The sequence below is a fragment of the Dactylosporangium sp. NPDC050588 genome (genome assembly GCF_040654975.1).
Classification (GTDB): domain Bacteria; phylum Actinomycetota; class Actinomycetes; order Mycobacteriales; family Micromonosporaceae; genus Dactylosporangium; species Dactylosporangium maewongense.
Genome location: NZ_JBFAJA010000112.1, coordinates 1 through 40,561 on the forward strand (window position 1 = coordinate 1; position 40,561 = coordinate 40,561).

29 protein-coding genes and 1 pseudogene are annotated in these 40,561 nt (G+C 69.0%); 13 read left to right on the top strand and 17 right to left on the bottom strand.

The annotated features are described in order from the left end of the window. The 6 genes from AB0I21_RS50045 to AB0I21_RS50070 all read right to left on the bottom strand — a co-directional run. On the bottom strand, positions 1-314 hold a 314-nt coding region (locus AB0I21_RS50045; protein WP_360571957.1), incomplete at its 3' end, for an RICIN domain-containing protein. Between the two features lie 485 nt (positions 315-799). Next, positions 800-2,497 carry a lectin gene (locus tag AB0I21_RS50050; RefSeq protein WP_360571959.1) on the bottom strand — a complete coding sequence of 566 codons (1,698 nt, stop codon included), beginning with the start codon at positions 2,495-2,497 and terminating at the stop codon, positions 800-802. 336 nt (positions 2,498-2,833) lie between these two features. After that, on the bottom strand, positions 2,834-4,183 hold the full coding sequence (locus tag AB0I21_RS50055; protein ID WP_360571961.1) for a sugar ABC transporter substrate-binding protein: 1,350 nt from the start codon (positions 4,181-4,183) through the stop codon (positions 2,834-2,836). Positions 4,184-4,255: 72 nt separating this feature from the next. Continuing rightward, positions 4,256-5,194 (bottom strand): carbohydrate ABC transporter permease, encoded by a 939-nt coding sequence (locus AB0I21_RS50060; protein ID WP_360571963.1) that lies wholly within the window; start codon positions 5,192-5,194, stop codon positions 4,256-4,258. Positions 5,195-5,205: 11 nt separating this feature from the next. Then, positions 5,206-6,123 (bottom strand): sugar ABC transporter permease, encoded by a 918-nt coding sequence (locus tag AB0I21_RS50065; protein WP_360571965.1) that lies wholly within the window; start codon positions 6,121-6,123, stop codon positions 5,206-5,208. A gap of 4 nt (positions 6,124-6,127) precedes the next feature. Then, on the bottom strand, positions 6,128-8,341 hold the full coding sequence (locus tag AB0I21_RS50070) for an alpha-galactosidase (protein ID WP_360571967.1): 2,214 nt from the start codon (positions 8,339-8,341) through the stop codon (positions 6,128-6,130). A 332-nt stretch (positions 8,342-8,673) separates the two neighbouring features. On the opposite strand from AB0I21_RS50070, the gene AB0I21_RS50075 reads away from it, so the two are divergent. Further along, positions 8,674-9,732: a LacI family DNA-binding transcriptional regulator gene (locus AB0I21_RS50075; protein WP_360571969.1), complete on the top strand. Its 1,059-nt coding sequence runs from the start codon at positions 8,674-8,676 to the stop codon at positions 9,730-9,732. A 255-nt stretch (positions 9,733-9,987) separates the two neighbouring features. After that, a complete protein-coding gene (locus AB0I21_RS50080; RefSeq protein ID WP_360571971.1) occupies positions 9,988-11,493 on the top strand; it encodes a cellulase family glycosylhydrolase in 1,506 nt (501 codons plus the stop codon). A 78-nt stretch (positions 11,494-11,571) separates the two neighbouring features. Here the strand turns inward: AB0I21_RS50080 and AB0I21_RS50085 are convergent, their stop codons facing one another. Beyond that, positions 11,572-12,594: a LacI family DNA-binding transcriptional regulator gene (locus AB0I21_RS50085; protein ID WP_360571972.1), complete on the bottom strand. Its 1,023-nt coding sequence runs from the start codon at positions 12,592-12,594 to the stop codon at positions 11,572-11,574. 235 nt (positions 12,595-12,829) lie between these two features. Here AB0I21_RS50085 and AB0I21_RS50090 point away from each other — a divergent pair, with 235 nt between their 5' ends. From AB0I21_RS50090 to AB0I21_RS50105, 4 genes are read left to right on the top strand one after another with little or no spacing between them, the layout of a single operon-like run. Continuing rightward, complete coding sequence (locus AB0I21_RS50090) at positions 12,830-14,179, top strand: extracellular solute-binding protein (RefSeq protein ID WP_360571974.1); 1,350 nt, start codon at positions 12,830-12,832, stop codon at positions 14,177-14,179. Then, positions 14,179-15,051, top strand: a complete 873-nt coding sequence (locus tag AB0I21_RS50095) for a sugar ABC transporter permease (protein ID WP_360571976.1) — start codon at positions 14,179-14,181, stop codon at positions 15,049-15,051. Before AB0I21_RS50090 ends, AB0I21_RS50095 begins: the two co-directional genes overlap by 1 nt. After that, positions 15,048-15,908: a carbohydrate ABC transporter permease gene (locus AB0I21_RS50100; protein ID WP_360571978.1), complete on the top strand. Its 861-nt coding sequence runs from the start codon at positions 15,048-15,050 to the stop codon at positions 15,906-15,908. The genes AB0I21_RS50095 and AB0I21_RS50100 overlap by 4 nt, the downstream gene beginning before the upstream one ends. 24 nt (positions 15,909-15,932) lie before the next feature. Next, positions 15,933-17,447, top strand: coding sequence for an alpha-N-arabinofuranosidase (locus tag AB0I21_RS50105; RefSeq protein WP_360571980.1), 1,515 nt, complete (start codon positions 15,933-15,935; stop codon positions 17,445-17,447). An 84-nt stretch (positions 17,448-17,531) separates the two neighbouring features. Here AB0I21_RS50105 and AB0I21_RS50110 read toward each other — a convergent pair whose 3' ends face one another. Genes AB0I21_RS50110 through AB0I21_RS50120 form a run of 3 tightly spaced genes read right to left on the bottom strand, consistent with a single transcriptional unit; the run spans position 17,532 to position 22,530 of the window. Then, positions 17,532-18,782 carry a carbohydrate-binding protein gene (locus AB0I21_RS50110; protein WP_360571982.1) on the bottom strand — a complete coding sequence of 417 codons (1,251 nt, stop codon included), beginning with the start codon at positions 18,780-18,782 and terminating at the stop codon, positions 17,532-17,534. 9 nt (positions 18,783-18,791) lie between these two features. After that, on the bottom strand, positions 18,792-20,243 hold the full coding sequence (locus AB0I21_RS50115; RefSeq protein ID WP_360571983.1) for a GDSL-type esterase/lipase family protein: 1,452 nt from the start codon (positions 20,241-20,243) through the stop codon (positions 18,792-18,794). 55 nt (positions 20,244-20,298) lie between these two features. Next, a complete protein-coding gene (locus tag AB0I21_RS50120) occupies positions 20,299-22,530 on the bottom strand; it encodes a CBM35 domain-containing protein (protein ID WP_360571985.1) in 2,232 nt (743 codons plus the stop codon). A 137-nt stretch (positions 22,531-22,667) separates the two neighbouring features. Between AB0I21_RS50120 and AB0I21_RS50125 the strand changes: the two are divergent. Continuing rightward, positions 22,668-23,195: pseudogene (locus AB0I21_RS50125) on the top strand (PaaX family transcriptional regulator C-terminal domain-containing protein); the annotation flags it as partial. Between the two features lie 259 nt (positions 23,196-23,454). Here the strand turns inward: AB0I21_RS50125 and AB0I21_RS50130 are convergent. From AB0I21_RS50130 to AB0I21_RS50160, 7 genes are all read right to left on the bottom strand, one after another. After that, entirely contained in the window at positions 23,455-24,342 is an 888-nt protein-coding gene (locus tag AB0I21_RS50130) for an extracellular solute-binding protein (RefSeq protein ID WP_360571987.1), read from the bottom strand. After that, entirely contained in the window at positions 24,339-24,695 is a 357-nt protein-coding gene (locus AB0I21_RS50135) for a hypothetical protein (RefSeq protein ID WP_360571989.1), read from the bottom strand. The genes AB0I21_RS50130 and AB0I21_RS50135 overlap by 4 nt, the downstream gene beginning before the upstream one ends. Further along, complete coding sequence (locus tag AB0I21_RS50140; RefSeq protein WP_360571990.1) at positions 24,680-25,120, bottom strand: hypothetical protein; 441 nt, start codon at positions 25,118-25,120, stop codon at positions 24,680-24,682. Before AB0I21_RS50140 ends, AB0I21_RS50135 begins: the two co-directional genes overlap by 16 nt. Before the next feature lie 211 nt (positions 25,121-25,331). Further along, a complete protein-coding gene (locus AB0I21_RS50145; RefSeq protein WP_360571992.1) occupies positions 25,332-26,225 on the bottom strand; it encodes a U32 family peptidase in 894 nt (297 codons plus the stop codon). 68 nt (positions 26,226-26,293) lie between these two features. After that, a complete protein-coding gene (locus tag AB0I21_RS50150; protein WP_360571994.1) occupies positions 26,294-28,342 on the bottom strand; it encodes a family 43 glycosylhydrolase in 2,049 nt (682 codons plus the stop codon). Between the two features lie 85 nt (positions 28,343-28,427). Continuing rightward, a complete protein-coding gene (locus AB0I21_RS50155) occupies positions 28,428-30,359 on the bottom strand; it encodes an ABC transporter permease subunit (protein WP_360571996.1) in 1,932 nt (643 codons plus the stop codon). A gap of 89 nt (positions 30,360-30,448) precedes the next feature. Next, positions 30,449-31,897 carry a substrate-binding domain-containing protein gene (locus AB0I21_RS50160; protein WP_360571998.1) on the bottom strand — a complete coding sequence of 483 codons (1,449 nt, stop codon included), beginning with the start codon at positions 31,895-31,897 and terminating at the stop codon, positions 30,449-30,451. Positions 31,898-32,452: 555 nt separating this feature from the next. On the opposite strand from AB0I21_RS50160, the gene AB0I21_RS50165 reads away from it, so the two are divergent. From AB0I21_RS50165 to AB0I21_RS50190, 6 genes are all read left to right on the top strand, one after another. Then, positions 32,453-33,154 carry an FCD domain-containing protein gene (locus tag AB0I21_RS50165; protein ID WP_360572000.1) on the top strand — a complete coding sequence of 234 codons (702 nt, stop codon included), beginning with the start codon at positions 32,453-32,455 and terminating at the stop codon, positions 33,152-33,154. After that, on the top strand, positions 33,151-34,677 hold the full coding sequence (locus AB0I21_RS50170) for an alpha-N-arabinofuranosidase (protein ID WP_360572002.1): 1,527 nt from the start codon (positions 33,151-33,153) through the stop codon (positions 34,675-34,677). The genes AB0I21_RS50165 and AB0I21_RS50170 overlap by 4 nt, the downstream gene beginning before the upstream one ends. After that, entirely contained in the window at positions 34,674-36,233 is a 1,560-nt protein-coding gene (locus AB0I21_RS50175) for an aldehyde dehydrogenase (NADP(+)) (RefSeq protein WP_360572004.1), read from the top strand. Before AB0I21_RS50170 ends, AB0I21_RS50175 begins: the two co-directional genes overlap by 4 nt. A gap of 5 nt (positions 36,234-36,238) precedes the next feature. Next, the gene (locus tag AB0I21_RS50180) at positions 36,239-37,396 is read left to right on the top strand and encodes a mandelate racemase/muconate lactonizing enzyme family protein (RefSeq protein ID WP_360572006.1); all 1,158 of its coding nucleotides are present in this window, start codon (positions 36,239-36,241) and stop codon (positions 37,394-37,396) included. A 458-nt stretch (positions 37,397-37,854) separates the two neighbouring features. Continuing rightward, on the top strand, positions 37,855-38,877 hold the full coding sequence (locus AB0I21_RS50185) for a LacI family DNA-binding transcriptional regulator (protein ID WP_360572008.1): 1,023 nt from the start codon (positions 37,855-37,857) through the stop codon (positions 38,875-38,877). Between the two features lie 1,248 nt (positions 38,878-40,125). Continuing rightward, the gene (locus tag AB0I21_RS50190; RefSeq protein WP_360572010.1) at positions 40,126-40,356 is read left to right on the top strand and encodes a hypothetical protein; all 231 of its coding nucleotides are present in this window, start codon (positions 40,126-40,128) and stop codon (positions 40,354-40,356) included. Positions 40,357-40,561: the final 205 nt, after the last annotated feature.

The window sequence follows — 40,561 nt, forward strand, 5'->3', positions numbered from 1 at the left end:
TGCCGCGACCGGACCCGGTAGAACCCACCACCGGAATCCACGAACTGCCACTGCTGCACCGCCAGATCATTGCGGGACCACTGATTCACCGGCGCGTTCTCCGCCGTCGACCAGTTGTACAGATCCATCGCCTTACCACTGTTGCGGTTCACGAAGACATACGACGCCGCCGTGTCCACCGTCGCCGCCAACGCCGACGGCAACGCCGACACCACCACCGCCCCCGACACCGTCGTCACCAGCACACTCATGACCACCAACAACCGCCGCCGACCACGCCACCGCGACCGCGGTCGTTCTTCCAGCAAGTCCATGACGTCCTCCGCTCGATGACAAAACAGCATCGAACGTAAGCGCTTCACCACGCTTCCGGGGCGATTGTTACGCCGATGTTGCGGCTTGATGTTTGCGCTCACATCGGTGCGTGTCAAGACGTCGAAATTGATCGCGATGCACCAAGCCGGCGGATCTGCACGCCGTTTTCGGGCACGCCGACATGGCCGTTTCGGACATCGCGCGAAAGTGGTCGCGCAATCAACGGCCTGTGCGGTCTCGGCACACGCTCAGCTACGCGGGTGCCGCTCGTTCATGGCTCATCGGTCGGCGGAACGATGAAATTCTCAGAGATGGCGGTCGTCCGGGTCGCGCAGCAGCGGTCCGTGCGGGCGCATCGTTGGCGGCGATGCGGTGCCCGCCGTGGCTCCCGGCCCTGCTCAAGATGCCGGGAGCCACGGCGGCGAGGTGCGGCTCCCGGCGCTTGCTCAAGGCGCCGGAAGCCACGCCCTCGCGGTGCGTACGTCTATCGGGGCGCAACCACGATCTGGTAGGCGCCGAAGGGATCCTGGTTGGTGATGGGGACGGTGATGCTGCCGCCGCTGACGGTGTACGCCGTCGAGGACACCCTGGTCGCAGCCGACACATTGGTGGTGCGGCCGGAGCCCGGCACGTAGTCGATGGTGACGGTGACCGAGGCGCCGAGGGCGGAGAGCCCGGTGATGCGGACGTTGTTGGTGCCGTTCTGGCCGGCCACCACGGCCCGGACCACGCGGGTCGAGGCGTCGTAGGCGGCGACAGCGTCGTTGTACGTGGTCGGGGTGACCTTGACGATGTTGCCGGTCTGGTCGGCGTACCACTTGTACATCCAGTACGAGGCGGTCGGCCGGTTGTTGTACAGCAGGCCGTTGAGCGTGCCCGCCTCGTACCAGAACGCGCGCTCCGCGTCACGGACGCCTTCGCGCTCGAACTGCGCGATGTAGTGGTTGACGCTGCTGGGCACGTCGATCTCGCCGGTGGTGGCGTACTCGTTGATGGAGATGGGCCGCGGTGAGATGCCCAGCTCCCGCTCCAGCGCGCGGTAGGCCCGCACGTTGCCGGTGACGAGGGAGTAGCCGCTGAGCTCGTGCCAGGAGATCACCTCCGGCACGGTGTTGGACGCCTTGGCCGCGGTGAGGAACGTCCGCATGACGTTGGTGTTGTAGTAGGAGTAGCTGGGACCCATGATCGGCGCGGTGGTGCTCTTGCGCAGCTGCTTGTAGGTTCGCGCCCAGCCGTCGGTCCAGCTGCCCGCCGAGCTCGGCCAGGTCCAGTCCGGCTCGTTCCACGGCTCCCAAGCGTTGATGTTGGTGATGTCGGGGCGCGCCTTGGCGGCCGCGACCATCTTGTCGACGCGGTTGAGCCAGTCGGTCCAGCCGCCCCAGTAGTAGGGGAAGCCGTCGTAGCTGTCAGCCATGTCGACGGTGATCTTCGCGCCCACCGCCATCGCGTTGGGGGCCACGACGAGCGTGTCGCCGATCGGGACGGGGGATCCGTTCGGGCGGTGCTCGGTGCCGGGCGGCGGCTGGCGCAGTTGGTTGATCTTCAGCGGCTGCATGAGCGACACCGACGGGGTGGTGCCGTCCTTGAGGCCGTAGAGGAAGCCGTTGCCGACGCGGGTCACCGGCCGCACGGTGGTGGCGGCGTCGATGACCAGCGTGCTGCCGGTGCCCGAGCCGCTCGTCCACCGCTGGTTGCTCTGGCCGTTGCAGGTCCACAGCAGGATCTTGGTGCCGTTGGCAGTGGCGGCATTGCTGACGTCCAGGCACAGGCCCGACTGGCCGCCCTTGATAGAGCCGTCGGCCTGCAGGGCCCACTTCTGGTTCGCCTGGCCGTTGCACGTCCAGATGATCACCTTGGTGCCGGTGGTCGTGCCGCCGTTGTCGGCGTCGACGCAGCGGGTGCTGTTGAAGGTGCGCAGCTCCCCGGCGGCGGTGAACTCGAACTGCTGGTTGGCCTGGCCGTTGCAGTCCCAGATGTCCAGGTCGGTGCCGTTGACATCGACGTTGCCGGTCACGTCCAGGCAGCGGCCCGAGGCGACGCTGACCAGCGGGGCGCCGGCCGCCGCCGAGGCGGGCTGGACGACCCAGACCGCCGTCACGGCGACGGCGAGGGCGATGCAGGTGGCGAGGAAGAGACGGATTCGTCTTGATCGAGGGAGCGCATGGAGCGGGGTGTTGCGCACGAAGCCTCCTTGGCGGATACGGGGCGTTTGTGGGGTTGGGGCCCACGGACTTGATGATCTTGTGAGCGATAACATGTAGCGGCCCATGTATCGTTCAATGTCTGGACCGTGCCATGTGGCTTGCTGGGCCGTCAAGGGCCTGCCGATGTTCCGTACGGTCATTCGGCAGCACCGGTACTGAGGGTGGAACTCCTGCTCACCCACGGTCGAGCCGCGGCGGCAAGGACGCCTGGACGGCGCTGCGGAACGCGGCAGAACACGGCAGCACCGTGGGGCGCCGAGGTCGGTGGCGCGCCGGACGTCGTGGTCGGTGTCCGGCGCGCCGCCCGGCGAAAGTTACTTGAACAGCGCGTTGACCTCGTCGTTGGACTTGGACAGCGACGAGGGGTCCGCCTTGAAGGCCAGCACCGCGTCCATCGCCGGGCCCATGACGGCGCTGATCTCGCTGGCGTGGTCGGTGATCGGGTAGAGCGAGGTGGTGTGGTCGTGGATCTGCACGGTGAACGCGCTGATGTCGATGCCCTTCGCCGCGAACTTCTGCTCGGCGATGCTCAGCGCGTCCGGGATGGCGGGGAAGACCACGGCCTTGTCACCGACGGTCTTCTGGCAGTCGGCGGAGGCGAGGTACTTGACCCATTTCCACGCCTGGTCCTTGTGCTTGGTGCCGGCGTAGATGGAGTCGGCGAGGCCGTTGTAGATCGTCGCGCGCTTCCCGGACGGGCCCACGGGGGTGGGTGCGGTGCCGACCTTGATGTCCTTGTAGCCGTAGTACGTGTTGATCATCCAGGAGCCGTTGGTCGACAAGGCGTACCTGCCGGCGCCGAACGCGTCGTTGACGCTGGTGCCGGAGCGGGCGATGGCGAGGCTGGGCATGTAGCCCTTGTCGATCAGGCTCCGCCACCAGCCGATGGTCTGCTGGAAGCGGGGGTCGTTGTACTGGAACTTGGTGCCCCACGGGTTCTTGTCGGTGTACTGCCATCCGGTGGACAGCGCGTACATGCTCCACATCTGCTGGCCGACGCCCGCGCCGTTGCCGTCGTCGAGGCCGAGCCCGTACACCTTGACGTTCTTCTTGTCGAAGCCGGGCTCGTCGCCGCGCTTGCCGTTCTTGTCCACGGTGAGGTGGGCGATGGTCTTCTCGTAGGTGCCGCCGTCGGTCGGGTTCCAGGTGAGGGTCTTCATCTGGTCCTCGGTGATGCCGGCGTCGGCGAGCATGCCCTTGTTGTAGAAGATCGCGACGGTGTCGAAGTCCTTCGGCAGGCCGTAGCGCTTGCCGTCGTTGCCCACCCACAGGTCGGCGAGGCCGGGTGCGTAGGCGTCGGTCTTGACGCCGTCGGCCTTGACGAGGTCGTCGATCGGCAGGATCTGCCGCTTGCCGGCGAACTGGGGGTAGTAGTTGAGGTGGTTGGTGAACACGTCCGGGGCGCTGCCGGAGACCAGATTGGTGGTCAGGCTGCTCCAGTAGTCGGCCCAGCCGTACTGGGAGATCTTCACCGTGATGTTGGGGTTCGCGGTGTGGAACGCGTCCGCGCAGGCCTGGTAGGCCGGCAGCTGGTTGGAGTCCCACAGCCAGTAGCTGACTTCGGTCGGCTTGCTGCTGTCGTTGCTGTCGTCACCGCTGCCACAGCCGGTCAGTGCCAGCGGTAACGCGAGTACGGCGGCGACGAGACGCGCCAGTTTTCTCATGTCCGAACTCCCTGTTGGGTAGGGCGTTGCTGCGAAACGGGGGGGGGTGTTGGTGCCAGAGGGTGCGGTGGATCATTTGAGTCCGGAGAACTGGATCGAGTTGACGATCCGGCGTCCGAAAACCAGGAACAGCCCGATCACCGGCAGTGCGGCCAGCAGGGTGGCGGCCATGAGGCCGGCCCAGTCGGGACCGGACTGGGGCGTCTGCGAGCGGAAGATGCCGAGCGCGACGGTCAGCACGCGCACGCTCTCGTCCTGGCCGACCAGGAGCGGCCAGAAGTACTCGTTCCACGCCCCGATGTAGACGAGCAGGGACAGCGTGGCGATCGGCGCGGCGCTCATCGGCAGGATGACCCGCAGGAAGATGCGCACGTGGCCGGCGCCGTCGAGGATCGCCGCCTCCTCGACCTCGCGGCTGATGCCGAGGAAGAACTGGCGCAGGAAGAACACCGCGAACGGCGTCATGAGCAGCGACGGCAGCACAATTCCGGCGTACGTGTTGAGCAGGCCGAGCTCCTTGACGGTGACGAAGTTGGGCAGTGCGGTGAAGACCGGCGGGACCATGAGCGCGGTGAGGAAGAGGAAGAACACCTTCTCCCGGCCGGCCCAGCGCAGCCGGGCGAACGCGTATGCCGCCATCGCGCTGAAGAACACCTGGCACACGGTGATCAGCGTCGAGGTCAGCACGGAGTTGGCCAGGTACCGCCAGAAGGAGATCTTCGCTCCCGAACCGCCCTGCGCGGCGGCCTCCTCCAGCGAGGAGACACCGAGCACCCGCTTGAACGCGCCGAAGGTGAGGTCGGCCGGCAGCAGCGAGGAGGCGTTCGCGGACAGCGCCCGGTTGTCCGACAACGCGATGCGCAGCATCCAGTAGAACGGAAAGAGGGTGACGAGGATCAGCAGCATCAGGACGGTCCAGGCGACCACCCGCTGCCAGTTCACCCGTTTGCGTCGGGAAGCCGGCATCCGTAAGACGGGCGTGGCGTTCAGCGTCTGCTGGATCGAGACCATGACGTCGCTCCTCAGTCCAGATCCGAGTCGCCGGCGCGCAGCAGTCGCAGCTGCATCAGGGCGACGGTGGCGAGAATGGCGAACAGCGCGACGCAGACAGCCGCGGCGTAGCCGAAGTTGAACTGCTGGAAGGCCTGTTCGTAGATGTAGTAGTAGATGACCCGGGTGGCGTTGATCGGGCCGCCTCTGGTGGTGACGGCAACGGTGTCGAAGATCTGGAACGAACCGATGATCGTCAGCACCAGCACCAGCACCAGCACGGGTCGCAGCAACGGCAGGGTGATCCGCCGGAAGATCTTCGGCTCGGACGCCCCGTCGATCGCGGCCGCCTCGTACATCGTCGGCGGGATCGCCTGCAGCCCGGCGAAGATCAGCAGGGCGGTGTAGCCCATGTGCCGCCAGACGTTGACCAGCGCGATGGTCGGGATCGCCGTGGACGTCTCCCCGAAGAAGGCGACGGCGTCGACGCCGAGCCACTCCAGCGCCTGGTTCACGATGCCGAGCTGGGCGTCGAGCATCGTATACCACACCATTGCCACGACCACGTTCGCCACCAGGTACGGCAGCAGCAACACCCCCCGGATCAGCGTCGAGCGGGTGAGCCGGTGCATGAGCACCGCCATGCCCAGCGACACGACCGTCTGCACCCCGATGTTGATGACCACATACTCCACGGTCACCTTCAGCGCGTTCCAGAACTGCGCGTCCTGCGCCAGCCGCCGGTAGTTGTCGACGCCGACCCATTCCGGTGGGGCGAGCAGGCTGTAGTCGGTGAAGCTGAGATAGAACGTGCGCAGCGTCGGCCAGAGATAGAACACGAGGAAACCGATGGTGGCCGGGGCGAGGAACAGTACGGCCACGCGCAGGTCCCCGCCGCGGCGCCGGCGCCGCGACCGCGGGCCCTTTGTGTTGGCAGTTATGGATGTCATGCCGTCACACCTTCGTGAAGTGCAGCAGGAGCAGTTGTTCAGGATGCATGGGCGGTGCGGACAGCCCGACCTCGGCGAGGAGCTGGCCGCTGAGCACCAGGTCGGCGCTCAGCCAGGGCGCCGGGGACAGTGCGACAGTGCCGGGGTCGTCACCAGGCGGCAGGGGACGCACCCGGTACCGCGCGGCCGGATCGAGCCCAGGTATACGGACATGACCGAGCTGGCTGGTGGCCGCCGTGGTCATCGCCACCATGGCGAACAACGCCTGCGCGGCGTCGGCGGACACGACGCCGTGCACCCACAGGGCCGGATCGGGATGGTCGACGCGGACGGTCCGCCCGCTGTGCAGCCAGCCGCGGAACTGCTGGTACAGCTGGACCCAGCGCCGCAGTTCGGCCAGCTCGGCCGGCGTGGCCGCGGTCAGGTCCCATTCGATGCCGAAGTGACCGAACAGCGCCGTGCCGGCGCGGAACGCCAGGCTCTGCGTCCGCCCGGTGGTGTGCGAGCGCGCCGATCCGACGTGCGAGCCGATGAGCTCCGGCGGCAGCAGCAACGTCGTCCAGCGCTGGATCGCCTGCCGCTCCAGCCCGTCAATGCAGTCGCTGGCCCAGACCCGGTCGGTGCGCTCCAGCACGCCGAGATCGACCCGTGCACCGCCGGATGAACACGACTCGATCTCCAGGCCGGGATGGCGGGCGCGCAGCTCGTCCAAGAGCCGGTAGACGGCGAGCGTCTGCCCGTGCACACGGGCATCGATGAGGTCCCGGTTGTGATCCCACTTCAGAAACGCGATCCGGTACTCCCCGACGAGGGCGTCCAGCCGTTCCAGCACGTACTCGTAGGCGGCCGGGTGGCACAGGTCCAACGCCTGCTGATACCGGATGGTGGGCGGCAGCCGATGCTCACCGGCCGCGATGATCCAGTCGGGGTGGGCCCGGGCCAGGTCCGAGTCAGGGCTGACCATCTCCGGCTCCACCCACAGCCCGAACTGCATGCCGTGGGACCGCACCAGGTCGACCAGCGGGTGCAGGCCCTGCGGCCACCGGGTCTCGTCGACGAACCAGTCGCCCAGACCGGCCCGGTCGTCGAGCCGGCCCCGGAACCAGCCGTCGTCCAGGACGAACCGCTCGACCCCGACCTCCGCGGCGAGTTGCACCTGTGCCGTCAACCGGTCGAGGTTGTGGTCGAAGTAGACGGCCTCCCAGGTGTTGGCCACCACCGGGCGGGGGCCCCGGACATGCTGCGGCCGGGCCCGCACGTAGTCATGGAACCGGGCCGTCAGTGCGTCCAGGCCGTCCCCGTGCGCCGCGTAGACCCAGGGGCTCTCGTAGGTCGCGCCGGGAGCGAGCCGGAGCTCCCCGCTGTGCAGCAGCTCGCCGCCGCCGATCACCGACTCGCCGGTCGGCAGGCGCTCGGCGTAGGTGCGGTGGTTGCCGCTCCACCCGACGTGCACGCCCCACACCTGCCCGGTGCGGAACCCGAACCCGGGCTCGCCCGCGACAAGCACGAACGCCGCGTCCGAGCCGGTCCGGCCCCGGCGGCCGTCGCGAAGATGCGTGCCGGCCGAGAACGGCCGACGCTGCGGGGACCGCTCCCTCCCCCACCGTCCGGTGAGGTCCAGCAGTTCCGTCGCGGCGTTCGGCACGGGCAGCGCGATCACCAGGCCGTCGAGGGTGTACCGCTGCTCGGCGTCGGTGTTGCGCAGCACGGCCCGCACCCGCAGCACGCCGCTGGCGGTGAGCTCGATGCGGATCTCGAGGCTCAGGTGACAGGCCGCGTCGGTGGACCGCACCACGACCTCGCCCCCGGCCCCGGCCCCGGCCCCGGCCCCGGCGTAGCAGCTGACCTGATGGGTGTCGAACCGAGGCGACCACTGGCGGCCGTCGCGGTGGCCCCGCAGTCCCGGCAGTCCGAACCACCCGGTGGCCTGCTCCGGCAGGATCGCCACCTGCGCCGGGACGTCGAGGGAGTTTGGGACCGTCGCGGGCACCAGCAACAGCGCCAGCTCCTCGAGGTCGGACGCCGATACGCGGGTCAGCGCCCGCCCCCAGTGCAGGATCCTGGGCAACCGACGGCCTCGGCAGTCCAGCGCCAGACCGACCCCGGCCGCCTCCAGATACACCAGCCCGTCGGCCTCGTCCGCACGGGCGTCGGGCCGAGGTCCGGGCGCTTCGAACTCCGCGTCGTCCGCGCCGGGAAGGGTGGTTGCCGTCGACATCTGGAGGTGGCTCCTCTGCGTGTTCATGCGGTGCGCATTGCGGACATAAAGCCAGCATCTCGCTACCCGGAGTAACATGTATCGTTCAATGTGAACGACGTCATTGAACGTTCCATGTTGGATTCGACACGTCAAGACCCACGTTCGTATCGGCGTGGTAACAAAGGCAGGGGACCGGAGCGGGGTGCCCACCGTGCGGTCATCGGTGCTCGACGGACGGTGTTAGCATCCGGTGGGCTCCTCGCCCGGAACAACGTAGGGAATCCATTGATCACGCCTCCGCTCACGCCACCGGGCACACTTCGGTGCTCGCCACCTGAGCAGCGCAGCGCATGTCCGAGCTAGCCCGGCGCGGCCGCCCGCCGTCCGACGGCGGGCCGGGCAAACCCCGCCGCCGGCCGAACATCGACGACGTCGCCCGGCTCGCCGGCGTTTCCCGCCAGACCGTCTCCAACGTCCTCAACGGTCGCAGCGCCTACTTCTCGGCCGACACCCTCGCCAAAGTCACCGCGGCCATGGACGAGTTGGCGTACCAGCCCAACCGCGCCGCGCAGACGCTGCGGTCCCAGCGCAGCATGCAGATCGGCTACCACATGTCCGGTGAGGAGCTCGAGATCGTCAAGGGCTTCACGCTGAGCTTCCTGCAAGCGCTGATCAAGGCAGCCGCACAGCAGGGCTACCAGATCGTGGTCTTCACCCACAACGGCGACGACCCACGGCCGGTCTTCCGCGAACTGATCGCCCGGCGCAACGTCGACGCCGTCATCGTCTCCGAGTCACGGGTGGACGACCCCCGGGTCAGGCTGCTCGCCGAGACCGGACTGCCGTTCGCGTCCTTCGGCCGCCTCGCCCCCGAGCTGCCCCAGCAGTGGGTCGACATCGACAACGCGGCCGGCATGATCAGCCTCGTCGACTACCTGGTGGCCACCGGCTACCGGCGCTACGCCTACATCGGCGCCGAAGGCAGCGACTACTGGAAACTCGAACGGTTGCAGGGCTTCCGCGACGGACTCGCACGACACTCGATGGCCCTCGACGACGACGACGTGTTCCACGGCTCCGACGTCGAGATCCGCGAGTGGATACGTCACCTGCTCACCGCACGCTCGCGCCCCGACGCGATCGTGACCAGCAGCGACTCCGTCGCCGCCGTCGCCGTCAACGTCTGCCACGCCCTCGGCCTGCAGGTCGGCCGCGACATCGCCATCACCGGATTCGACGGCGGGGCGATGGGGCTGCTGACCGAGCCCACCGTGACCAGTGTCCGCATCCCGGTTGAACGCATCGCCGGCGAACTCATCGCCCGCTGCCAGCAGGAGATCGAGAACGGCCCGACCGGGCGGCCCGGCCTCCTCGTCCCCACCGAGATTGTGCGCGGCGGCAGCGCTTAACGCGCCAACGCACTGACGTACCGGCGCGCACCGGCTCAGGTACGGACGGCCGAGAGAGGTCCGGCTGGGCGACCGTAACTTACATAACCGGTTCACCTCATGTGTCGAAGCGATGTGCGCAGGTCACGACCTGCCGTTCCCGCGGCATACGGAAACAGGGATCTGCCGGCGAGTGACAAATATTGACTTCCGTAAGTGACGAAAACACGATGGCGCAGCCGCCCCCACCGATCACCCGATCGAAGAGGAGAACTGATGCAACATCGTCACGCAGCGCTCGCCGCCGCGGCCGCCGGGGCGCTCGCACTGGGCGGTCTGGTCGCCGTCACGGTCCCCGCGTCGGCTGCCACCACCGGCTGCGCCGTCACCTACACCGTCCAGAGCCAGTGGTCCGGCGGGTTCACCGCCAACGTGACCATCACCAACCTCGGCACCCGGATCACCGGGTGGTCCCTGACCTACGACTTCCCGGACCCGAACCAGAAGGTCACCAACGGCTGGAGCGCCACCTGGTCGCAATCAGGTGCCCACGTGTCCGCCACCAATCTCGACTGGAACGGCACCCTGAACACCGGCGCATCCACCTCCATCGGCTTCAACGGAGTGTGGAACGGCGCCAACCCGCGGCCCCTCTCGTTCGCGCTCAACGGCACCACGTGCACCGGCACGGTGACCAGCCCGTCAGCCGGTCCCACCAGCGCCGGCCCCTCTCAGAGCACCAGCACGTCCCCGCAGCCCGGCGGTGCGGCACCACAGCTGCGGGTGTCCGGCAACACGATCGTCACGTCGAGCGGCCGGCCGTACCGCCTGCTGGGCGTGAGCCGCTCCAGCGGCGAATACGCCTGCGTGCAGGGCAAGGGACAGTGGGACGGCGGCCCGGTCGACCAGGCCTCCATCGACGCCATGAAGACCTGGAACATCCACGCGGTCCGCATCCCGTTGAACGAGGAATGCTGGCTCGGCCTGAACGGATCGCCGAGCGGCGCGATCTACCAACAGGGCGTCAAGGACTACGTCAACCGGCTGGTCGCCAACGGCATCACCCCGATCGTCGACCTGCACTGGACCCGGGGCGCCTACACCAACGGACCGGACTGGCACTGCAAGGACGCCGCCGCCACCTGCCAGAAGCCGATGCCTGACGCGCAGTACGCCCCCGTGTTCTGGACCGGCGTCGCGAACACCTTCAAGGGCAACAACGCCGTCGTCTTCGATCTGTTCAACGAGCCCTACCCGGAGGTAGCCAGCGACTGGAACAAGACCTTGGGCTGGCAGTGCCTGCGCGACGGCGGCACCTGCACCGGCCTGCCCTACGAGACCGCCGGCATGCAGGACCTGGTCGACGCGGTCCGCGCCACCGGCGCGACGAACATCCTCATGGTGGGCGGCCTCGAGTGGGCCAACGATATGCGGGAATGGCTCGCCTACAAGCCGGCCGACCCGCTGAACAACATCGCCGCGTCCTGGCACTCGTACAGCTTCAACGCCTGCGCGTCGCAGTCCTGCTGGGACAGCCAGGTCGCGCCGGTCGCGCAGCAGGTGCCGGTCGTCATCGGCGAGTTCGGTCAGGACAACTGCGGCTTCGACTACATGCAGCGCCTGGTGACCTGGGCCGACGCACACGGCCTGTCGTACCTGGCCTGGACGTGGAGCCCGTGGGGCTGCAGCACCGGCGCCGTGCTCATCAAGGACTGGGCCGGCACGCCGGAGCCCGGTGTCGGCGAGGGCCTGAAGGCCCACCTGCTCACGCAGAACCCCTGACAGGGCGCCGTTCCGGCCGGAGTTCCGACAGGGCGCCCGGCCGGAACGGCGAGCCACGGCGTCCGTGCCGCGGTGGTCCTACGTGGACCGGCCGAGGGTGCTCTGGCGGGCGATGAGCCGGTGCCCGGCGCGCAGCTCGATGCCGGGGACCGGCTCGGTGCTGGTGATCCGGATGACCAGGCGCTCGACGGCGAGCTGGGCGATAGCCCTCTTGTCCGGGGAGACGGTGCTGATCGTGGGGTTGCTGTAGCGACCGTCCTCGATGTCGTCGTAGCCGATCACCGCGACGTCCTGCGGCACGCGCAGCCCTCGGCCGAGCAGGGTGTGGATCGCGCCGGAGGCGACCAGGTCGCTGTAGCAGAACACGGCGTCGGGCGGGTCGGCCCGATCGAGCAGGGCGGCCATCGCGGTGGCGCCGTCGACGCGGTTGAAGCGGGCGGTGCCGATGATCAGGGACTCGTCGACCGGCAACCCCGCCGCTGCGTGGGCGGCGCGGAAGCCCTTGGTCCGCAGTTGGGCGGCCTCGCCGGTCGGGTAGGGCTGGTCGCCGATCGCGGCGATGCGGCGCCGGCCGAGGTCGATGAGGTGCCGGACGGCCTCGGTCGACGCGGCCACGTCGTCGATGCCGACGTGGTCGAAGGTGCCGTCGGAGACGCGCTCGCCGAGGATGACCAGCGGCAGGGCGGGGTCGCGGATGGCGAGGTCCTCCTGCGACAGGCCGAGCGGGCTCAGGATCATGCCGTCGAACAGGAACCGTCGTGAGCCGCGGCCGATCAGCTCGCCCTCGTGCTCGCGGTCGCCGTCGGTCTGGTCCACGAGGACGTTGTACCCGAGCTTGCGGGCCGCCGGGATGATGCCCTGGAGCAGTTCGGCGAAATACGGGGTGTCGAGATAGGGCACGACGACCACGATCTGCCCCGAGCGCCCGGTGGCCAGGTTGCGGGCCAGGACATTGGGGCGGTATCCGAGCTCGGCGATGGCCCGCTCGACCTTCCCCCGGGTGGCCTCGGTGACCCGGGCGTAGCCGTTGACCACGTTCGACACGGTGCGCGGCGAGACACCGGCAAGGTCGGCGACGTCACGCAGCGTAGTTTCCCGCATGGATGCCTCCCAACATGACCACCAGCGTAACGGATCGCATTTCCTGGATTTTGCTCTTGCCAGCGCGGGACGAGGCGAGGCATAGTCCTTTGCAGCGCTGCAATTGGACGTACACCCCACATCCGTCATAGACAGCGCGTGCCGCCGCGCGCGACACCGACCGTGCCGACATCACGGGCGGTGATTGCCCACGCCCAAGGTCGACCGCGGCGCGCGCTGACCCAGGAGGCCAGAGATGCGCTCCAGCAGAACTTTTTCGATCATGGCCGCCGGCCTGACCGTCGTCGCACTCGGCGTGTCCGGCTGCGGTGGCGACACGACCGAGTCGAAGCCGACCAACTGCACCAACACGATCGTGCACGAGGACGCCACCCGCGTGCTGGTCTGGGCCTGGTACCCGAACATGGCCAAGGTGGTCGACAACTTCAACAACGGGCACACCGACATCCAGGTGTGCTGGACCAACGCCGGGCAGGGCCAGCCCGAGTACGCGAAGTTCCAGACCGCGGTGTCGGCCAAGAAGGGCGCCCCTGACGTCATCATGCTCGAGGCCGACCAGCTGGTCGGGTTCGAGATCCAGGGCGCGCTGACCGACCTCGCGCCGCTCGGCGCCAACGACGTCAAGCCCAACTTCAGCGCCGGGGCCTGGAAGGACGTATCGCAGGGCGACGCGGTCTACGCGATCCCGGTCGACGGCGGCCCGATGGCGCTCATCTACCGCACCGACGTGTTCGAGAAGTACGGCATCACCGCACCGCCGAAGACCTGGGCGGAGTACGCAGAGGCGGCCGCGAAGGTGAAGGCTGCGGGCGGCCCGGCGTTCGGCGACTTCGGCAGCAACGTGCCCGCCGTCACCACCGCGTTGATGATCCAGAAGGGCGCCCAGCCCTTCGTCTACGACCTCGCCGACAAGCAGAACATCACCATCAAGCTCGACGACCAGGCCACCAAGGACGTACTGACGTTCTGGGGCGACCTGGCGGCCAAAGGCCTGGTCGGCAAGGAGGACCAGTTCACCACCGACTACATCTCCGGCATGGTCGGCGGCAAGTACGCCACCTACGTCTCGGCGGCGTGGGCGCCCGGCTACCTCAGCGGCGCCGGCGTCGGCAACGGCAACGAGAAGGGCAAGTTCGCGGTGGCCCCACTACCGCAGTGGGACACCGCCAACCCGCTGTCGGTCAACTGGGGCGGCTCCGCCTTCGCGGTCACCAGCCAGGCCGCCGACAAGAAGGCCGCGGCGACGGTCGCCATGGGTCTGTACGCCGACGCCGCGTCGCTGGCAGACGGCTGGAAGACACAGACCATCTTCCCGCTCAACCAGAGCGTGCTGAAGTCCGACGAGTTCGTCAACGCGAAGGTCGAGTTCTTCAACGGCCAGACGGCGAACAAGGACATCTACATCCCAGCTGAGAACGCCTACAAGGGCGCGGTCTACAGTCCCTTCACCGTCTACTACTACGCGCAGCTGCAGGCCCAGATCGTCAAGCTCAACGCGGGCCAGACGACCGGCGCCCAGGCGGCCACGGACCTGCACAACCAGCTGGTGCAGTACGCGAAGAGCCAGGGCTTCACGGTCCGCTGATGAGGCGCACAGCAATCGGCTGGCTGTTCGTGCTGCCGTTCCTCGCGGTGTTCGGTGTGTTCCTGGTCGCGCCGCTGCTGTATGCCGGTTACCTGAGCCTCTACACCAAGGGCCTGGCGACCGGCACCAGCTTCGCCGGCATCGACAACTACACCCGCGCGTTCGACGACCCGTCGTTTCGCAAAGGGCTCTGGTTCGTGGTCCGCTTCAGCCTCGTGGTCATCCCCCTGCAGATGATCGTGGCGCTGGTCGCCGCGCTCGTGCTCGACGAGGTCACCGGTCGACTGGCCCGTTTCTCGAGGCTGATGATCTTCCTGCCGTACGCGATCCCGGCCGTGCTCGGCGCGCTCATGTGGGGCTTCCTGTACAGCCCGAGCTTCGGTCCGGTCGAGCAGGTCACGGCGCTGTTCGACGTGCGGGCGCCGTTCCTGCTCAGCCAGGGCAACGTCTTCTACGGCCTGCTCAACGTGGTCACATGGCAGTGGTCCGGCTACTACATGATCATCATCTATGCGGCCCTGCGCAGCATCGATCCGGCGGTCTACGAGGCCGCCCGGATCGACGGGGCCGGCGGGCGTCAGATCGCGCTGCGCATCAAGGTCCCGATGGTGTCCCCGACGCTCGTGCTGATCCTGGTCTTCTCCCTGATCGGCACCCTGCAGTTCTTCGCCGAGCCGCAGATCCTGCGACCGATCGCCAACGGCTCGGTGACCCCGGACTTCACGCCGAACATCTACGCCTACGAGCTGGCATTCAGCTACGCGCAGTTCAACTATGCCTCGGCGATCTCGTTCGCGCTCGGCTTCGTGGTGTTCGTGGCCGTCGCCGTCTTCCTCATCGCCACCCGCAAACGAGGGAGCGTCTTCACATGAGCGACACGCGGCGCCGCCCCCGTCACGTCGGGGCGAAGCTCCTGCTGCTGATCCTGGTCTGCTACTTCCTCGTGCCGGTCTGGTGGCTGGTCGTCGCCAGCACCAAGAACGCCGAAGGCCTCTTCGCCGGCGACGGCGCGCTGTGGTTCTCGGGCTTCCACCTCGCCGACAACCTCCGGCACCTCATCACCATCAACAACGGCGAGTACCTGCGCTGGCTCGGCAACTCCCTGCTGTACGCCTCGGCCGGCGGCATCGGCTGCACGATCGTCTCGGTGCTGGCCGGCTACGGCTTCGCGAAGTTCGACTTCCGCGGCCGCAACATCGTCTTCGCCATGGTGCTCGGCTCGGTCATGGTGCCGCTCACCGCGCTGGTCATCCCGACCTTCGTGATGATGTCCAACGCCGGGCTCACCGACACGATCTGGGCGGTCATCCTGCCCTCACTGCTCAGCCCGTTCGCGGTGTACCTCATGCGGGTCTACGCCGCCGCGTCAGTCCCCGACGAACTGCTCGACGCCGCCCGCATCGACGGCGCCGGGGAACTGCGCACCTTCGTGCGGGTCGCGCTCCCGCTCATGCGCCCCGGCGTGGTCACCGTCCTGCTGCTGTCCGTCGTGTCCACCTGGAACAACTACTTCCTGCCCCTGACCATGCTGTCCAGCTCCAAGCTCTACCCGCTCACCGTCGGCCTCGGCCTGTGGACCCAGCTCGCCAGCTCCAACAACGGCGGCGGCGAGTCGCTGTGGAACCTCATCATCACCGGCTCGCTCGTCTCGATCGTCCCGCTGGTCATCGCCTTCCTGACCCTGCAGAAGTACTGGCAGAGCGGGCTCGCGGCGGGCAGCGTCAAGTAGGCCGCGCACAACCATGGGAGATCCGTGCTCACCGCTTCGCTGCTCCTCGACCCCGCATTCACCGTCGCGCCGGTCTCCCGCCGGACGTTCGGATCGTTCGTCGAACACATGGGCCGATGCGTCTACACCGGCATCTACGAGCCGGCGCATCCCACGGCCGACGCGGACGGCTTCCGCACCGACGTGCTCGCGCTGACCCGCGAGCTCGGCGTCTCGCTCGTGCGCTACCCCGGCGGCAACTTCGTCTCCGGGTACCGCTGGGAGGACGGCATCGGCCCGGCCGCCGACCGGCCCGTCCGCCGCGACCTCGCCTGGCGCAGCCTGGAGACCAACGAGGTCGGCATCGAGGAGTTCATGCGCTGGGCCGGCAAGGCGGGGGTCGAGGTGATGTACGCGCTGAACCTCGGCACCCGAGGCGTGCAGGAAGCGCTCGACGTCCACGAGTACCTCAACCACCCCGACCGCACCCGCCTGGCCGAACTGCGCCGCTCCAACGGTGCCGATCAGCCCTACGGCGTGAAAATGTTCTGCCTCGGCAACGAGCTCGACGGCCCGTGGCAGACCGGCCACAAGACCGCGCGGGAGTACGGCCGGCTCGCCGCCGAGACCGCCCGGGCGCTGCGGTCCGCCGAACCCGGACTGGAGCTCGTCGCGTGCGGCAGTTCCAGTTCATCGATGCCGACCTTCGCCGCCTGGGAGGCCGCGGTCCTCGAGCTCGCCTACGACGTGGTCGACTACATCTCCGCGCACGCCTACTACGAACCAATCGACGGAGACATCGGCAGTTTCCTCGCCTCAGCCGTCGACATGGACCACTTCGTGCGCAGCGTCGCCGCGACAGCCGACAGTGTCGGCGCGCGCCTCAAGAGCAAACGCCGCCTGATGATCTCGTTCGACGAGTGGAATGTCTGGTACCTGCGCGCCTTCGAGGCGAGCCGCGACGCCGACGCCACGGACTGGCCGGTGGCGCCGCGCGTCATCGAGGACTGCTACACGCTCACCGACGCCGTCGTGGTCGGCAACCTGCTCATCTCGCTGCTGCGCAACAGCGACCGCGTCACGGCCGCCTGCCAGGCCCAGCTCGTCAACGTCATCGCCCCGATCCGCACCGAGCCCGGCGGCCCGGCCTGGCGCCAGACCATCTTCCACCCGTTCGCCCTGACATCCCGCCTGGCTCAGGGCGAGGTCCTCCGCGTCGAGGTGCGCGGCCCGCAGTACGACACCCAACGTTTCGGCGCCGTTCCCGTCCTCGACGCGGTCGCCACCCACAACCCCGGCACCGGCGACGTCGCCGTCTTCGTGGTGAACCGCCACCAGACGGAAAGCCTCAACCTGTCGGTCGCGCTCGGCGGCTTCGGCGCTCCACTGCGCGTCGCCGAGGCCTGGACCCTCGCCGACGACGACCCCACAGCCGCCAACACCGCCGAACACCCGGACCGCGTCGTGCCGAAGCCAACTCCGGACGCCGAGGTGACCGCCGGACTCCTCAAGGTCACCCTCCCGCCCGTGTCCTGGACGGCGATCCGGCTGACCCACTGAACCCACCTGTACATCGGCCAAGGCCGGGACGTGCGGACCAGCCGGGGCTGCGGCGTGAGAGGCGCCGCAGCCCCGGTACTCCTCCTACTGCAGGTAGGCGGCAAGGGGGATCTGCTGGTCACGGAGTGCTTTGGCGATGACGCCGGCGATCTGCGTAGCGCCGGCCGTCTCGAAGTGGGTGTGGTCGTTGCAGAAGAACGCGCCGGCCGGGCCGGCGCCGTAGTCGCCGTTGAACGGGCACAGGCGCAGGCTGTTGTAGAGCGTGTAGCTCAGCCGGTGCAGATCGATGACGGGGACGGCGCCGGCGCTGCCGGCGGCGTTCGTCTCGGTGATGAAGCCGCGGTTGCCGACGGCCGTGCTGCCGGAGCAGGTGAGCGCGGCGGCGGGGGTGAGGAAGACGGGATGGGCGCCGCGTGCCTTCGCCGCGTCGGCCATCATGCTCAGCAGTTGCTGGTACCGCGCGGACCCGACGTGGCGGGGGCAGGTGCTGGAACCGTCGTTGATCCCGAACTGGATGAGCAGGTAGTCGCCGCGCTGCAGGCCGGTAGCCGGGTCGAGCATGGCCTGCCAGCGGGTGGAGTAGGTGGCCGGGTTGATGACGCACTCGCCCGCCGGGCCGGTCGCGCTGGTGACGTTGGGGTCGTACAGCCACGTCTGGATGCTGCGCCCGCCCACGGCGCTGTTGCGCACCGTCACGTTGCCGGTGAAGTACTGGGCAAACTGGTTGCCCCAGCCGACGGGGCAGACGGCGCCGCCGGACGGGTCGGCGACCGTGGAGTCGCCGGCCAGCCACACCGTGACCCTTGCCTGCGGCGACGGCGAGCTCGACGACGGCGGTGGGGCGCACGGTGTGGGGCTCGGTGCCGGGCCGGCGGTCAGCTCGAGGTAGTCGACGTTGGGTAGGCCGTCGGCGGTGGTCGGGCTGAGCCGGACGGTGTTGCTGCCGGCGTTGAGCGTCGCGGTGAGCGTGGTCGTGGACCAGGTGGTCCACGCGCCGGTCCCGGCGAACGCCGCGGTGCCGACGCGGGCGCCGTTGACCAGCACGTCCGCCGGGCGCCCGGCGGTGGCGCCGTTGGCGAACCGTACACCCAGCGTCGCCACCCCGGCCGAGGCCGCCGTCACCGTGAACTGCACGTACGCACCCACGGCGTTGGAACCGTTGCAGAACCCGCTGCCGGAATACCCCGCGTGGTTGCTGTCGATCGTGCCGGTGCACACCGCCGGCGCCGCCTCCGCCTCGAACCGGGTGGCCGCCGCCGTGGCGGCGTTGCCGGTCAGGGCGGTGACGGTCGCGGCGATGACCGTGCCGGCGACGAGGAAGGACCTCAGTCGCATGGTGCCTCCTCAGCCGATTCCGGGAAGGTTGCGTTCGCGCATGCCCTGCACGACGAGGTCGGCCATCCGGCCGGCGCCGTACTCGGAGAAGTGCGTGTTGTCGGTGACCCCGTCCACCGACGCACGCAGGTAGAGCGCCGCGGATCCGGCCTCGCCCAGCGACTCGACGAGGGCCTCGCTCTTGGCGGTCAGGTCGATCACGGGCACGTTGAGCGCGGATCCGAGGCTGCGCATCTCGGCCGGCAGGTTCGCGCCGGCGCCGTTGACGTGCAGCGCGGTGCCGGTCAGTTGGCCGCCGCTGAACAGCCGCCGGACCGGCGGGGTGACGAGGACCGGCACGCCGCCGCGCTCCCGCACTTGATTGATCATCGAGGTGAGGTTGCTGCGGAAGGCCGCGGCCGTCGTGGACTTGTCGTTGTGCCCGAACTGGATGAGGACGAGGTCGCCCGCCCTGATCCGGGACTTGAGCGCCGGGAACAGCGCCGCGTTGCCCAGGAAGCTGCCGGAACTCTCCCCCGAGTCGGCGTAGTTGGCCACGACCGTGCCCGGTGTCACGTGGGTCGGCAGGATCTGGCCCCAGCCGGGGTACGGGGCGGCGGGCTGGTCGCACACCGTGGAGTCGCAGGCCAGGTAGACGGCGAGTGGGTTGGCGGCCTGTTGGATGGTCAGCCCGGACAGTCGCGGGGCGGCGCCGGCGAAGGTGATGTCCAGTCCCGGGTTGCCGGTGCCGCCTTGCCCGGTCGGCTGGCCTTCCGGCTGGCGGACGTTGACGGTGAACTGGTGCCGCGTGATGGTCCCGGCCGCGGTGCTCACCGCCGGCAGGATCCGCCGGCGCGCCTCGACCGACATCGAGGTGTTGCCGGCGCCGGCGCTGTCACCGATCCAGGCGGTGACCGTGTAGTTGCCGGGGGCGACACCATAGTGGCAGACGATGGGTGAGCTTCCCGTGCACTCGGGTGGCCGGCCCGGCGCCGACGGTCCGGCGCCGGGTTCGACGGCCAGGTAGTCGATGTTGGGCAGGCCGGCAGCGGTGGTGGCGGTGAGCCGGATGGTGTTGTTGCCGGCGTGCAGCGTGGCGGTGAGCGTCTTCGTGGTCCAGGTCGTCCACGCGCCGGTCGGGTCGAAGGCGGTGGCGGGCTGCCCGGCGGCGTCGTTGACGAGCAGGTCGGCCGGCCGGTTGGCGGTGCCACCGTTGGCGTACCGGATGCCCAGCGTTGCGGTGCCGGCGGTGGCCGCGGACACGGTGAACTGCACGGCCGCGCCCACCGCGTTGTCGCCGTTGCAGAATCCGGTGCCGGAGTAGCCGGCGTGGTTGGACTCGATGGCGCCGGCGCACGTGGCGGGTGCGCTCTCGGCCTCGTAGCGGGTCACCGCTGCGGATCCGGTGCCGGCGGTGACCACGACGATCACGCCGGCGCCGGCCAGCAGACCCATACCGAGGATGAAAGGTTTCAATCGCATGGACGCTCCTCCCCGCCGGCCGGAACCCGCAGGCCCCGGCCGGGCGGACGGTTGATCAGCGGACGTAGATGTTCGGCTGGACCGGCGTGCTCATGCCGCTGCCGATGAAGTACGACGGGTGCGGCGGCTGGTTGTAGGCGGTGTTCTGCCAGGCGATCGCGCACCGGTACTGCGGGTCGTGCATGAGCGTGAACAGCCGCGTCGAGGTCTGGGTCGGGGTGCTGTAGATGCGCAGCGCCGTGTTGTCGGAGGTGGGCCAGATGACCTCTTCGCGCCAGTCGCCGAGGATGTCACCGGACAGCGACGGCGTGGACTTGGTGCCGTTATTGGAGTGCACGCCGGAGGCGGTCAGCAGGCGGGTGTCGCCGGAGGTGCCGTACTTGTCGATGTGGGTGCCGTCGAGCAGTTCCCGGGTGGTGTCGCCGTCCCACCAGGCCAGAAAGTTCATCGAGCTCGGCTTGCGCGAGGCGACGACGGTCCCCTTGGGGTTGCGGACGCCGTCGGCGGCCGCGGACCAGGACTCGGCGCCGGCGCTGCCGGACCAGATGTCGCCGGACACGCCGCGGCCGTTGTCGCCGTTGGCGGGGGTGCTCCATAGGATCTGCCCGGTGCGGGCGTCGGCCATCCACGACGACGGCTTGCTGCCGTCCTCGTCGACCTTGAACTCTTCCAGGCCCGGCCGGGACGGGTCCAGGTCACCGACGTGCATGGCGTCGCCGTGGCCGTTGCCGGTGTTCCACAGCCGGTTGCCGTTGTCGTCCACGGCCGTCGACCCGTAGATGATCTCGTCCCGGCCGTCGGCGTCCACGTCGGCGACAGAGAGCTGGTGGTTGCCCTGCGCCGCGTACCCACTGTTGGCGTTGCTGTCGAACGTCCACCGGCGGGTCAGGGCCCCGTTGCGGAAGTCCCACGCGACGATGACGGACCGGGTGTAGTAGCCACGGGCCATGATCAGGCTGGGCCGCTGCCCGTCGAGGTAGGCGGTCCCGGCCAGGAACCGGTCGACCCGGTTGCCGTAGCTGTCCCCCCACGAGGACACGGTCCCGCGCGGCACCACGTAGTCCACAGTGGACATCGCCGCGCCGGTCTGCCCGTTGAACATCGTCAGGAACTCCGGCCCGGACAGCACGTACCCGTCGGCGTTTCGGTAGTCCGCCGAGGCGTTGCCGATCACCCGGCCGGTGCCGTCCACGGTGGCGTCGGCGGTCTTCATCGCGACCTCGGCCTTGCCGTCGCCGTCGTAGTCGTACACCTGGAACTGGGTGTAATGGGCGCCGGCGCGGATGTTGCGGCCGAGGTTGATCCGCCACAGCCGCTGCCCGTTGAGCCGGTACGCGTCCACGTACACGACGCCGGTCGCCCCGGACTGCGAGTTGTCCTTCGCGTCGGCCGGGTCCCACTTCAGCACGATCTCGTACTGCCCGTCGCCGTCCAGGTCACCCACCGACGCGTCATTGGCGGCGTACCCAGAGCCGGGCGAGGAGATCGGCACATCGAGGTAGCCGTTCGCGAACCGCAGCGACGCGGGCGATGCCGCCTGCTCCGTGCCGCCGACGACGGCCCGCACCGTGTAGGACGCGTCCGCGGCGGCACCCGCGTCCAGATAGTTCGTGCCGGTGGTCACCGTCGCGATGCGGGTGCCGCCACGGTACAGGTTGAACCCGGTGGTGAGCGCCTCGGTGCCCAGCAGCCGCCACGACACCAGGTTGCCGGAGCCCGAGCGCACCGAGATGAGGCCGCGGTCCAGATCCTCCATCTGCTTGGCGTTGCCCGCCGGGGGCGGCGGGCTCGACGGCGTGGTGCCGCCGGCCTCGACGTCGACGTAGTCGATGTTGGCCAGGCCCGCGGCGGTGGTCGGGCTCAGCCGGATCGTGTTGTTGCCGGCGTTCAGCGTGGCGGTGAGCATCTTGGTGGTCCAGGTCGTCCAGGCGCCGGTGCCGGCGAACGTGCTTGCGGCCTGCACCACCGCGCCGTTGACGACGATGTCCGCCTGACGGTTGTCGGTGGTGCCGTTGGCGTACCGGATGCCGATGGTCGCCGGCCCGGTCGTGGACGCGGTGACGGTGAACTGCACGGCGGCGCCGACCGCGTTGTTGGTGTTGCAGAACCCGCTGCCGGAGTAGCCGGCGTGGTTGGACTCGACCACACCGTCACAGGTGGCCGGGGCGGTCTCCGCCTCGTAGCGGGTCGCCGCGGCGAACGCGGTGGTGACCACGGCGACGCCGGCGCCGACGGTCACCGCCGCGCAGGCGGACAGCAGCGCGATGCGCTGCCTGCGTGAAAACATCTCGATCTCCAAAGGTTCATGGTCGCGCCGCAGCGAATGGCGGGCGAACCTGGGGCGTGAGCGCTCACGAGGACGCGACCCCGAACGGCGACGCCGCTGACGCATCGCCTTGCGGACCCACTCGCGGTCTCGTAGCGGTGACCTGCTCGTACCGGCTGACCGACGGTGCCGCGACCGACCTGTCCAAGGGCGGGACCGCGATCGCCCGCGACGGCGCGGACCCCGCTTCCTGGGACGGCTCGTGGACCGTCGTGCTCTTCTCCATCCCGGAGCAGGAGAGCGCCCGGCGCCGGGCGCTCAGGGACCACCTGCGGTGGAGTCGCTTCGCGCCCCTCTACGACGGCGCGTGGATCTCCCCGGACCCGCTGCCGCCGGAGGCCTGGGCGGCACTGTCGGCCGCCGCGCTCGGCTCCGTGACGGTCTTCCGCGCCCGGCACCAGGATCTGCGCACGGACTTCGACCGGCACCCGGTCGAAGCCTGGGACCTGCCCGCGATCGCGAAGGAGTACGCGACCTTCATCGACCGGTGGAGCCCGCTGCTGCCACGGATCGCAGCCGGCGCGATCACCGGCGCCGCGGCGGTCCGCGCCCGCACGGAGGTGATGAATGTCTACCGCAGATTCCCGATCCTCGATCCGATGATCCCCGATCGCCTGATGCCGCCCGATTGGGCCCCGCCGGCGCGCCCGGGAGATCTTCGTCGCCATCTACGACGGGCTCCTGCAGCCGGCGCAGCAGCACGTGCGCGCCACGGTCACCGGCATGACGGGGGAACCGTGCCCGGCTGTCCAGGCACACACCGTCGCCGCCATGGCCGCCGGCGTCCGCCGCACGGCAGCCGAGGACGCTGCCAACCGCTGAGGCCGGGGGGACGGGACGCCGGGTGTGTCCCGTCCCCCCTCCGGTGCCGGACCTTCCCGGTGCTCATACGCCAGAGACCTCCAGGTAGTCGATGTTGGGCAGGCCGTTGGCGGTGGTCGGGTCGATGCGGATGGTGTTGCTGCCAGCGGTGACCGGCACGGTCGCGGTGGTCGTGGACCAGGTGTTCCACGCGCCGGTGGAGGCGAACTGCGCCGAGGTGACGGTGACGCCGTTGACGACGACGTTCGCCGGCCGGGCGGTGGCGGCGCCGTTGGCCCAGCGGATGCCGACCGTGGCGGTGCCGGCGGCGGTGGCGTTCACGGTGAACTGCGCGTACGCACCCACAGCGGCGTCGCCGTTGCAATAGCCACTGCCGGAGAACCCGCCCCGGTCCGAGTCGATCATGTCCTGGCACACCGCCGGCGCCGTCTCCGCCTCGAACCGCCCAGCCTGCGGTGTACCGCCGGATGTCCTGACCAGCGAGAGGCCGTCCACGGACAGGTAGCCGTTGCCGCTGGCGGCCTTGATGGTCACTGTCGCGGTGCCGGCGGCCAGCTGCAGGCCATACACGTCGTACCAGTTGGGCATCGCGATGGCGATGAGCTTGCCCTCCTTCAGCGCGGCGGTGTTCGGCGCGCCGTACGGGTCGGGCACGCCGAGCAGGAACCCGGACTGCAGCCCCTTCGCCATGAACTCGATCGTCTGCACCGCCTCGGGACTGTCCAGGAGCAGTTCTCCCTTGTCGTTGAAGAATCCGCCGCCGCGCTGCAGCAGGAACTGCAGGTACTGGTTGGCGATGGAGCCGTTGTCACCGGTCGCGACCACGCCGAGGGACTGCCCGGTGCGCGAATGCAGGCTCGCGCCGATCGTGGCGAGATCCTCCCAGGTGGCGACGTCGGCGGGGATGCCGTTCTTGGTGAACTCGTCCTCGCGGTAGTACAGCACGCTCACGCAGGTGTCGGACTCCAGCGCGTAGACCTTGCCGTCGTAGGCGTACGGGGCGTGCGCAGCAAGTCGTCCTTGACCGGGGCGATCAGGTCGTCCAGCGGCACGAGGAGCTGCTTGGCGATGCCGCCGGCCAGCATCTCGGTCGGCGTCAGGGCGCCGCACACGACCGGCACCCCGGCGCCCATGGCCTCCGGCACGACCGCCGGTGTGACCAGATAGGCGGCGCCCGCCTCGGCGGCGGCCCGGGCCTGCACGGCGTCGAGCACGGTGCCGGCGCCGATCACGAGTCCGCGTGGCGCCGATCGTGCCGCCGCGATGGCGTCGCGGGCACCCGGTGTGGTCAGCGCGATCTCCACCGCGGTGATCCCGGCCGCGCCGCGCAATGCTCCCAGTGGCGGCGCAGGCCGATCTCCCAGACCGATCCGCACCAGAACTGGTCCGCCACCAGGGTGTCACCGATGTACGCGCGGCCCACGTCACCGGTCCAGTCGATGCGCAGCAGCGTCTCGTCGTCGCCGTCGAGGAGTTCCGCCGGGACGTCGATCTCGTACACGGCGGCGGCGTCGAAGTCCGCGTCGGTAGGGGCGGACGCGTTGCCGGAGGCCGGATCGACGACCGGTTCACGGGCCGGCCCCTCGGCGGCGAGCAGGCGTACCTGCGCCGGGGCGGACACCGGGCCGGTGCCGCCCACCGGGTATCGGCCGAACAGCCAGCCACCGGTGCCGGCCTCCGACAGCGGCGGGTACAGCAGGACGTCCGCATCCGCTGCCGCGCCGTACACTGTGACCGCGTCGCCGTCGACGATCGCGGGCGCGACGCTCAGGACGAGGCGATCGGCGTCTTAGCAGCGGCCGCGGGTCAGTTGACGGGCGGAAGGCTCGTCGAGCACGAGGATGTCGGCACGGCTTCCGTCGTGGCCGGAGATCCGGACCCGGCACCCGATGCCGGCCTGCAGGCTCGTCCAGCCTCAGGCAACGGCGGTTCAGGACTCTTCAGGGGCCGATGGCCTCCGGATAGTGCCGCCGGATCATCGCGACGCCGATCGCCGCGCGGCGCACCCGTTCCCGGGCGGTGTCGATCGCCACCTTCTGCAGATGCTGCCCGGACGGGTAGATGCTCGGCGCGTTGCGGACGGTGAACTTCGCGTAGACGGGTGCGGCGACCCGGACGATCCCGGGCAGCTCGTAGTAGCGCACCGGCGCGCCGAAGTCGTCGGGGCCCTCGATGTAGATGTCGAGCGGGATGGACACGGCCGACCGGATCGCGGCGATGTCGGCAACGGGCAGGTCGACGGGCAGGTTGAGGGTGGTGGCGCCGAGGTCGGCCAGCACCCGGGCGGTGGCCGGGTTGGCGACGGCAAGCGAGACGGACACCTTGAGCACCAGGTCCGCGGGCAGGTCGCCAGACTCCTTCATCCGCGCCAGCACCCACAGCTGGCCGAGGTCGGCCACCAGGACGCTGCGCAGGCCGAGGTCACAGCCTCGGCGGACGTCCTCGATGCCATAGACGAGCTGTTCAGCGCCGCGGAGGCTGGCGCCGAGGGCCTTTCCTGACGGGGTGCTGGCCTGGATGCCGGTGTCCCAGCCTGCGCGGGGGCCGGTGAACAGGCAGACCTCGACGTCGTGCTGCCGGCCGAGTTCGCCCATGCGGGTGATCTCCGCATCGGTCAGCAGCATGATGCCGCTGCCCTGGCTGATCCGGCGGACTCGGACGTCGTGCCGCTCGGCCTCCTCCAGGACCGCTTCGAACGCGTCAGGGCCTTCCACCGAAGGGATCTCGATGCGGTACTGCGTGCCGTCGTCGAACCGCTGCGTGGACGAGCGCGGCGGGTCACCCGCCCCGGCCGGCAGGCCGAGCGTCGTGAGTAGCGATCGGGTGGTGTTCATACTATACGTCCCTTCGAAGCGGTCCCGGGCCGGCCCGCGATGGCGAGCCGGCCCGGGGAGCAGTGGTGCTAGAGGTTGGCGCACTGCCCGGAGCGCGGGCCGCGGACCGTGTTGGCGGTTCCGTCGGCGGTCGGTGCCGGGGTGTTGCCGGTGCAGGAGAGCGGGCCGGAGATGGTGCCGCCGGACACGACGGCCGGCACGACGCCGGTGTTGTTCGTCAGGGACACCGGCCCAGAGACCTGTGCGCCGATGAGGGCGACACCGCCGGTGGTCCCGGTGACAGACACGGGGCCGCTGACCCGGCCGCCGATGAGGCTGACCCACGCCGCGCCGCTGGCGGAGACGGGGCCGTTGAAGGTCGCGTCGACCGCGTCGAGGGCCGCGCCGGGACGGACGGTGACCGGTCCGCTGATCGTGCCGCCGCGCACGCAGAGCGTGCCGGTCACGGTCAGCGGGCCGTTGTGGCGGCCGGTGATGGTGGTCGTGCACCCGCTCGCCGGCGCCTCGGCGGCCGACAGCTGCCACTGCTGAGCGGGCCACTTCGCGGCCTGGGTCAGGTTGCCGGAGGTGTGGTCGCCGTTACGGATGAAGCCGCCGACAACGTTGGTGCCGATGACACCGTCGCAGTTGTACGACAGGGTGGGCGCGCAGCTGTTCTCGACCTCGACGGAGAGGTTCGCGCCCTTGACGGTGGCCCGGTGGAAGCCGTGGCCGGTGTCGTCGAGCGACCACTGCTGCAGGACGCGGCCGTCGGCGCAGGCGGACACGACGACGTCGGTACCGACAGTGCCGGAACCGTTGGCCATGGTGAGGCAGTGCCCGGCCGCACGGTCGGCGCTGCGGAACCGCCAGAAGCCGTCGCCGGCGTCCTCGAGGCGCCACACCTGGCCGTTGCCGCCGTCACAGGTGCTCTGGACGACGTCACCGTTGGGGGTCGCGGTGAGGCACCGGTTGCTGGCGACCGGGTTCTGCAGGCTGTTGGGGTTGCTGATGATGCCGTCCTGGTTGATCAGACGGTAGTATCCGCCGTCGCGCAGTGCGTAGGGTCCGGTGGCCTCGTTGAAGTACGGCCAGTCGCCCTGCCAGTTCATCGGCCGGATGCCCAGGGTGTTGCCCGGCCGGTAGGCGTGATAGCTGAGCCAGTAGACGCCGTCCTCGATAAATGTTTCCGGTGCGCCGGGGGCTCGGTACAGGCCGGTCGGGGTCACGCCAGGCTGAGCGGTGCGGGTGTTGAGGATGATGCTGCCGCCGCCGTGGGCGAGGTTGACACCGTTCTTGTCGAGGAACGGGCCGTCGATGGACTTCGAGCGCCCGATGATGATCTTGTAGGTGTTGTCGTTGGCGTTGCCGCGGCAGCACCAGTCCCAGGCGGCCATGAGGTAGTACCACTCGCCGCGTTTGAACATCGAGGCGCCCTCGATGCGGTTGAGGTTGGGGCAGGTCGCCTGCGGGAACGGGCAGCCCGGTGTGGTGACGGGGAATGCGTCGCTGCCGCGGTGGGCCACCAGGCGCGGCTCGCCGACGGTGGTCGCCAGGTCTGCGCCGAGCTGTACGACGTAGATGCCGGCGAAGTGGGAGCCGAACACCAGCCACCAGGCGCCGTTCGCGTCCTGCTGGATAGCCGGGTCGATCGCGTTGTAGGTGGCGTTGCGGCCCGGGTCGGCGCCGCCGGAGGTGATGACCGGGGCGCCGTGGTCGATGTAGCTAGCCGGGTTGCCGGGCGTCTTGGTGGTCTTCAGGCCGATGGCCGAGGTGTTGGTGCCGAAGTTGGAGACGGCGTAGTAGTAGTAGAACGTGTCGCCGACCCGGTGCACGCTCGGCGCCCACAGGCCACCGTTGAGACCCGGCCAGGACCTGGTCCAGCTCGCCGTCGGCACGGTGCCGCGGCTGGTCCACGGGCCGTTCATGGTGGGAGCGCTGAGTATGCCGCCGCCGGTGGCGGAGACGTAGTAGGTCGTGTCGTCCTTGTAGAGGGTCGGGTCGTGGGTGCCGACGCTGCCGGTCAGGGGTAACTGGCCCTGCGGCTCGGCATTCGACTGCTCCGCACTGGCGGGTGCTCCGACACTCAGCAACGACGCGATCAGCGCCATAGCGAGGCCGGCTTTGACAAGTCTCACTGCGTTCCTCCGGGTCGATACGGGGTCGATACGGGGTCGTACAGGTGGTGCGTGGGGTGTGTGATGCGGTGCGTGATGGGAGGGTTCAACCTTTGACCGCTCCGGCCGACAATCCGTCGACCAGGAAGCGTTGTGCCCAGCCATAGGCGACGACCACGGGCACGCTGATGAGGATCGACGCCGCGGAGAGCTGTCCCCACGGGACGATGTCGCCGATGATCATTCCTTGCAGGCCGAGTGGCAGGGTCTTCTGGCTTTCGTCGGTGATGAACACGTAGGCGAACAGGAACTCGTTCCACGCGTTGGTGAGCGTGAACAGGCCCACGGTCAGCAGCGCCGGCCGGGCGATCGGCACGATGATCCGGTAGAACGCCCCGAAACGGGTCGCCCCGTCGGTCATCGCCGCCTCTTCCAGTTCGAACGGGATGCCCCGGAAGTAGCCCAGCAGGAACCAACATGCGAACGGCAGCGTGAACGTGGGGTAGGCGATGAGCAGCGCGCCCAGCGAGTCGGTGAGGTGCAACGCGCTGAGGATGCGGTAGAGCGGGATGAACAGCAGGGCGGCCGGCATCACGTAGGTCAGCAGCACGATGCCGGTCAGCGCGCCCGCCCCGCGGAACTTCAGGCGGGCCAGGGCGTAGGCGGAGAAGGCGGCGAGAAGGACGGCCACCGCCGTGGACACCGTCGCGACGATGACCGTGTTGCGGAACCAGGTGCCGAACGGATGGTCGAGGAACAGCGCGTAGAACTGGTCGCTGGTCCACGGCTGGGGCCACAGCAGGCTTTCTCGGGTGGTGATCTGCAGTTCGGACTTGAAGGCCGTGACCACGACCCAGTACAGCGGGGCGAGGATGAACGACAGCAACATGGCGTTCGCCACCCACAACGGGATCCGGCCGAGCCAGCTGCCGTGGATGCTGCGCGAGCGGATCTGCCCGAGTGCCTCGGCGCCGGACGCGAAGCCGATGCCGAGCCCGACGATGACGAGGACACCGATGCCGCACCGGATGAACAGGTTGGCGTCGAGGTAGAACAACACGGCCAGCAGCCCGATCCCGGTGGCGTACAGCAGCGGCCGGCCGGCCCGGCCCAGCAGCCGCCCGCGGCGGGTCCCGTCGGGCCGGCCGCCGTCGGCCCGCAGGTACCGGGTGAGGATCCAGATCAGCAGCGCCGAGATCGGCAGTAGCAGGATCGCCGCCGCTGAGCCGAGACCGAGTTGGAGCTGGGTGATGGCGGTCTGGTAGGCGAAGATCGTGTAGAGCGAGGTCGAACTGCCCGGCCCGCCCTGGGTGAGCAGCCAGACGAGGTCGAAGTTGTTGAATGTCCAGATCGTGGAGAGCAGAACGGTGACCAGGATGACGTAGCGAAGCCCGGGCAGGGTCACGTGGAGGAACCGCCGCCACGAAGACGCACCGTCGACCGCCGCCGCCTCGTAGAGTTGGTTGTCGATCGCCTTGAGGCCGACGAGGAAGTTGATGGCGAAGAACGGAATACCCTTCCACACGTTCACCACGGTCACCGACGCCATCGCCAGGTCCGGATCGGACAGCCATGCGGCCGGCCAGTCGGGCAGGACGTTGAGGGTGGCCAGCAGCGGGCCGATCCCGGTCGCCGTCAGGACCTCGTTGAGACTGCCGAAGATCGGGTCGAACAGCGACCGCCAGGACACCGCGGTGACCACCGTCGGGATGATCCAGGGCAGCAGCACGAGGCCGGTCACGATCGACCGTCCACGGCGCAGGTGGTGCAGCAGCAGTGCGGCGACGAGCCCGGCCGCCACCTTGAACACCTCCGACCACGCGGTGTAGACGAAGGTGTTGGCCACCGCCGTGCGGAAGAACGGATCGGACAACAGGTTGACGTAGTTGTCGAACCCGACGACCACGTTCCGGTTGCCTTGGCGGGCAGTGAAGCTCAGCCGGATGGCGTCGAAGAACGGGATGGCGATGAGACCGCCGAGCAGCAGCACCATCGGCCCGACGAACGGGTACCCGATCCGCCAGTCATGCCCGAGCATCCGCCTCGCGAGAAGCCCGGACCGGCCAGGCGGCGCGGGTTTCGCGATCGGCGGCCTCGGGTCGGGCCGGACCTCCCGCAAGGCGCTGCTCACTGCTTGATGCCCAGCTGCTCGAACGCCTGCACGATACGCTGGTGCGCGGTGGCGACCGCGGCCGGAACAGCCGTTCCCTTCTGGATGATCTCGCCCATCATGTCGGTGAGGATGTACGCCGACAGCGCCGCGTTGCGGCCGGAACTGGCCGGCTGCGGGAAGTTGTAGCCGGTGGTGGTCCGGAACGGCAGGTCGGCGGTCACGAGGGAGTGCGCGACCGGGAAATACGGGTCGCCGGTACGGTAGAAGGGATCGGCGTCCCAGATCTTCTCGTACGCCGGGTAGACCAGGGCACCGGCCTCCTTCGCCAGGTTGAGGAACGCGTCGTTGGCAACGAGGTACTTCGCGAGGACCTTCGCGAGCCCGGGGTTCTTGCTTCCCTTGAACACCACGAACGCCATGGTGTCGACATTGATGGCGTTGAGCGGCTTGTCGGTGCCCGGCCCGGTGAAGCCGGCGAACGCCCAGGTGTTGTTGTAGACCGGGTTCCCGGTGCTCTTCGACTGGGCGTAGATGCTGGCGCTGTTCAGCGTGCCGCCGACGATGCCGGCCAGCCAGGCCTCGTTGTTGCCGGTGTCCGTCCAGCTCATGACACCGGGAGGCAGCATGTTCTTGTACTTCGGATCGGTGTAGGTCTCGGCCAGGAACTGCACCGCGGCCACCGTCTCCGGCGAGTTGAACACGACCTTGCGGCCGTCGTCGGCGGTGAAGGAGCCGCCCCAGTGGTTGATGACCGACTCGATGAGCACGTTGCCGTCGTTGCTGCGGTTGACCGACACGCCCCAGCCGTACCGCTTCTGCGCCGGGTCGGAGATCTCCAGCATCGCCCCGCGCAGGTCCTGGAAGGACTTGAGCTGCTCCCGGGTGATGCCTTTCGCCTCGAGCCAGTCCTTGCGCAGCCACCAGCCGCCGCCACCGATCGTGTAGTAGGGGATCCCCCACCACTTGCCGTCGATCTTCAGGTTGGCCTCGGCTGCCGCGCCGACGGCGCCGTACTTCTGCTGCAGCTGCTCGACCTCGGCGGTGACGTCCAGGATGTCGTCGAGATCGTGCATCTGGGCCACGAACCGGGACGCGGCGACGAACGCCATGTCCTGGACATTGCCGGCCTTGACCGCGGCGTCCTGCTTGGCGATGAAGTTGCCCTCGTCGGTGTTGACGACGACGTTGTTGATGGTGGCGCCGGTCTGGCTCGCGAACTGCTTCACCGCGCGGTCGATCGCGCCGTTGGCACTCTCCAGGTACTGCTTCTGGGACAGCGTGTTCGCCGGGCTGCCCTTGAACTGCGCCGCCTCGTCGATCAGCTCCTGTGGCACGCCGGCCGCCGTCCCCGGCGTCGGGCTGGTCCGGTTGCGTCCGGCCTCCGTCTGGCAGGCGGCCAGCCCGGGAACCGCGGTCGCGGCGCCCGCGACGAGCGCTCCCCGAAGGAACTGACGACGATCCATCGCAGGATGCTTCATCCTTCACCTTCCAATGTATGCGTGCGGGGGTGCACGCTGGTGATGGCCGCCTCGGGACCCGCAACAAGGGCGTGGTCCGGCGACGGTTCCAACGGGCTATCGGGGACGCGGCGTCGCCGGAACCGGTCGGTACGGCCGACGAGCGGCCAGTGCTGCGCCATAATCCGGTGGACGGCGACTGTGGTTGTCGTGGCGGCGCGCACCGATCCGGACGGGCGCGCCGCAAGCAGTCAGCGGTCGGGTGTGAGGTGCCGGCTCCTGATTGGGGTGTGCGAGACCGGTTGGCTAGCGATCCTCTGCCGCCTCCAAGCAGGTGTCAACACATCAGATGGGTGGTTTACCATCTCGTTACAAAAATCCACCCCCGCTAGCTACAGGAAACTTCCTGAAGTGGGGACTCCCGCACAGATCGATCGTGTTGTACGGTTCAGCCCACGCACTCATATGACGAGTTGCACTACTGACATCTGATGAGCTATCTCGATGCCGTCCCCCTGCCTGGCCACAAAGGAGCCTGCCCTGAACGCCCATGAACGCGTTGTGTCCGAACTCGAGCGGCTGGTCTTCGGTGGAGCCGAGCCTGGGTCGCCGCTGCCGTCGGAGTCGGAACTCGCCGAGGAGCTGAGCGTCAGTCGCCTGACGGTGCGAGAGGCATTCAAGAGCCTCCAGGCCCGCGGGCTCATCCAGGTCCGTCAAGGCCGACGACCGGTGATCGCGCCACTGAGCGCCATTGCGATCGAAGACTTCTTCGCCGCCAGCGTGCGGATGGACCCCCGCAACTACCTCGACCTGCTCGAGGCGCGGCGGGCCATCGAGACACACATTGCTGGGCTCGCAGCGACCCGGTCCAGTCGGATGGCCGTGCTCGCCATGGAGGAGTCACTGGCCGCCATGCGCCGTTCGATCGACGACCCCACGGCGTTCAACGCGGCCGACGTCCGGTTCCACGAGGCACTCGCCGCGGCCAGCGGGAACCGCATCCTCACGTTCCTCATCGAGGCGATGCAACAGCCCCTGCACAACAGTCGCCTGCAGAGCCGGCGGGGACACGTCGTGCGGGGGCGCCCGCTGATCCAGGTCATCGACGAGCACGCGGCAATCCTGCGCTGTGTCGTCGATGCCGACCCAGCGGGAGCGGCAGCCGCGATGCGCGACCACCTGGCCCAAACCGAACAATCCCTCTACGCCGCGCTGGGGCTGCCATCGCAACTGCTGGGCGACGACGAAGGGTCACCCGCATGAACCGGGCGACTCTTACCTTGGACCTGCAACGCCGCCTCGCCCCAGTGCAGCGGCGCATGTTCGGCTCGTTCGTGGAGCATCTCGGCCGGTGTGTCTACGGCGGCATCTACGAGCCCGGCCATCCCACCGCCGACGCCGACGGCTTCCGGGCCGATGTGCTGGCGCTCGTGCGTGAACTGGGCGTGACGACCGTGCGATACCCCGGCGGGAACTTTGTCTCCTCGTACCGGTGGGAGGACGGCATCGGCCCCCGCGATACACGACCGGCCCGGCTCGACCTCGCCTGGCACAGCCTGGAGACCAACGAGTTCGGCCTGGACGAGTTCATGCGCTGGGCGGGCAAGGCCGGCATCGAGCCGATCATGGCCGTCAATCTCGGCACCCGCGGCGTCGAGTCGGCCCTCGACCTGCTGGAGTACGCCAACCACCGCGCCGGCAGCCACTTCGCCGACCTTCGTCGTTCAAACGGAACCGAGGACCCGCACGGCATTCGGATGTGGTGCCTCGGCAACGAGATGGACGGCCCATGGCAGGTCGGCGGGCGGTCTGCCGCAGACTACGGCCGGATCGCTACGCAGACCGCCCAGGCGATGCGACGCTTCGACCCCAGCCTGGAACTGGTGGCGTGCGGCTCGTCGAACTCCGCCATGCCGACATTCGGCGCCTGGGAACGTGACGTCCTCACCGAGGCCTACGACCACGTTGACTACATCTCCCTGCACGCCTACTACCACCAGGCCGGTGACGACCTGGCGAGCTTCCTCGCCAGCGCCGAGGACATGGATCGCTACATCGACTCGGTGACGGCAATCGCGGACTCCGTCGGCGCGATCCGCCGGTCCACGAAGAAGATCATGATCGCGTTCGACGAGTGGAACGTGTGGTACCAGCGGGCCGAGCCGTCCGTTCCCCCGGCCGGGGAGCACTGGCCGACGGCACCGCGGCTGCTCGAGGACCGGTACAACCTCGCCGACGCGGTGGTGGTCGGCGGACTCCTGATCAGTCTGCTGCGGCACAGCGACCGGGTGACGGCGGCCTGCCAGGCCCAGCTCGTCAACGTGATCGCGCCGATCATGACGGAGCCGGGCGGCCCGGCGTGGCGGCAGACGATCTTCCACCCGTTCGCGCTCACCGCACGACACGCCGGCGGGGTGGTACTCGACGGCCGGCCGCGCGGGGCGACCGCCACCACCGACCGGTTCGGTGTCGTCGAGGCCGTCGATGCGGTGGCGACCTGGGACGACCAGACCGGCACCGGCGCTGTGTTCCTGGTCAACCGCAGCGCCACGGAGCCCGCCGAGGTTGTGATCGACGTGGCCGGCGGGCCGGTTGACGTCACCGAATGCCTGACGCTGAGCGACCCGGATCCGTACGCGTACAACGCCGCCGACGCACCAGATCGGGTCTGCCCGCAGCCCAACGACCGCGTCGAGCACCACACCGACGGAGTCGTCGTGACGGTACCGCCGGTGTCCTGGACCGTCCTGCGCTGGATGACCGAACGACACGAGGTGCCGGCATGAGCATCGACGTCCGTACCGGTAAGCTCCTGTCCTCCCCACTGTCCGACACAGGCCCCGCCGAAATCGACCACGTCTGCGCGGCCGCCGCCGCAGCCGCACCAGAGCTGGAGGCTCTCGGCCGCGACGGCCGGGCACGGCTGCTCGACGCGCTCGGCGACGCCCTCGAGGCCAACCGGGCCCGCATCGTCGGCCTGGCCGACGCCGAGACCGGCCTCGGCACCGACCGCCTCAACACTGAACTGACTCGCACCAGTTTGCAGCTCAGCTTGTTCGCCGACGTGCTCACCGACGGTGCCTACCTCGAGGCCACCATCGACCACGCCGCGGACACCCCGATCGGTCCTCGACCGGACCTGCGCCGCATGCTCGTGCCGATCGGTCCAGTGGCCGTCTTCGGCGCCAGCAACTTCCCGCTCGCGTTCAGCGTCCCCGGCGGGGACACGGCCAGCGCGCTCGCCGCCGGCTGCCCCGTGGTCGTCAAGGCCCACCCGGCCCACCCCGCCACATCGGCGGCCTGCCACCAGGTCTTTCGAGCGGTCCTGGCCGACCATGGGCTGCCACCGGGCACGGTCGGCCTCGTGTCCGGCCACGACGCCGGCGCAGCCCTGGTACGGCACCCCGCCATCGCCGCCGTCGGCTTCACCGGCTCCACGGCCGGCGGCCGGGCGCTGTTCGACATCGCCAACAGCCGACCCGCGCCCATCCCGTTCTACGGCGAGCTCGGCAGCACCAACCCGCTGATCGTCACCAGCGCCGCGGCCGTCGAACGCGCCACGGCGATCGCCGCTGGGTTCGCCGCCTCAATGACCCTCGGCACCGGGCAGTTCTGTACCAAACCTGGCTTGTTGTTCGTCCCGGCCACCGCCGATGGGGACCGACTGGTTCTCGACCTCAGCCACCGGATCGCGGCCATGGACCCAGGCGTGATGCTCAGCGCCGGCATCCGCGACGCCTACCAAGACGGCCTGGCCGCGTGGCGCCGCTCCCCCGGCGTCACCAGGATCGCCGAGGTCACCACCGACGGCAAGGCCGGCGGGTTCTACGGCGGGCCGGCACTGTTCTCCGTCGACGTCACCGACCTCTCGGCGGAAGCGGCCGAAGAGCGGTTCGGGCCAGCCGCGCTCGTCGTCCGTTACCGCGACACCGCCGAGTTGGCCGCCGCCCTGTCCCGACTCGGGGGGCAGCTGACCGTCACGGTCCACGCCGCCGAGTCCGACGAGCCGCTCGTCTCGAGCCTGCTCACGACGATGCGCGCCAAAGCCGGACGCATCATCTTCAACGGATTCCCGACCGGCGTGGCCGTCGCCTGGGCTCAACACCACGGCGGACCCCAACCCGCGAGCACCGCACCGTCGCACACGTCCGTCGGCGCCACGAGCATCCGCCGCTGGCTGCGCCCGATCGTGTACCAGGACGCTCCGGCGGCCGTCCTGCCCGCCGAGCTGACCGAAACCGAGGGCGGCGCTGCGGCGATCCCGCGACGGATCGACGGCAGCCTCGTACTCCCCAACGGCCGACGTGCCGGGTTCCCCGACAACACACCGGAGGCACAGTGAAAATCGTGGATGTCAAGGCGACCGTCGTCGGTACGCCGTGGCGGGAGCTCACCTTCATCGAGCTCATCGCCGACAATGGACTGCGCGGCCTGGGCGAGGCTCGCATGCTCAACAAGACCGACACCCTGCTGGCGTGCGTCAATGAGCTCTGCCGCCGCTATGTCATCGGCAGCGACCCGTCGGAGTTCGAACGCCTCGCCTGGCGGTTCACCTGGGAGGAGTACGCCCGAGCGGGCGAGGTCACCCAGACCGCCCTGGCCACGATCGACCTCGCCTGCCACGACCTCGTGGCCCAGGACCGCGGGATCCCGGTCCACCAACTGCTCGGCGGCGTCTTCCGGGACCGGGTCCCCGCCTATGCCAACGGCTGGTACCAGGGCGAACGGGACCCGGCCACGATCGCTGCGAAGGCCGCCGAGGTGACCGGACGCGGCTACCGGGCGCTGAAGATCGATCCGTTCGGCGCGGCGACCGCGGAACTTCCCGCCGCGCAGCTGCGCCTCGCCTGCGACATCCTCGGCGCGATCCGCGACACCGTCGGGCCCGACGTCGAACTCATGGTCGAGATGCACGGCCGGTTCACCGCGGCGACCGCGGCCCGGGTCGCCCGCGCGATCGAGCGGTACGACCCGGCGTGGATCGAGGAGCCCGTCCCGCCATCGGACATCCTCGGGCTGCGCCAGGTCCGAGCAGCCACGAACATCCCGATCGCGACCGGCGAGCGAGTCCATGCCGTCGCCGAGTTCCGGGAGCTGCTCGAAGGCGGGTTGGTCGACATCCTCCAGGCCGACCTCACCCACATCGGCGGCTTCACCGGGCTACGCAAGCTGGCCGGCTGGGCGTCGGCCTACAACGTGATCGTCGCACCGCACAACGTCTGCGGCCCCGCCGGGACCGCCGCGAACCTGCACCTGGCCGCGGCGACGCCGAACTACAAGGTCCTCGAACACTTCAACGACTTCGCCGATCCGTGGGTGGCCGAGCTCGTGCACGGCGCCCCGGCCGTCGATCCGGTCGACGGGCACTTCGCGATCCCGACGGCACCCGGGCTCGGCATCCGGCTCGACCACGAGGCCTGCGCCCGGCACCCCCGCACCAACGCCCACTTCAACCTCGTCCAGACCGGATGGGAGCGACGCAACCCCGTCGCCTCGGCACACTAGCTTGATCTTCAACCTGGGCGGCGTGCCAGCACTGACGAGCATCCTGGACCGCAGGGCGGTGGCCGCCGACACCAGCGGCCACCGCCTCGCAGTGCTGGCGGCCACCGGAGAGCAAGAGCTGAGGAGACGGTAGCGCCGGCACCGTAGACAACCGTCCGGCGGGCGCTGACCCACAACCCGCCGACCTCGCCAACACCGCGTCGAGCAAGCTCGCAGCACCGTAGTTCATCTGTCGCTTCCGACGCCCCCGGCTGTAGACGCGGGCGTCGGAGGCGATGGCCAAACCATTTCAAGCACCGGACACGGCTCTGACGGCGGCTCACGGATGCCGATCGAATGAGCTCTTGAATCCAGACTGCCGCACCACCGAGTAGCTGCTCGGCCCCGCCACCCTCGAGCAGTCGAGCGGGATACGCGAACGCGTGCGTGGCGACAGCGGAAGCAGAGGAGACGGACTGATGATTCGCGGCCGCGCAGCGGCGATCACGGACGTCGCGCGGCTCGCCGAGGTCTCCCACCAGACGGTGTCGCGAGTGCTCAATGACCACCCCAACGTCAGCAGTGACACCCGGAATCGGGTCCTCGATGCGGTCCGCCAACTCAACTACCGCCGCAACGCCATGGCTCGCGGCCTGGCCCGCCGCCGGTCCCGCATGGTCGGGGTCGTCACGCTGGCCACCAGCCTGCACGGCCCAGCCGCAACGTTGCGAGGGATCGAGCGTGCTGCGATTGCCGAGGGCTACGGCGTCAGCATCTCAACGCTGGAGCGGCTGGACCACATCGGCGTTCTTCAAGCGTTGGAGACGCTTGCGGATCAATCCGTGGCCGGCGCGGTGGTGATCGCACCACAGCGTGCCGTCGCACAAGCGTTGCACAGCCTGCCGTCGGCGATGGCAGCCGTGACCGTGGAAGCCGACATGGACGGCGCGATACCAAGCATCTCGGTCGACCAGGCGGCCGGCGCACGAATCGCCGTGGAGCACCTGATTCAGCTCGGCCATCGCGAGGTGTGGCATCTGGCCGGTCCGCCCGATTGGCTGGAGTCGCAGGGTCGCATCCAAGGCTGGTGTGCAGCGCTGGAAGACGCGGGTCTCAGGGTGCCCAACGTGTTGACCGGTGACTGGAGCGCACGTTCTGGCTATGCCGCTGGCCTCGAACTCGCGACACGGCGGGAGGTGACCGCCGTGTTCGCCGGCAACGACCAGATGGCGCTCGGCATGCTGCGCGCCTTCTACGAGAAGGGCATCCGGGTCCCCGACGACGTCAGCATCGTGGGCTTCGACGACATCCCCGAGGCGCAGTACTTCTGGCCGCCACTCACGACGGTCCGGCAGGACTTCGACGAGATCGGCCGGCGGTGTGTCGCCACGCTGTTGCGACTCATCGAGGCGGATTCTCCCGAACCACCGCACCGTCTCACGTCGGCACCAGCCGTGGCGCCGACGTTGATCATCCGGAACAGCACGGCGGCCCGGCCATAGGTCGGGGGCCCATACCACGAGCAGCCGGTCACCGCGGTCGTGCGGCCGGTGGCAGAGAAGGATCTTCACGAGCAGCTTGAGGACGCCCCACTGGCCAGGGCGTTGTACGCCGCAACGGCGTCACGCAGGGTTGCCGCTGAAGCGAACGGCCCTACGACGCCGTCATCCGACCGGAGACACTTGTGCCCCGCCAAGGCGGCGCTGAACGAGCGACAGGACGGCAAAGAGGTCCAAGGCGTCAGTCTCGGTCAGCGCCCGAGCCGGCGCCGCCGTCGTGTGGGGGCGGCGCGTGGCACCACAGACTGCTTAGCAGATGACGTCTTCGGGGCTACGCGGGCTACATGCTGCTCCACAGCGATGGCGCAGCAACGGCCGCATGGCCGGGGCCCGGACACGTAGGCGTCCACGGCTGCGCACAGCGTCACGAGGACACATACGTAGCCTCGTACTGCGGCAGCTTGCTTCCCGCGCCATCAACTCATCGCCGGGGTCGTCCCCGACGAGCAGAATGGTCGCGGTCAGCGCTGTGCTTGCCGAAAACGTCATCCACGCTGGTCAGGGCCGATTCGTCGACCAATCAGCGATCTCGGCCCGTTCGAGTGCGCCGTCCTCATGCATGGCAACGCCCCTTGCGAGATAGTGGCCCGCCGTGTTGCTACGACTGGCGTACCTCGGTGTGACGAACGCACTCGCAATCCTGCGATTGCTGCCGATGAGCGACCGGGACAAGGACGCCGAGATCCTGGCCCTACGCCACCAGCTCATGGTGCTGGAACGCCAACTGGGCAAGGACAGGGTGCGGTTCGATCCAATCGATCGAGCGGTCCTGGCAGCGCTGCTGCACCAACTGCCACTGGATGTGCTCCACAGGCTGCGGCTCCTCGTCCGCCCCGACACCGTCCTACGCTGGCACCGCGATCTCGTCACCCGTCGCCACTCGGCCGCCTCGCGACCCAAGCGCCCCGGCCGGCCACGCACGCTACGGTCAATCCAAGTCCTGGCGCTACGCCTGGCCAGGGAAAACCCCAGCTGGGGCTACCGACGTCTCCACGGCGAACTGCTCGCACTCGGAGTCAAGGTCGCCGCGTCCACGGTCTGGGAGATCCTCAAGAGACCGGAATCGACCCGGCACTCCAGCGGTCCTCCAACACCTGGGCGGACTTCCTGCGGTCGCAAGCCGACGCCATGCTGGCATGCGACTTCCTCGAAACGATCACCCTGACCGGGACACGGATATATGTACTCGCGGTGATCGAGCACGCCAGCCGCCGGATCCGGATCCTGGGAGCCGCCGCGCATCCGACCGCCTCCTGGGTGGCACAGGTCGCGAGAAACCTCGCCATGGACCTCGAGGACGCCGGGTCCAAAGCCAAGTACCTGATCCGCGATCGGTACGGCAAGTTCCCCGAACTGTCCGACGCCGTGCTCACCGACACGGGTATCAGGGTCGTGCTCAGCGGCATCCAGACACCCGAATGAACGCGATCATGGAACGGTGGGTGCGGACCTGCCGCCACGAACTGCTGGACCGGACCCTGATCTGGAACCAACGACACCTCCTGCACGCCCTGCGCGAATTCGAACACTTCTAAGGATCTTCGTGAGGTAGGCGGATAGCGGCGGCCGGAGGGATGCTGGTAGGCGGGGGGTGGCTGACATGAACACTCTTCGTCTGGCACATAGG

Coding starts and splice junctions, on each gene's coding strand:
- AB0I21_RS50120 (WP_360571985.1), bottom strand. CDS start 22,530: ATGTTTTCACGCAGGCAGCGCATCGCGCTGCTGTCCGCCTGCGCGGCG.
- AB0I21_RS50070 (WP_360571967.1), bottom strand. CDS start 8,341: ATGTCGACGGCAACCACCCTTCCCGGCGCGGACGACGCGGAGTTCGAA.
- AB0I21_RS50155 (WP_360571996.1), bottom strand. CDS start 30,359: ATGCTCGGGCATGACTGGCGGATCGGGTACCCGTTCGTCGGGCCGATG.
- AB0I21_RS50110 (WP_360571982.1), bottom strand. CDS start 18,782: ATGCGACTGAGGTCCTTCCTCGTCGCCGGCACGGTCATCGCCGCGACC.
- AB0I21_RS50185 (WP_360572008.1), top strand. CDS start 37,855: ATGATTCGCGGCCGCGCAGCGGCGATCACGGACGTCGCGCGGCTCGCC.
- AB0I21_RS50085 (WP_360571972.1), bottom strand. CDS start 12,594: ATGCGGGAAACTACGCTGCGTGACGTCGCCGACCTTGCCGGTGTCTCG.
- AB0I21_RS50145 (WP_360571992.1), bottom strand. CDS start 26,225: ATGAACACCACCCGATCGCTACTCACGACGCTCGGCCTGCCGGCCGGG.
- AB0I21_RS50080 (WP_360571971.1), top strand. CDS start 9,988: ATGCAACATCGTCACGCAGCGCTCGCCGCCGCGGCCGCCGGGGCGCTC.
- AB0I21_RS50095 (WP_360571976.1), top strand. CDS start 14,179: ATGAGGCGCACAGCAATCGGCTGGCTGTTCGTGCTGCCGTTCCTCGCG.
- AB0I21_RS50160 (WP_360571998.1), bottom strand. CDS start 31,897: ATGGATCGTCGTCAGTTCCTTCGGGGAGCGCTCGTCGCGGGCGCCGCG.
- AB0I21_RS50055 (WP_360571961.1), bottom strand. CDS start 4,183: ATGAGAAAACTGGCGCGTCTCGTCGCCGCCGTACTCGCGTTACCGCTG.
- AB0I21_RS50175 (WP_360572004.1), top strand. CDS start 34,674: ATGAGCATCGACGTCCGTACCGGTAAGCTCCTGTCCTCCCCACTGTCC.
- AB0I21_RS50115 (WP_360571983.1), bottom strand. CDS start 20,243: ATGCGATTGAAACCTTTCATCCTCGGTATGGGTCTGCTGGCCGGCGCC.
- AB0I21_RS50065 (WP_360571965.1), bottom strand. CDS start 6,123: ATGACATCCATAACTGCCAACACAAAGGGCCCGCGGTCGCGGCGCCGG.
- AB0I21_RS50090 (WP_360571974.1), top strand. CDS start 12,830: ATGCGCTCCAGCAGAACTTTTTCGATCATGGCCGCCGGCCTGACCGTC.
- AB0I21_RS50060 (WP_360571963.1), bottom strand. CDS start 5,194: ATGGTCTCGATCCAGCAGACGCTGAACGCCACGCCCGTCTTACGGATG.
- AB0I21_RS50170 (WP_360572002.1), top strand. CDS start 33,151: ATGAACCGGGCGACTCTTACCTTGGACCTGCAACGCCGCCTCGCCCCA.
- AB0I21_RS50075 (WP_360571969.1), top strand. CDS start 8,674: ATGTCCGAGCTAGCCCGGCGCGGCCGCCCGCCGTCCGACGGCGGGCCG.
- AB0I21_RS50100 (WP_360571978.1), top strand. CDS start 15,048: ATGAGCGACACGCGGCGCCGCCCCCGTCACGTCGGGGCGAAGCTCCTG.